Below are 57671 nucleotides of genomic sequence, written 5' to 3'. Positions count from 1 at the left end.
TCCTGACGAGACCTGTCCGGCTGGTCGTGCTGTCAGGAGCATCTCCGGTACGGATGACCAATTCACCTTCCGCCGTTTTCCGTACGTTGACTTCGACGGTGGAGACTCCTGAATTCATTTCCAGACCAACGGCTGCCAGTGTGTTGGCAGAACGTCATGCCTTCGCGCTCTGTTGGGCAATGGTCGGTATGCCCCGTCGGGCTGCCGTGGGAAGATCGGAGACAGGCGGCGTGCATGCTTCGTTCTGCCACTACCATACGTCCCGGCTCATATGCTCGGCAGCTGCAATAATGTTCGGACGATTGTTGTCGTTGAGATCCGCAATGAGCATGTTGTTAGCGCGTCGCCAGTTGTTTTTGAGCAGGTGCCGCTGGCGGTTTGGAATCCAGGCGATGTAGTGGGACTCATTGTTCCCGAGCTTCGACATCCCCACGGCCGACACGCCGTTGGAATTGCCATAATCATCCATGTCAGCGTGATCTTCGTGCCGTGGAGGCGGAACGCCAACAAACATGTGATTGTTCTATTCCACGTCACCTGACGGCCCGTCGAAGCATTTATGTCACATGGCCTGTCCGTGTCCCGGGGCGGAACCGAAAAGATCAGGATCGCCGTCTCTGTCGTGATCGGCCGCAGCAATCCCATGGGATACGCGCAGCCCGATGCAATAAGGTGCTTGAAAAAGTGAACTGATTTGCGTGTGCTGTCGCCCAGGTTCGGTCTTTGCATGCTTCGCAGTCTGGGACTGCGCGGGGCTTGACGCTGTGCGCCGTGCAATTTGCAGTTTTCCACCCGGCGGAATCAGGCAAACCGGAATCCACACTTGAAATTCGGGTGAGGTTCCGATCTGCTGCGAGTCTGTGCTGTTGTGTTTCTCCATTCTCTGTTTGCCGGACTTTCATCTGTGGTCGTTACTTTTTTTAAACGAATCATTTCAGTCTGTGTCCTGGGAATCCTGTTTTCCGGAAGTGTGTCAGCGGAATGGCCGCAGTTTCGCGGTCCGGACGGCCAGGGACACTCCGATCAGAAAGGGACACCTGTTCACTGGAGCGAACAGGAGAACGTGGCCTGGAAAACTGCAGTCCCTGGTGAAGGATGGTCGTCGCCCGTGATTGCCGGAAACCAGGTGTGGATGACCAGCGCCAGAAACGAAGGTAAATCTCTCCACGCCCTCTGTATTGATTCAACTTCCGGACAGCTCCTGCATGACCTCGAAGTATTAACGACTTCGGAGCCTGGTCGGCGGCACGAAACGAACGGATTCGCCTCCCCGACACCGGTGCTTGACGGTGCGCATGTCTACGTCCATTTCGGGCCTCGTGGAACTGTCTGTCTTGATACTGAGGGCAACATTATCTGGACAAATACCGAATTCGAATACAACGCGTTCCAGGGAGCAGGAAGCTCTCCGATTCTTCACGAGGATCTGCTGATCCTGACCTGCGACGGAATCGACAACCAGTTTCTGGTGGCGCTCGACAAACAGACAGGAGAAACCCGGTGGCTTCAACATCGATCGCATCTTGAGGCGGCTGCAGAGAGAGATGCCAGTCGTCCGGAAGGATCACGAATTTCAAAGATGGCGTACTCGACTCCGCTGGTGCAGACCGTTGACGGTCTCCCCCAGCTGGTGAGCAACGGAGCCGATCACGTGGCGGCGTATGATCTGAAGACCGGCCGGGAACTCTGGTGGATGCCGTACACGGGTTTCTCGATCGTCTGTCGACCGTCGTATGGACATGGTCTGTTTTATGTGGTGGGTTCTGTCGCGCAGGACCATTTTTGTGTTTACGCTTTTCGTCCCGGCTCTGGTCGGATTCCTGAAGACGAGGTCGTGTGGCAGCGATCGAAAGGGATCGCCCATGTTCCGTCTCCGCTGCTGGTCGACCAGGAACTGTACGTCATTGACACAAGTGGAGTGGCGACCTGCGTTGATGCGCTTACCGGTGAGGAGTACTGGCGTGAACGACTTGGAGGCAACCACGATGCTTCGCCAGTCGAAGTCGCCGGTCGGATCTATTTCTGCGGTCGTGACGGCAGGACAACTGTTTTGACCGCGGGAAGAGAACACGAGATTCTGGCGACCAACCAGCTTAGCGGCACGTTCAAAGCCTCACCCGCGGTGGCTGATGGTGCTCTGTTTCTGAGAAGTGATACTCATCTCTATCGCATCGAGGAAGAATGACGTTTTGCCAGGTGTACGGACCAGACGCTCACCGTCGTAACACGTTCTGCTCAGAACAGCGCAGTGACTAAAGGAAGCCGAGGACGGTGAACTGAGTTGAAGTTTCCGTTGTTCGGCGGATTTGTGTTTCTTTGAGTCACCGGCAGCCTGTTGAGTAAAAAAGGGTAACGAAAATGAAATCTGTCATATTTCCAAGCGTGCTGTGGCTGTTGGCTGTTGGTTCCACGTTGTTAGGTATGAATGCGGAAGCTCAGGATTCCATACGCATCGCGACTCCGATGTCTCCGCCAGAGTGGGCGTTGCTGGAGCGTGAACTGCTGGAGACCGCAGGCGCAGCCGTCAGTGATTTTTATGATCACTTCTTCGATGAAAGAGGCTACCTGCTGCATGTTGCAAGGTGGGGGGCCCTTGATGGAACCGACGACGCCATCGAGAATTTCAAAAACTGGACCATCCTGCATGCCCTTGGTGCGTCTGACAATGTGCTGCAACTTTATAAGCAGGGACTTGAGGGAACCTACCGACAGTATTCGCAGGTCACCACGAGTTCCACCGATGTCGCTTCTGAAGGAGCTTACTACAAAGAGTTCATGCCGATGTCTGACTTCATGCATCAGGCGGAAGGCTATCAGGGCCTGATTCACCAGGGACTCTCGGAGCCTGATCACAAACTGATGCAAACCAGGTTTCGACGGTTTGCCGGATTTTATCTCAATGAAGACCCTGATGCCCTCAACTATGACCGGCAGCAGCGGATGATTCGAAGTTTCTGGACCGGCAGCAGGGGACCCATGCTCAGGGAAGGTACCGCTTATGACTGGGGCGGCGATTTAACCCGGGGCAAATTTCATTTGCTGCATCACAACGGCGGCAGAACCACGATGATGGATTACGCTGAGGAATACTCCGGTATCATTCATCATTTCTATTATTTTCCGCAAAGCACCGCCGGCGATCACCCGTTAAACCTGTGCGCCACACAACTGGCACTCAATGCATTCATGCTGGAGCATGAATCGAAGTATCGTGACTGGCTGTTGGAATATGCAGATGCCTGGAAGGAACGCGCTGATGCCACGGGAGGAAATTTTCCGTCGAATGTGGGATCAGACGGAAAAATTGGTACAGGAGTCGCCGACAAATGGTATCTGGACAAACAGGCAGAAACTCAGAAGTGGTACATGGGTACTTACGGGTGGAACTTCTCCTATTACCACTGGACCAAAAGACACGAGCATGAAAGCCATGTCTTTTGGGGCGTCTGGCCCGGGATGGGTAACGCTTATTTGCTGACAGGAGACTCAGGCTACATCGACGCGCTGCGGACTCAGCTGGACAACCTGTATGAGCACAAAAAGATCATTGATGGTGTCGAGATGATTCCATCCAATTACGGTATCCACATTGGTAGAGACGAACCCCGGAAATACGACGTGTTTGATGTCGTTGACGAAAAGCTCGATGTGCCGGACGGTCAGGGCGTGGAAGGATGGTACAACTGGACATCAAATCTCTACATTTCAGAACTCATCGATATCTATCTCTGGTCGATGGACCGGAAAGACTTGAACAGATTGCGCGGAAACGGATGGATTGATTTTCTGGAGGGTGCCAATCCTGATTACCCCGAGGAGTCGCTCCGCAGTCAGCTTGAAGTCATCAGAAGCAGGATGGCAAACATGCGGGATGAACCCACCACCCCGGACACACGTCTGGCGGACTGGTCTCTGAAATACAATCCGGCCGACGTCAATGAACTGGTCAGGCTGATGCTGGGCGGAAATCTAACAGGCAGGGTCTGGACTCTGCATACCCGAGTCAGATACTTTGATCCCGAAAATCACCGAGCAGGACTGCCGCCGGATGTTGCGTCTCTGGTGACGCGCATGGATCAGAGACATACCAGGGTTACTTTGGTGAATGTTAACCAGCTTCATTCAAGAGATGTTGTCATCCAGACAGGGGCGTACGGTGAACATGAGTGTCTTTGGGTTAAGACCGGTGACAAAAAATACCCGGTCAATCGTCGACATTTTTCAGTCCGGCTGGAACCCGGCGCCGGGGCAGAACTGATCATAGCCGTGCAGCGATATGCCAATCAGCCAACACTATCACATCCATGGTGATTCTGAAGAACGGATTTTTCAGCAGCACCATTCGCGTGAAACGTGGTACCAGTGTGGCGCCACTGCGGAATGACCACACAAAAGGAAGCGGAAACTGCGACCGTTCCGGTTTCGACAAAACATGCAGTTTACCGGGCAACCAACAACCGATCGTACTGATTTCGCTTAATTAGAGCAGTTCCGGGACTGGCGTGCCGTGAGGCAGAACCGGAAACGGGCGATCAAGTTCGTCGTGAATCACTTCGTCGCACGGAACGCCCAGCTGGTGATAGATCGTTGCCAGTACATCGTTGAGATGCACCGGGCGGTTCAGGGGCAAGTCACCATCGCGTGTACTGTTGCCAACGACCACGCCGGACTTGAGTCCACCTCCGGCAAGCATCACCGAGAACACCTTCTCCCAATGATCGCGTCCCGCGTCTTTATTGATCCGCGGAGTACGACCGAATTCACCGAACATCGCAACCAGCGTGGTGTCCAGCAGGCCACGTACCTCAAGGTCGTCCAGCAGTGTGCTCACCGCCAGATCCATGGGCGGGAGCAGAACGTCCTTCATGAGTCCGAAATTGTCTTTGTGAGTGTCCCAGTCCTGTCCCTTCACCTGGTTGAGCGTGAAGTTCATCAGCGTCATGGGGACTCCCGCTTCAGCCAGTCTGCGGGCCAGTACGGTTTGCTGACCCCACAGATGATGGCCATACTGTTCTCGCACCCGTTGTGGTTCGGCGGACAAATTGAAAGCCTGAGCCGCCGCTCCACCGGAAAGAATCTCGTAGGCCTGACGATGATAAGGCCCCAGTCCCTCGAGTTCGAGTGGGGAGAAATCGCTCCGCTGCATACCATCCAGTAACGTGAGTCGATCGCGAATCCGGCGGCTGTTTAATTTGCTGCTGAGTTGCAGGTCAGACGGACCGGTGAACGGCTGATCTGCGCGAACCGGAGGCATGCCGGAATCGACGGGCTCGTAGTTAACTCCCAGCATGCCCGCTCCTGCATAGTGGACCCGAGCTCCCAGCTGCCCGGCGTGCGGGACCGTCACGTAACCGGGCAGGCCCGGGCGTTCGTCCCTGCGACCGCGTGCGACAACAGCACCGACTGCGGGATGCAGTTTGTTCCGGACCAGTTCACCGGCCAGAATTCTGGGGGAACCTGGAGGTTGCCATCCGGTCAGTGAACTGTGAATTGCATGCTCATGAGAAGGCGAATCAACAAATGTACTGCGAATCACATTGAATTGGTGAGCACGCGCTGCCAGTCGTGGCATATGTTCGCAAAACCGAATCCCCGGCAGACTTGTTGCAATTGACTGGAACTCACCGCGATACTCGGTTGAGGCATTGGGTTTGGGGTCGAAGCTCTCGTAGTGTGACAGTCCACCCTGCAGATAAATGATGATTGCCTGACGAGCAGGAGCCGACGCTCCACTGCTGGACCGCGCTGTCAGCAGAGACGGCCAGATGCCGGACGCCACTGCCGCTCCACCACTCTGCAGCCATCGACGCCGTGTGAACCCAGCTAACGATGCTCGACCCGTCTGTCCAGCCATGATTCATCCCTTCGGCTTCGCCGATATCTAACTGCGTACTGTCTCAATTAAAGCAGCTGGTCCCGGTTCCCGCAAGCTGTTTAAGGCTCGCTGCAGGTGTCCAGGGAATTCCTTGTCGTATTCTCTACGGTTATACCACGTATTATCACGCCGAGCGTAACAATCATCAAGGACGTTTCAGGCAGGAGATGCAAAGGCAGATCCTGTTTGGACGGTGGCTGGCAAAGTGACGTGCAGGCAACGTCTCAGTGACAGCCTGAACTGTTATGATCATTATTGAGCGGGCAGCTCTTGAAATCACAGGCTTCTCGTCAGGTATAGACTTCGTCGTGTCGTGATACGGTCATCGGTAAGGAAAATCAGTTGATGCCTGCTTATCCGCAGATATTTCGGATTCGTCAGAAGTTTAATGATCCGCAGCTGGAGGACATTGCCGGATCGGTGGAGAACGAGTTGATGAATCTCCAGCTGACCAATGTTGTCTCGGCCGGTCAGTCGGTGGCAATCTCGGCCGGGAGTCGCGGCATCACCAACATCGATTCGATTACCAGGGCCGTTGTGGATCATGTCAGGCGACTGGGAGCACAACCGTTTATCGTTCCGGCGATGGGAAGCCACGGGGGAGGCACGGCAGAAGGACAGCGACGAATCCTTGAATCGTACGGTGTGACCGAAGAGTTTTGCGGGTGCCCGATCCGGTCCAGCATGGAGACCCGAATCGTGTGCCATGCGGCCGAGGGTTTTCCTGTGCATTTCGATGCGACGGCGTTCGCTGCAGATCATGTCATTGTCTGCAATCGAGTGAAGCCGCACACCTCATTTGTGGGGGACATCGAAAGTGGTCTGATGAAGATGATGTTGATCGGGCTGGGCAAGCATGCGGGCGCCAAAGTCTACCATCGAGCCATCCGCGATTTTTCATTCGGACAGATTGTACGCAGTGTTGCCAGAGAAGTGGTCGCTCGCTGTTCAATCGTGGCTGGCCTGGGGATTGTTGAGAACAGCTACGGTGAAACAAGCCGAATCAGGGCGATCGCTCCTGATGAGCTGGAATTACGGGAAAAGGAGCTGCTGCTGCTGGCCAAACAGTGGATGCCTCGACTGCCGTTTGATGCTGCTGACATCCTGTTGGTTGATGAGATTGGCAAGAACATCAGTGGTTCCGGACTGGACGTGAATGTGGTCGGTCGCAAGGATCGTTGTCACCAGGCCTCCCCTGATATCAATCCCCGAATTAAGATGATCGCCATCCGGGATTTATCAGTGCAGACTCACGGCAGCGCCGTAGGGATTGGGTTGTCAGAGTTCTGTCGGTCACGTGCTATTGAAAAAATGAACATCGAGATGACACGGATCAATGTGCAGACCGGCGGATACCCGGCAGAAGCCATGCTGCCTCTGGATTATCCGACCGATCGGGAAATGATTGATGTGATGCTGCCGCAGATTGGACTTGCTGACCCGCCGGACGCCAAGTTGCTCTGGATAAAAAACACGAAGAGCATTGCGGAGCTGGAATGTGGTACCGCGTACTGGAGGCAGGCCCAGGAACGAAATGACCTCGAAGTGATCAGTGAGCTGCGGGATCTGCCATTTGACGAAGACGGAAATTTGCCCGATCGGCTTTGAACCGGAGACGTGAAAGACGACAGCGCACTGAGACGGGAGAAAATATGCGACCGGAACTGTCAGGGTTCGGCGGAAATGAACGTCCAGGTCCAAGGCAGCATCTTCCGTGTCCCGTCGGGCCGGACTCTGAAACCGGCAACAAGAAAACGTTGGCAATCAACAACCGGTGACATCAGTCCTGCCGGTTCAATTCTGCAGATCGACTGGTCTGTGACAGGCCATCGTACCGGCATTCAGTAGGGGGGTGTCCTTATCCCAATTCAGGGGCGCCGGGGCTTCTGCAGGTCTGACAGTGTCTTTGTGAGTAGATTTTTCACATAGGCCCCCATGCGTGGTGGCACCTCACCATTTTTCGGCATTTGTGAAAGTTCCTGCAGTACAGACGCCGCACGTTCGTCAATAGCATCGAAAGCATTCAGAGCCAGCAGGGACGTGTAGATGTCATTTTGGTCAATAGGTGCTGCTGACAGCAAAACCGGAATCGCCAGTTTCAGATCTTCTGCATTTCCCCACTGAGCCAGTGCCTGAGCTGCCGTAATGCGTGCCGGCGCGGCCTGGTCCTGCAGAGTCATACGAAGAACAGCACGTCCGGCGTCGACACCAATCTGTTCCCGCATCAGCAGACCCATCGCGGCCCAGTAACGGACTGCACTGTCTTCCGCTGACAGGGCTGTGATCAGATCCCCCGTATATTTTGGATCAAGAGATGATGCACGCTCTGCGATATCCATCAGTCGTTCAGGGTCATAGTCTGCAGAATGACCATATTCATAGGGGCTTGATGCCGCACCACGGGCATGAATGGCACCTTCCGGAAGGAAACCCAGATCACGAATCTTCACTGCCAGTTCGCGCTGGGCTCCGGCAAGACGTTTCCTGATTTCCTGGTGCTCTTCTGAAGATGCCAGATTCACAACCTCATCCGGATCACATGCCAGATCATACAGCTCTTCCACCGGCTTCGTCTGCCAGAACCGAGACTGCGCCGCATTCAGTCGACCGGCGTCATACAGTTCCTTCCAGATCCGCGTCGTGGGAGTTTGAAACATGTACCGAATGTACTGTCCGTACACTTTGTGGGGCATATAATTCCGTATGTAGACGTAACGCTGATCACGCACCGCTCGGACCATGTCATGTCGCTCATCCATACGGCCGCGATAGCCGTAAACATAGGGCTGCGGTCCGGAATCATATTTCCCGGCAAACGCATATCCCTGCATCCAGTTCGGCGGCTTCTTTCCGATCAGGCTCAGTAGTGTCGGTGCAAAATCGACAAAGCTGGTCAGTCGACCGGATACCCCGCCGGTTTTGTATTCGTCGGGACGAAGATGTTTGAATTTTTTCGGGATGTGTACAATCAGCGGCACATGCTCACCGGAATTGTAAGGCCAGCGTTTGCTTCGCGGCATTCCTGACCCATGGTCTCCGTAGTAGAACACGATCGTTTCGTCAGCCAGGCCTGCTGCTTCCAGTTCCTTAAGATTTTCGCCGACTCCGGCATCCATCATCGTGAGGCGATCGTAATACTGAGCCCAGTCTTTTCGAACTTCCGGAGTATCCGGATGATACGCGCGGACTCGAACTTCGGCCGGATCGTGGATTCGGTCGGCAGACGTAATCGGGTTCCGTATCTGGCTTTCATGACTGATCGTATGGTTGAAGATGGCAAAAAACGGCTGGTTTTCTGCGCGGTTTTTCCAGTGAGCCTTCTTTGAGGATTCGTCCCACACCCTATTCGTTGCGATCAGGTTGTAATCGGTCTTGCTGTTGTTCGTGCAGTAGTAACCGGCCTCACGCAGAATCTCCGGATACATTTTCATAAATGAGGGCATGGGCACATTACTCCGCATGTGCTGAGCGCCGGTTGCGGGTGGATATACACCTGTGATAATCCCCGTTCGGGCCGGCGCACACACGGGAGCATTCGACCAGCATGTGCGATACCTCAGGCTACGTTCAGCAAACGCGTCCAGGTTCGGCGTCGTTGCGTATCGATCACCGTAGCAACCCAGTTCCGGACCGTTGTCCTCACTGGTAATCCAGAGAATGTTGGGAAGAGGTTCTGCGGCGGAAACCAGTGCCGGGTAAACGGCACATACGAGGAATAACGTGGACAGACAAAAGGCCATCTGTTTACTCCTGGATCTGGAGTCGCAGTTGAGGCATCTCAGGGGAAACGCAGAGTTCACGCCCCGGGCAGCCATTAGTTCAGTTACCAAAGACGTCTTCCAGTGCCGTCCGCATGACACCCGGATCCGGACTGATCCCCGACCAGTATTCAACGCCGATGACACCCTGATTCACCAGCATTCCCAGTCCGTCGATGACTTTGCAGCCAGTGGCCCGGGCATCGCGGACAAAACGGGTTTCCGGAGGGTTCGGAATGACATCGGCAGCGACCATGCCGGCCTTCAGACCTGACACATCAACAGCAATCCGGGCATCGACATCAGGAAACAGTCCAATCGATGTCGCATTGATCACCATGTCGGTTCCGTCCGGTATGGAGTAGTCGCCATCCCATTTGACAAACTGAGCCTCCACCTTGACTTTGTCCCGCAGCAATTCGACCAGTTCCGTACCCCGGCCCTCTGAACGGTTGACGATCGTAATCGAAGTGGCACCGGCCAGGGCAACTTCAACGCTGATGGCTCGCGCGGCCCCGCCTGCCCCCAAAATGACGACTTTGCTGTCCGCCGGATCCGTGAGAGTGCGCAGCGATTCAACAAAACCTTTGCCGTCTGTGTTTTCTCCCACGAGCCGGTCATCCCGACGCACCACACAGTTGACGGCTCCCATCACAGATGCGGATTCGCCCAGGCCGTCAAGGTGCTCGATCACCGCCACCTTATGAGGAATTGTGCAGTTGAATCCGACAAATCCCATTGCACGGGCGCCGGCCACTGCGGCCGCCAGGCCGTCAGGGGCAACTTCGATCGTCAGATAGCGCCAGTCGAGATGGTGATAACGGTAGGCCGCCTCGATCATGGCCTGTGTGGGATTCTCTGCAACCGGCTGGCCAAAGCAGCCCGTGAGTTCCTGTTTGAAATTCAGCACGTTTGCCACAATCAATTCTCCTGATCATTTCCGGATTAACCAGGACAAAGCGTATCGCAAAGCCGGTGCAGATTTCCATGGGGTTGGGTCTGTCAACCGGGGAAAACCTGTCTGATGCATGATGACGGCCTGTTGACATGCGAGCAGATGTGGTTTTGGCAGTTCAGTAGCAGTGGGGAAATGTCTATTCTCTTGTGAACAAGCTGGCCCTAGACAGCATCTGCACGTTTGCCGACAGGTTCTGACAGAGCGACCTGGCTGCCCCGGTCGTCTGTGTCCGCCGGAGAGATCGGGGAAACAGACCCCACCAGTCCTTTTTCGTCCGTCCAAACGTGGCGATGGCCCCGGACCGGATTCTGTTCGGTTCAACGCGATGTCAAAAAAAAAGAAAAAAAAGATACAGCACGCGAATCCAAAACGTGTGTACGGGGTTTAAACGAATGCGAGCAGTATTACTGATGAATAACGGCAGCTTTCTATAGCGAGGACAGAATCATGTTCAGGCAATACGAAATAACAAGTCGAGGAATCATCGCCGGGGGGCTGGTCACGGTTTTTTTTTTGGCTGATGCAACATCTGCGTTTGCAGTCCGGCCCAGGCCTGGAAAGCCTGTTGTTTCACTGGTGAATGCTTCCAGAACCAAAAACAAAGTGAGCAAAAGGATTCGTGCGACTGTTCCGGCCATCCGCACTGGACAACTCCGACGTCTCAATGGCTATCCTCGTGTTCCTGCCGTTATTCGGCGGCGAAATCCGATTGCAGTTCCCACACGCGTACGTCGTGTCATCAGCAGCAAACCGGCGGTCCGTCCCGGCACCGTCGTCGTATCCACCAATCCTGCAGAGTTGACTACCGTTTTACCTGTCCGAATTACAGACAACGACAGCAACGTCATTTCGGGTAAAGTACTGAAAGTTGTTGAAGGTCGAACGGTCCTGGTCGACACCGGCACAGGGCTCACCACGGTTCGTTTACTGGGGGTTGACCTGATGACAGTGGACGGGAGCCATTCCACAGAATCGGCCAGGCTACACTTAGCCGAGCTGGTCGAAAATCAGCAAGTCGTACTCTCTTTCGATGACATGGCTGCCCGACAGGATGAAGATGGATTCACCGTTGCCTATCTGCGTCGCCAGAACGACAGTGCCCTGATCAATCAAAGAATGATTGGTGACGGGTATGCATTGGCAGCAACGACATATGACTATCAACTGTTTGATGTGCTGGTCAGTGAGCAGCTAAAAGCTCAGGAAGCAAATGTGGGGATTTGGGCCGGTGTTGAAACCACAATACGTTAACAGGCCAGCCCGTTGTTAGTCTTTGGTCGCCGGTTGATTCGGCTGGAAGACTCTCTGCAAGTGCCTGAAATTCACTCGAATCACATCGGTACACTGCTGATCGTTACCGATGTGCTGGCAACAGGATTCGTGATATCCCGTGGACTATCGAAATCTGTACGAATAACCAGCTGATCCTCCGTCTGGAAAACATCGGTTTCGGTTATATGCTGTATCAGCATGTTTTGGACGCATTCCGAATATTCGCACGTCCATTTGCTGTTAACAGATATTACATGCAGCCGCCTCAAAAGTCCGGTTGCCGCAAAGATGGCTCAAGCTGTGCGGCAATGTTCTTTTGAATCACAGGAATGCATGTGTTTCGTCAAGGGATTTTGGCATGTCCATACAACGACGCCTGACTCCGGAAGATGTTCTTTCGTTTAAAAATATCGAAGATGCACAAATCTCACCAGACGGTGCACAAGTTGCGTTTGTCGTCGGGGATTCGTTCAGAACCGACAGTAAGTACGCAAAGTCGACGATCTGGATCGTGGACACAGACAGTGGCGAACCCCGACAACTAACATCCGGGCCGCGGACCGATTCGTTGCCGCGCTGGTCTCCGGATGGCCGTCAGCTGGCATTTTTGTCCGACCGTCTTATGGCCGGACAGCGTCAGGTCTTTGCGCTGAATCGCGACAGTGGTGAGGTAACCGCCCTGACCCATGTCAACGGAGAAATTCCATCGCCACGAGGTCTCAATGCACTGCAGTGGTCGCCCGACGGACGCTACCTGGCCTTCCTGATGGAAGATGCACAAACTGAAGAGGAAGTCAGCAGGAATGTCCGAAAAGACGATGCAATCCTGTTCGAACAAAATCCGAAATACGTGCGATTGTGGACAGTCGATCCGGAGTCGTGTGAAGTGCAGTGTGTTTCGCCGGATCGCCTGCAAATCTGGGAATTTAACTGGCATCCCGATTCGGCGCAGTTCACCGCCGTCGTTTCTGACGAACCGTTCGAATGGGCCTGGTACTCCAATCGGCTGGTTCGTTTTGAACGTAAAGGGTCGGCCGAAACCTTGTGGCAATCAAAGCGGCAGGTGGCTTTGCCTGCCTGGTCGCCCGATACGAAACAGATTGCATTCATCTCGTCCAACTGGAGCGATCGAGGCTGTGTTGTTGGTGACGTCTGGATGGTTGGCGAATCGGGTGGGGAAGCTCGCAACGTTACCAGGGGCATGGTTGCCAGTGTAGGCTGGCTGGAGTGGTCGGATGATTCCAATGAGCTGTTGACAATTGCCCAGGAGCGGGGCGGTGTCGGGATGCACCGGATCGATGCGACCACTGGTGACCGGACGAGTCTTTGGTGGCAGCAGGCCGCCGTCTCCGAAACGTCCTCGCCGCGTTTTTCACGATCGAACGACGAGACACTGGCTATCGTTCTGGAAGATTCCAGTCGTCCGCGCGATGTGTGGACTGGACGCCTTGTACGAACGGCACAGCAAGGTTCCGATTTGATTCAGTGGCAGCAACGGACTCATCTGCATCCACAAACCGCCGAATTTCAGATTGGTGAAACCGAAGTTTATTACTGGAAGGGAGCCGATCAGCAGGAGATGCAGGGACTGGTGATCAAGCCCGTTGGGTATCAGCCACACAAAAAATATCCAATGATCATGTGGGTTCACGGCGGACCCACCGGAATCAGCGCCTCTCGCTTTTACGCTGCGACGCACTGGAATCAGCTTTGGGCAAATGCGGGGTACGTGGTGTTTCTGCCGAACTACCGCGGTTCGACCGGCTGGGGACTGGAATTCGCAGAGAGTAATCTGGGCGACATGGGTGGCAGGGACTTCCAGGACATGCTGCTGGGGGTTGATTCGCTGATCGAATCCGGTTTGGCTGATTCGAACCGCCTGGCAGTGGCGGGTTGGTCGTACGGCGGCTTTATCGCTGCGTGGGCCATTTCTCAAACGAACCGCTTCCGTGCCGCATTGATGGGAGCCGGCATCTCACACTGGCTCAGTTTTCACGGTAAAAGCTGTCTTTCTGACTGGGACGCGATTCACTACCAGGCATCGCCTTACGATCTGAATGGTCCGTTCCAAAAATTTTCGCCACTCTCTTATTACAACAATCTGGATACACCGACGTTAATTCTGCATGGGGAAGAGGACCAGGACGTGCCGGTGGAACAATCACACTTGTTCTACCGTGCTCTGAAGGATCAGCGTGTCGAAACCGAACTGGTCGTTTATCCTCGCGAATCTCACGCGATTACCGAACGGGCCCACATGCTGGACATGGCCCGCCGTGTGACCAGCTGGTTTGATCGATTCCTGTCCGAAGAGTGATCCTGTGCTGTCACCTGAATCGCAGGTAACTCTGTTACCGATGCTTGATGTCGCGCAATATCGGCAGCAGACGCCACTCGGCTTCTGCGCCGAAACGCTGATGGTATCCGGCATGTCCGGCGAAATGATTGCCATAGACCATCCGAACAACACCCGTAAACGCAAAGGTGGCAAACGTGACCGCAGCGAGCATCCCGATCAGACTCCGTTTGAACAGAGGGCCGTAACTGGAAGGGGATTTCAGTGGTACGGAGCCATCGTCAGGTTCTCGGGCAAAGTAATTGATCATCATCGTCACAATGACGGCGTTGACAAACAGGACGCCTTCGGTGGCCAGACGGGATGCTGTGAATCCTCCAAGTGCCTTTTCAAAGTTGAAGATGATGATGATCCACAGCAGGATGAGATAGAGTAGTTGTCCCTTGCCCAGCCACGTAGACGGAACGATTGCCAGTTTGCGCCGCGTATGGACGATAAGCAGCGTGACGATGCAGATCGACAGCAGAAGAAAGGCGAGCTGGAACCAGGTCCGTGACGATAATTCGATACTTTCAATGAGCGGCATTTTCATGAGTTCGGGAACCATTCGGAATTCCCCGGAACGCACCTTGGTCCATTCGGTGACGTTCTTGATCATGCTGACATACATCAGCACAGTCATCAGAAATCCGACTGAAAACACCTGGGTCCATCGCCGCTCAGACGGGATTGCTTCAGCAGGTTTCACACGTGTTGCCAGCACGGCCATCGCCACTGCCAGACCAAGTCCATAGAGCAATCCTACGCCCTGCTCGATGACGATGCTGTGCCAGTTGGCGCTTTGCCAGTGCGCCCAGCGTTCCACGATGGGATCCCGCACTTCGGGAGGAAGATTGGCCAGCCGGTTCGGATTACCTGGAGCAATCAGCAACAGCTTAAGGCATTGAGTGAAAGCGATGCCCAGCCCGCCGATGGTGCCACAGATCACGGACGCGACGGCAACGGGCAACAGATTGTTGCGCCACATATAGAGGAGGAGGCCCAGGAAAACACCAAGTCCACCGGCCCAGTTGTCGTTGCGCGGCGGAGTAACGCGAACCCCGAGCAGGACGGGGAACAGCAGAAAGATGATGAACCAGCCCAGGGCCAGATGCAGCAGCAGAGATGAACCCGAACGCCACTTACCATATCGCACAAAGTAAATGACGGTGCCAATCGTCAATCCGAACAGCAGGCCCACATATCCGGAGTGTGTAAAGAAGATGGCTGGCCAGTTGAAGACCATGTTTGCCGGGTCAAAAAGCCGTTGGGTGTCGGGATTATTGATCGTGAGATCACCCTGAACACGAACGAACCACGGCAAAACGATGGCAGGAAGGCCGGTCTTTGTCAGTGCCCATTGCGCCGCCCATCCCGCAAAGCCGACGCTGCCGGCATACAGCGGCAGCAGTGCGATGTCACGTGAGCGACGATTCCACAGGTCAAAGGCGCAGATTGCCGCCAACGCGAACAGAGCCTGCAGCCAGTCCGTATCAAGCCAGTAAAAGGGATCGTTTTGCCGCATCTCTCGCGCGAATCCCTTTTCCACAATGACGGCCACCCTGCCGCCGGTGAACTGTACGATGGGTTCCAGATTCATCACCTGGTCCCAGAAGAAATAGAAGGCCGCCCACGCCACCAACACCCAGCGAAGTGGTCTGAACAGATCCGTGATCCGAACTTTGTCCTCAACCGCAGCGTAAGCCGTACAGGCTCCTCCGATCGCCGCCCACAGAAAGCTGCCCAGAAACAACCCGAAGAATCCGAACAGCACCGAAGGGAGATGACCGGAATGGGTATATCCCACCACCTTCATGTAGGAGAACGAGCCACCGAATCCCCAGCCCAGCGCGCCAAAGAATCCGAAGAAGGCCACGCGCTGTCGCCAGTCCTCACGGCCGGACATCAGACATGCGGCGATTCCTGCCAAAACTCCAGGCAGCATGGCTCCGTACTCGTGCCCGAAATTTCCCCGCACGCCCCACCCGATCGACAGACTGATGCTGACGAGTATCAGCGTTGAGGTGCGCCAGCTGGGATGTCGTTCGGTCGCGGACAAGGTTCCCTCCTTAGGTACAGTCTGTGGCACCGTTGCTTCTGCAGACGCGTAAGGGCATTCACAACAGTCCGATCTCCACGTCGGGTCAACGGTGATCCCGGTCCAGTGAACATCGGACGACCGGGTTGTATCGGTGCTGTGTCCAACGCTTTGAGTTGCTGAGAATCAAAATTTACAAAAGGTCAACACGCCGGAATACCGTGTTGTATCTTACGATGTTCTTCTGTCTGAATTCCCGGTCCACGGGCAGGGATAACTCAACAAGATTACATGTGTTAAATCTGTCGCGGTCAGGTCAGTCAATGATCTCGATGGATTGTGTCCACCTTTCATGAATCGTAACGACTGATTATCAGACAGTGAAACATCCTGTGTCTCAGGAAGCAACTGACATCAGCGTGCCGTTCGTGCTGACGTAGCGGCCGTTCATGGGAGCCCCGCGATGGTATTCCGGGTGAGGTTATGTGCGAGTCTGCCGGCATCAACGGGCTGCTTGTACAAAAGTGAACTGACCTGCGACCTGAAGATCAGAGAATGCCGTTGTGGTCAACTTGAATTGTGGTCAACTCGAACGACGGACACCGTACGAGCTGACCACAATTATCAATCATGATCTCGGTCGACAATGAGTAAACGATTGCTGCCGGGCGAACAACGATTACTCTGCGTGGCCAACCAGCTCGATTTCTCCCCAGTTAACCGGCGTCTGCGGACTGCGAAGGTCGGCCCAGTCGTAGTAATACGGCTTCTGATCGTCATCACGGTCACCGACAATGAAGTCGATCGGAATCTTCATGCCGATCTTTGGCTCTATTCCAAGGTCCTTCCACGGGAACGCCATCTCCGCAGTGTAGCCACTGTCTCCGTCAGGGCCGTCGTTCAGCGTACCACGCAACTGAACGGCATGACGCACACCGCTGTTCCACGTCTTGTCTTCACCCGGTCCGCTGGCATCACTCATCACATTGCCCACAGTCATGGTGAAAATGTAATCATCTTTAGCCAGTTTTTCAGGACGGTCACCATGCGGGTCCAGATTGACTTCCACACAGTCGTCATCGAACACCGAACCGTCTCGCTGTTTGATCCGCCCCTTCAGATCCCCATCTCTCACGTCAAAGGCGACATAGAGATTTTCATCGTCCCAGAGCACGGCACAGCGAGCCTTGTCTGTACCCCATGTTGTCAGAGGTCTTGGCCTGAGTTTGATGGTCCAGCGGGCCCGCTGCCATTCTGTGATATCTCCATCAATCACAATTTTGTCATAGGCGGGCCACGCCTGATCGTACAGCTGACGGGGATTGGGGAATCTGATCAGTGTCCCTTCACGCCCCTTGATGTGCAGGCCCTCGCCCTGCAGCGGAGTGACCAGTCGCTCCGGATGTTTCATGTGAGCCCGCATGATCTCCGGGTTCCCCCCCAGCCAGCCCATCGTCATCTTATCCCTGGAGGGTTCGTCATTGGTGTAACGGGAGGACATAACGAAGGGATGCACAGGTGGAGTATTTGAGTTTCCCTGAGGTTCGGTTCCAACAGGTTCATACGAGTTGTAGTGAGACGGCAGTACGAAGGAGGCGTCGATCGCATTGGCCAGCTTGGCCCCCCGCTCGCCACCCATGTACTGCAGTGGCGCAGGCAGGATCAGCAGGTCAATGTCACGAAACTCCATGATGTGAGGGAAGTCTTCGTGTTTTTCAATCGTACTGTTGTCCCCGGTGTAATAGACGCGATTTTTGCCATCATCAACCAGATAGCCCGAGGCATACGTTGGTGGCCCGTGTGTGGCGTATGTCCATTCAACATCAAGTCCGTTAATGTTCTCTGAGCGTCCTGGCAGGTTGACGTGGATGCGGTCCTCAGGAATGCCCACGTCCAGAAACTTCTGTTTCATGTCGTGCGGGCCGCAAAAGTGGGCATTGGTGTATTGGCCCAGAACTCGCAGGGTCTTTGATGAACCATGGTCCTCGTGCGCGTGGCTCACCACAACAAGATCGCACTGCGGCATCTCTCGTGCCAGCATTGGCAGCCGGTAACGCAGCGGCACGACCAGATCAGTCTGCCACACCGGCTGCAACCATTCTCCCAGTTGAGAGTTCCAGGTACGCCAGCCCATTTCTGAACCCAGTGGATCCCAGTCACGAGCCAGTTCGATGATCGGGTCGGTGAGTACCACCTTGTCGTCCATCTGCACGCAAAATCCGGAGTTGCTCAGCCACCATGCGGTGATGTCTTCATGCGTCGCGGCTCCCCGCAGAGATTCCACGATCACGTTGGGATCAGGTCGCTCGCGTTGTGCGTGGGGGTCTACAGACGGCACGGTCACCGTTGTCTGCGCCTGACTGAGTGTCGAACTCATCAGAATCACTGCGAGGCCGACCAGGTGGCAATTCGTCCCTTTCCACACTGTTTCGTAACTCATTCGATGCCGTCTTCCTGACACGCGTGATTCCTGATCGCACACACGATACTCAGACCTAGTCATATTCTTCCCCGTTTGTGATGATTACAGTGTTCCAACAGCTAAGTATTGTTTGCCACCATAAAACCAAGTCAGCACAAAACAAGCGTTGCTGATGTTTGCCTATATTACATCTTTGAGCTGCGAATGTCAGTGGACACCAAGACAGTAGCAATACTAAATCTCACCAAGCGTTTCAGACTGTTCGATATGCGGCGGAGTGAGCAAATTTAAAGTATTCACAACTCATGAATCCACCGGTGTGAGTGCTGTTGACAATGCATTGGTGGCCTCAGGTCATGACTTGACCTGCATGGAATTGAGATCTGCTGTCGGGTTCGTATTTAGAGAGAAAGATGCATCACCAGGTTCGGCAACCTCCAAATAAAATGGCGTTGCAACCCACTTAGACTCAGGTAAAACAGTTATTTCGCTGGCAGCAGATGACGCCAATACCGTTCGAGGGACATCCGACGTCGTATACTCTTACATTTGTCTGAATGACGGGAGACGCCAAAGTGAATGATTTAACTGACAAAATCAGCCGACGCCGATTAATTGGTACCGCCGGAGCGGCGGCGACGTTCCGGATTGTCCCGTCTACGGTTTTGGGGGGGCCAGGCAAACGGGCGCCGAGCGACAGGCTGAACATTGCCGCAATTGGTGCCGGAGGACGTGCAGCGCGATGTATTGAAGGTGTCAGCAGTGAGAATATCATTGCGATTGCGGACGTCGATGATCGTCGTGCAGGCCAAACGTATCGCAGGTATCCGAAAGCAAAACGCTACCGCGACTTCCGCAGGATGCTTGACGAGATGGACCAGCAGATTGATGCGGTGATCGTCGGTACTCCCGATCACACGCACGCCGTGGCGGTGATGAATGCCATTGGGCGCGGGAAACATGTGTACTGCGAAAAACCACTCGCACATTCAGTTCAGGAAGTTCGCACCATGGCAAAGGCCGCACGCGAACACAAAGTGATTACCCAGTTGGGGAATCAGGGACATTCGACTGATGACATCCGGCGGTTCTGTGAATGGATCTGGGATGGAGCGATCGGCAATGTGACCGAAATCCACGCCGCGTGTGATGCGTTAAAGGAACTCTATTGCCAGACCCACAACATGCCGAAGCTCACCGAAAACCACGACGTTCCGCCGGAACTGGACTGGGACCTGTGGCTGGGACCCGGCAGGTACCGCAATTTCCATCCGATGTATCTGCCATTTCAGTGGCGCGGCTGGATGCCCTTTGGTACCGGATGCATCGGAGACTGGATATGCCACATTGTCGATCCTTCCATGTGGGCGCTTGATCTGGGAGCACCAAGCACGATCCGGGCAGAAGTCGACGGAAATTATAATCCCGATATTCACAGTGATTTCTACCCATCTGCCAGCACGGTTACATTTCAATTCCCCGCGAAAGATAACCGTGGACCCGTTAAGCTCGTCTGGCATGACGGAAACAGCAGAATGCCGCATACGGATCTGCTCAGCGACCAGCAGAAAGTGCCTAGTGTTGGAGCGATTGTCTACGGCGACAAAGGCGCCATTATGCATGGTTCCCACGGTGCGGGAAAATGTCAGATTCTTCCTGAGTCAAAGGGCAGGGATTACCCGGTACCGGAACAGGTCATTCCGCGCGTCAGGGACCATTTTTCGGACTGGCTGGAAGCCATTCGAAATGGCCGCCAGGCAGGTTCAAATTTCGATTACGGAGGTCCGTTGACGGAACTGGGACTGCTCGGTGCCATTGCAATTCGCTTTCCCACTCAGACGCTGGAATGGGACGCTGTCGGGATGAAGTTTACCAATTTTTCCGAAGCGAATGCCTGGATCAATCCTCCGTACCGTTCAGGATGGTCGCTTTGAATACAGTGCGGTAAAATCACTCCAACTGGTCAGGTTCCCGTCGATGTTCGGATTCCGACCGTGACCGGCCAAACCCAAATTCGGGACAGTTGTACTGTCGAGAACCCGGACCCGAATACATCTGGAATTAGTGACAAACAGCACCATAGAATTGTCAGCATCTGACGACCGAGCGATTTCCAAATTTAAACCGTCATTTGGGGACAATGTTTTACGCCGTATCGAGAATTGCACGCTCCATGAGTACCCGCGATCCCATTTCGGAAACTCAGGCGTGTTTTGGCAGTGTCGGTCCAGCACAGCGAATTGCAGCGAATCGGAAGCAGAGTCGTTATACTGACATCAGTACGTCGGCTTCACCAATGGGAGTTTCTATGTGGCGGAAAATGGTCATTCTTTTTTGCCTGCTGTGGGTTTCTGTGCTGTCGGTGCGTGCCGAAGATTCGGGCGATGACACTGAGTTCGACTTCTTTGAGACCAGAATACGACCGGTCCTTGTTCAACACTGTTATGAGTGCCACTCTGCGGAGGCACAGAAAACCGGCAAGCTTCAGGGGGCGTTGCTGCTGGACAGCCGCACTGGTGTCCGTCAGGGAGGAGATTCGGGTCCGGCCGTCGTACCGGGTAACGTTGAAGCGAGCCTGCTGATGGAGGCTATGCGCTATGACGGTCTGGAGATGCCACCCAAGGGAAGGTTATCCAATGAGGTGCTGAGTGACTTTGAAAAATGGATTCGCAGTGGTGCACCGGACCCGAGGCACGAGGCAGCGACACCACACGAAGCGAAAGGGATTGATCTTGAAGCGGGCCGCCGTCACTGGGCCTTTCTTCCGCTGTCGGAACCGGTCATTCCTCAGGTTACGGATGAAGCCTGGCCGAATTGCGATGTCGATCGCTTCATACTGAAGCGACTGGAAGCGAACGGAATGCGTCCGACCGTTGATGCTGATCGGTACGCACTGCTGAGACGTTTGTCTTTCGATTTGACCGGCCTGCCGCCCGCACCCGAACAGATTCAGAAATTTGTCCGCGACGAATCACATTACGCTTACGAATCGGTTGTCGACCAATTGCTCGCGTCGTCCGCGTTTGGAGACCGCTGGGGGCGGCACTGGCTGGATGTCACTCTGTACGCCGACACGCTCGGTGACGATCGCCTGGTGCCGGAAACCAGCGCCTGGAGATACCGTGACTACGTCATCGCTGCGTTTAACAAAGACAAGCCCTTCGATCGGTTCCTGCGTGAACAGATCGCCGGCGACCTGCTGCCGGCCAAAGATGACCGACAACGCTCTGAGCAATTGGTGGCGACCGCATTTCTTACGCAGGGACCCATTCAGACCGTCAATATGTTTAAGGCGCAATTGCGGTGGGACGTCGTCGACATCCAGGTCGGCAAAGTGGGTCAGGCTTTTCTGGGCCTGACCATGCAGTGCGCGAGATGCCATGACCACAAGTTCGATCCTGTCTCGCAGCGTGACTACTATGCCATGGCCGGTATCTTTCAGAACCTGGAAGTGCTGACCGGATTTAAAGGTAACTCCAGGACTCTCAGTGACACGGTTCGGGTGCCACTGCCCGAATCGGATGCCGATCGTCGTGAATTTCAGATTGCCATGAAAGCTATTGAAGACGAATCTGAGGAATTCAAAAAGGCAAATGGTCCTGAACGGCCCTATATATTTGGGGCGAAGGAAGTCAGTGCGACCAACGCTCGAATTACGATACGAGGAAACGCTTTCCGACTGGGTGACGAAGTTCCACGTGGACTGATTCAGGTATTGCTCAGTGAAAAGCGACCCTGGATCCCGCAAGAGGGGGCCAGCGGTCGGCTGCAGCTTGCCCGAGTAATGACCGATCCGCAGGAGGTGACCTGCGCGTTGACTGCGCGGGTTGCCGTCAATCGCATCTGGCACCATGTTTTCGGGGCGGGACTGGTAACAACGCCGGACAACTTTGGTATTCGGGGCGCCAGGGCATCTCATCCGGAACTTCTGGATTACCTGGCGCAGCGGTTCATGCAGCAGGGCTGGTCAGTCAAGCAACTGATTCGCGAACTGTTACTCAGTCGCACATACCGTATGGCTTCCGTGACCGGATCGAATACCGATACTCAGTCCGTCGACCCGGAAAACCGGCTGTTGTGGCGGATGAATCGACGGCGTCTGGAGGCGGAAGCAATTCGCGATACGGTCCTGCTGGTGAGTGGAGAGCTGGACACGACGCGCGGTGGCCCCGCGCTGCCTCAGGCCGTCTGGCAGTCGGGCCTGATCAGGGAATTTCCAATACTGCAGGGGGAACCACCACCACCACCGCACGTCGCCAGGAAGCGTTCTGTGTATTTGCCGGTCTATCGCCGCACACCTGCCTGGGCAGAAGGGCTTGTCCTGTTTGGCTTCGCCGCGTCGTCGACGGTTACCGGCGCCCGGCCGGCGACGACTGTTCCAACGCAGTCACTTTATCTGATGAATTCACCTTTCATGATTGAACACGGGAAAGCGGCTGCCAGGCGAGTGCTGGATCGCGACGGGCTTTCAGACCAGGAGAAAATCGAAGAGCTCTATCTGCGAACGATGAGTCGGCCTCCAGGTGCTCGCGAAGTGCAACAGGCACTGGCTGCGCTGGATCGGCTCAGAGAACAGGGAATGTCGGCCACGGATGCGTGGGGAATGTTATGCCATGCAATTTTTGCATCCAGTGAATTTCTGATGAGGTTTTGAGAGCGGGCTGTTCCGGACCACAGACATCCAGAATTCCCGTTTTGAATACGAAATGGTCCATGCGAATTTACGGTTAGAATCGACCACGACGACAACAGCAGGGACCATCGATGAGAGGGCAAACTATCATTAATACGACTATCAATCAGCCATCTTTTGCTCGTCGCAACTTTCTGCGCAGGTCGGCTTGTGGATTTGGTTCTCTGGCCCTGACCGGGTTGCTGACTAACGAACTGCCAGCCGCTAACAGCCTGGCGGTGTCGCCACCGCATTTTGCAGCACGTGCCAAAAATGTGATCTTTCTGCTGATGGCTGGTGGTCCTTCACAAATGGACCTGTTCCAGTACAAGCCGCGTTTGGTCAATGGGCACGGCAAGCCGATCCCATTTGAACGCCCCAAAGGAATGACGGCCGACGGAATGGAGAACAGCAAGTTGCTGAAACCTGTTGCCGGAATCAGTCCCCGCGGTGAGTCCGGAATGTGGTGGAGTGACCTGCTGCCACATACGGGAGAGCTGGTAGATGACATCTGTCTGTTGAATGGCATGCATACCGACAATCCGGCTCATCCTCCGGCCCATCTGCAACTGCACACCGGTTACACGCAGGGCCAGCATCCGTCCATGGGCGCCTGGGTCAGTTACGGACTGGGCACCGAAAATCGCAATATGCCAGGTTTTGTCACGATTAATCCGGTCATGGGGGGAAACGGTGGACCGCACCTGTTCGGCAGCGCGTACCTGCCGGCCATTCATCAGGCGATGGCAATTCGTAGTGACAATAAGATTGGCTATCTGGGTCGTTCGGATGTTCCGCCGGCCGCGCAACGTGAACAACTGGCACTGATTGAGTCGATGAATCGCTCGCTGACTTTGAAGAATAGCGGTGACAACCAGTTGGAAGGCATGATTGAGTCCATGGAACTGGCCTTTCGGATGCAAAGCGAGGCTCCGGAGCTGATGGACCTGTCCAGTGAGTCTCAGTCCATTCAGAAACTGTATGGCATCGGTGACAAATCGACTGATGCGTTTGGCCGGCGCTGTCTGCTGGCTCGCCGGTTTATCCAGTCGGGAGTGCGGTTCGTACAAGTCACCAGTCTTGGTTGGGACCATCACAGTTCCATCCATCAGGGCCTGCGGGCAAAGTGTCTGGGCGTTGATAAACCGATTGCCGGGCTGATCGCTGACCTGAAGGCTCGTGGTATGCTGGATGAGACGCTGATTGTATGGACGGGTGAGTTTGGCCGCACTTCCTATGACCAGGATGTCTCGGTCGGTAAAGACGGTCCGGAAACTTACGGCCGCGGCCACAACCACCTGGGGTATTCAGCCTGGCTGGCCGGCGGGGGAGTAAAGGGAGGACTTACGCACGGACAGACGGACGAATTCGGCTTCCGGGCGATAGACGGCAAGGTTCATTTGCATGATCTGCATGCCACAATGCTGCACCTGCTGGGCCTGGATCACCGTCGTCTCACTTACCGTTATCGTGGTCGGGACTTCCGTCTTACCGACGTTGAAGGCAATGTGGTGCGTGAGATTCTGGCCTAGGTGCGGAAAAAGATTCAGCCGTACTTCAGGTTCCGTTTGGCACGAAAACACGGATGACAGCACGTGATCATGCCGACGGAATTCAGTCGCCTGAACACGTTTTACAAAACTCGCTGTTCCACCGTCGGTTGACTTTTTCGAATAGATGCGTTTCTTTATTGCGGAGACGCACTGTCTGGCTGTCTTACGACCTGCATCGGAGTCTGTCGTGTTCACGTTCGTTTGGCTGTGATGTGTCATCCGACAGTAAAGACCGGGGCGGTATCGAATCCCTCACCACTGTGAATACGAATACGACCGAATGACTGCCCAGAAGCCTGCCTGGTGCCGGGATACAGCCTGGCTCACATCGGTCGTCATTGTTGTCGGGAATGGCCCGGCTGCACCTGATATTTGTTAATTCGATCATCACCTGAAAGGAAAGAATTATGCCTGGTTTGCTGGACGATGTGGATCCGCACGGATTGCTGGAATACTCGGTCGTCTATACGGATCGAGCTCTCAACCACATGTCACAGAATTTTCAGCAGGTGATGCTGGATATCTCAGAGACATTGAAAACAGTTTACCATGCGAATGCAGTCGCCGTCGTTCCCGGAAGCGGAACCTTTGGAATGGAAGCAACGGCCAGACAGTTTGCTACCGGAAAAAAATGCCTGGTGATTCGCAATGGTTGGTTTAGTTACCGCTGGACACAGATCTTGGAGATGGGCCAGATCCCGTCGGCTGCGCTTGTGCTGAGCGCTCGTGCAATGGAAGACGGTAAAACCCCTGAATTCGAACCGGCACCGATTGAGGAGGTTGTGAGTACGATCAAAAAGGAACGACCGGAAGTGGTGTTCGCTCCTCATGTGGAAACCTCTGCCGGGATGATCCTTCCCGACGACTATATTCGCCGGGTGGGTGAGGCCGTTCATTCTGTGGGAGGATTGTTCGTTCTCGACTGCATTGCGTCCGGGACTCTTTGGATCGACATGACGGCACTGGAAGTGGACGTACTGATCAGTGCTCCGCAGAAAGGCTGGAGTGGTTCTCCGTGCTGTGCACTGGTCATGATGAGTGAATTGGCACGCCGGAGAGTCAGTGAAACAACGAGCACCAGTTTTGCCTGTGATCTGGGTAAATGGCTGCAAATTATGGAAGCTTATGAAAAAGGCGGACATGCCTATCATGCCACAATGCCCACCGATGCACTGACCATGTTTCGCGGTGTCATGCAGGAGGCGGCTCAGCATGGTTTCGATGCCCTCAAAGAAAAGCAGCAGATACTCGGCGCGCGGATTCGAAAGTTGTTGGTCGACAGAGGATTTAAGAGCGTGGCAGCTGACGGATTCCAGGCACCCGGGGTTGTGGTCAGCTACACTGACGATTCTGACATTCACAACGGCAGCCGGTTTGCGGCATCAGGAATCCAGATTGCCGGAGGGGTCCCCCTGATGTGTAATGAACCCGAGGGATTCCGGACTTTTCGAGTGGGGCTGTTCGGGCTGGATAAACTCAACCATATTGATCGTACGGCGGAAAATTTTGAGAAAGCTCTGGTGAAAATTTGTGAATGACCAGAACAGAACACCGTTCCGAACAATTGATCAGCGGGATTGACGGGTCCGGGCCGTCAGCTGTAAATTCGAAACGGCCGCTTTTTTGTCATGGATTCTCCAGTCCGGTAAAAGCGTTCAGCTGTTTTTCCCGAGACATTAAGGCGGATCTGATTTCATGTGGGCTTCTTGGGGCCTTCAACACGACTTCATGCTCCACCAGGTGGCGTCAGGCGTTTTGTAAAGACCAGTCACCTGAGGATTTTGTCGAAGTGAGCATAGAGTCTCGATGCGTTCGTGCGTCACTTCGGTGTTGAAACACCAGGGGAATTCGTCTGAGCAAAGACGAAAAATCCCGGTCAGCGATACTGGAATCAACTCGAATTCAGTGATCGCTTTATTGTGTTGCTTAACGGTACTGATGTTTAAACATTCATGACCGTCTGCGTTCCGAAGGTTCAAACACCGCAGAAACCTGCCGGATTTTTTTCGGTCCTGTTTGATCGGTCAAAATGGCGACACCGGAAAGTCGTCGACCGGAACCCGGAGTGATTCCGGTGGCGGAAGCTGTTCCCCCCCCAAATGCGGGAGGGCCCATCGTGCTGTTTCACCGATTAGGGAGTGAGGGCCATCGACCCTGCGAATCCAGAACATTTCCGGAACCGCTGAACGCGCATCCATCCAGACCAGGGCCAGCACGCTCATTCGACGAACAATGGTGCCTTCAGGAATGAGACCGAGATCCCGGATTCGTTTCACCAGTTTCCCGGCAAGGACTTTGTCCGCGTTGCCGGCGTTGAGTTTTCCCAGCGCCCACAACCCGGCGGCGCGGACCTCAAACCGAGGTGAATTCTTGGCGAACTGCTTCTCGAAAAGTGGCTGCAGAGATTTTGAATTTGTGAAACCAGCGTGTTGAAACAGAAAAATCAGCTGCTCATTAAGTCCGGGTCTGTCAGTCATCTCATATCGACGAAGTGTCACTTTGACGACTTCGTCAGCCATTTCTTGGTAAGGCATCATGTGCAGCAGCCATGCGGCGGTGACAAAAATTTCCGGACGATCGTGTTCCAGCAGCCTGAGCCATTCGTTCTGTCTCGTGCGATGTCGGAGCTGACCCAAAAGTACCAGTGATTGTTCCAGTTGCTGCCAGTTACTGTTCGTATCGACCAAAGAATCACCGGCATTGCGCAGAATTGTGTCTCTGAATTCGGGTCTGGAATCCGCCAGTATTTTTAGTGCCCGTCTTGCTGAATTCCGAACACCGATGTGGACATCTGCTGTCAGTCGGTCGAGGTTGTTGCACCTTGCGCTGCTCGGCAGCTCCCTCATGACCTCAACGGAATTCAGACGGATGTTCGAGTCCGGATGCTGGACACCACGATCAAGTTTTTCCAGCAAACGTTGACGGTCCAGTCGCAGCATTGTGGCCCATGCCTGTGACGCAACGGCGTTTGACGTGTCATCACACAACGTGGAAAGTGCATCGAATCCTGCATCGGACCTGCAGTGACCAAGTAACGCACAAGCCAGTAGTCGATCGGGAACGGTTCCCGGGGAGTAGTTGCCGGCCAGGGCAGCGGACTGCAGATGATCAAGCGTTCCCAGTGCCTGTGCTGCGGCGTATCGGACGGAATAGTCGGTCATTTCGTTTTCCAGCAGACGGCGGACCGCTTCCAGGGCAGAGATGTCCTTCAGCTGAGCAAGTCCGTCACACGCCAGTCTGATCAGCGCCCTTGGAAATTTCTCTGAGTTCTCAACACGATTCACCCATGTCGACTTCAGGGCATCTCCCCCCCAGCTGGAAAATGTGGGTTCGATCTTGAGACAAAGGACTTCGCGTTCGGGTACGCATAACTGAGCCACGTCGGCAGCGGATTCGGCCCGGCCGATTGTCGCCAGAGCCGAAGCACTCGCCTGTTTTACAAGTTCGTGGTCGGTATTCAAAAGATGTTTGTGCAATGATTCTGCAGCGTGTGAGATGTCGGCCAGACCCTCACTCTGGATTCTCTCCAGTGACCGAATGACTTTGATCAGAATCTCGTTGTCAGGCGGCGAAACAAGTATTCGCTCATACAGCTTTAGCCTGGCATCCGTCACGAACAGAGTCTCCGCAGGAATTGAGATATTCGGTTCCAGAAACATCCGCTTCGGCAGCTGACGGAATCTGACGATATCGGGAAGCCGCACAACGTCCTGGAAGTCAACAGATTGCTGAGAAACCGCAACGGCAGACCAGAATGTCAGGCAACATCCTGCTGTAACCAGAGGCACGTAAAATCGTCTTGTTGTAAGTGGAAATATTTTCATTCAGGGATCGGTCTTCAGGCCTGGTTCCGTAGATTGCAGAAAAGTGCGAGTACCCGGGATTGGAATTTACAATCAGGATGCAAGTTCAGTCGGGCTCCCACAGTCTCCACATCCTGACATACAGCACCAGAATCAGCAGTCCGCAGATAATGCCGGAGACCATCCACGTTGTGTGTAAGAGGCCGTCGTAGATCTGAAATCCCTCCGTTTCCATTGCGTTGAGTGCTCCGGCCATGGCATTGACAGACAATGTTCCTTGAACAATTGCATGACTAAAGGGTGAATCGCGGTTAATCCAGACCAGCATCGAGCCGCCGTACAGCAGAATCAACAGTCCGTAGGCAACGGTGGTGGCTGCCGCGGTAGACCTACAAAAACTGCTGATGACTGCACTGGTCAGCATGGCGACCATCGCAGTCATTCCCAGTGAAATGATAACCTGTGTGGTCTGAATCTGCAGAACGGGTTTGATCACCATAATGATTCCGTAGCCTGGCAGTGACGCACACAGCACGAGCAGCAAAGTGACTGAAACACTCAGCAGTTTTCCCCACAGAACCCGGAAGGCTCCCAGTGGAGTGGTGCGCAGCATGTCCCAGCCACCGGCTTCGTGTTCCCCTGCAATCATCGCACAGGACAGTCCCGGTGTGAGCGAGATGACCAGTGCAGCCTGTGCCACAATCATGATGCCTCCGACTTTTTCCACTCCCCAGTCCAGCGTGCCCATTGTTGCGGCCAGTGTCAGCAGCAGTGATAACACGACACAGGCGGCCACCATCCGCATCAGCCAGTGCAGACGACCAAACTGACGACTGCGAAACTCTTTCACCATCAATGGATTCAGATACCAGGGGATTCCTGACTTGCGTTTCTGTGGATCCACCAGGAACAAAAATTTCCGAGCGGCACGAACTGAATCGGTACGATCATCCGTGATGAGTCCCTGAGATCGTGAACGATCCATCAGAGAGAAATTCATTCGCTGAATACAGACAAGACTGCCGGCAATGCTCAGCAGCACCGCTGAGACGATATATGAGAGAATGAGGTTCTCTGATTCGATTGCCCCTGTTCCTCCGGGGACGGTATCGCCCACCAGCTGAATCAGAGCCGGGACCGGTGAGAGCTTTCGCAGGTGACCGGCTGTTTCCGCGAAGACGCTGTTGCCACCCTGGAGAAACAAATGGGGGATAGTCGTAACGACCGTCAGACCGAAAGTGGTTCCGTATACCCAGCGCAGCCCGGCTTCGGACGTTCTGGCGATGGTTCCAACCAGGAGTCCGAGTACAATCAGCTGCACGCAGAGTACTCCCGTTAATCCGTAAAGCGCCAGCACGTCACTGGTGAAAGAAAGGGCTCCCATGGCATAACAGCAGGCCATCGGCGGCACTGTGACCATCAGCAGCAGACAGGAAAATCCCAACAGCGAAATCAGCTTCCCGAAGTAAATCTCTGTTCTTTGCAGCGGTGAGTTCAACAGGAGTTCCATGGTTCCTCGCCGGACTTCCCCAATCAGTCCGGTCGCCGGCAGGGCCGGGATGACGAGCACGACAACGACGACCATCGAATACGCCAGACCGCGAAAAACGGCGCGTGCCTGAGAGCCACTCAGATCCGCTGTGGATGTTGACGGCCATTTCAGCAGAACGGTCGCGGAAACCGTCAGTGCGACAGCAACAAACAGCCACAGACTGTAATTCATGCGGAGTAGTGACGGCAACTCGCGACGAATGATGACAGCGCTGCCTTTCATGACTTTTGCTCCGTCGTTTCCACACACGTCGATTCTCCGGCCTGAGATGCACCGGCCTGCTGAGTCACACTAATAAAGATGTCCTCAAGATCTCCCGCCACTTCACGAAACTGAGAAATTCGTGTGCCATTCCGGATGAGTTGCTGCAGCAGGAGAGACAACTGATCATCCGATACGGCGGTTCGGAACCTCACGACTGCTTCTGTTTCGGACGGCGTGACTTCACCACGATCCTCCAGTGCAGATCGAACCTGTGCGGCTACTGACGGAACCTGACCGGCGTCCAGGAGTTCGATTTCCATTGTACGTCGGGGCGACAGTTCGCGGCTGACTTCCTGCAGTGTTCCAAATGCCTTCAGCTGTCCGCCGGCCAGAATTGCCACGCGATCACAAATCCTTGCCAACTCGGGCAGGATGTGGCTGGTGACAATGAGTGTGCGGCCTTCTTCTGCCAGTCTCAGCAGAATTTCCCGCATTTCGATCCGGGCCGTCGGATCAAGTCCGTTTGCCGGCTCGTCCAGGATCAGCACCTCCGGGTTGTGCAGCAGGGTGCGAGCGATTCCGACACGCTGCTGCATTCCGTGACTCAGGTCTTCCACATACCGATCCTGCATCCATGTGGCGTTTGTCAGTTCCAGCACTTCAGCAATCCGCAGTCGTCGCTGTCTGGTGGAAATTCCGAACGCTGCACCGAAGAAGTCAAGATATTCGGTGACGCGCATGTTGTCGTACGAGGCGAACCGGTCGGGCATGTAACCCACCAGTCGTCGCACTTTCTGAGCTTCCCGGGCACAGTCGGCTCCGGCGATATGAGCCGTCCCTGAAGTGGGGCGAGTGAGACCGACAAGGACCCGAATCGTTGTGGTCTTTCCTGCTCCGTTATGTCCGATGAAGCCAAGGATGTCGCCTTTATCGAGCGAGAGGTTCAACTGATCAACAGCCACGAAATCACCAAACCGTTTGGTCAGGTTTTGGATGTTGACAACAGGATTCGGTTCACTACTCACTAAATTTTCCTTTCCGTGATTTATCCGGGGGCGTGCTGCAAAACGACGAGCCATTCTGCGTGGATTTCGGTCCTGAGCTTCCAGCAGATCCGGTCCAGGGCTGTCCGGGGAATTCACTTCTTCTCAAGTGAATGTTGCCTGGCGGACTGAGGCCGCCAGGACGGATTATTCCTTTCGAACGCCGTTCAGAGTCAGCATCATTCGATCAACTTTCCAGTAGTCGTCCCGGTCCCGTGTACTTTCAAAAGAATCAGAAGAGTCCGTTTCGCTGACATCCATTCGAAGATAAACGCTTCCGGTTTTGACAATTGAATTCAGGTGATCCGGTGACAATGCCAGTGGATAGAGTCCGGCAGGACTGTTGAATGTCCGGATGAGTGCAGGATGATCACGAGATCCCATGCTGAGTATTACCGAACGTGAACCGGCATTCAGACGAATGACGAGCGTACCCCCTGTTGCATGGAATGGCCGACAGACCTCCGGAACTTTAAATTCAAGCAGCGTAACACCGGCGACTTCTCTTTGCCTCCACTCCCGATGCGGGTTGCTGTAGGCCTGACTTAACCCTCCCTGATCGTCAAAGACTGTTTGGTACGGCAGCAACGCAGCCGGGATCGTGAAATCTGTGTTGACTGCCGGTGGCTGAAGATCGACCGGCAGGGCCACCAGAACAGAACCGTTCCGGCGCGTTACTTCTTCACCCAGTCTGATCGAAGGATTCACAAGATCAGACCAGTACAGCAGCGACAGCCGATCCGGATACGTCGTCCGGTCCGCCGTTCGAAACAAATCCTTATAAACCGAAGCACGGCGTTTCTGGGTATCCGTGAGGATGGTCCCGGTTACAAACTCGGTGGCAGCGAGTGCATTACCGGGAGACACCCGAAAGTTTCGGTCGGCCTGCATGTGAGCCGACATTCGGTCAGGCGACAGTCCGGCGAGGATCATGTCAGAGGCACTCAGGGCGTCAGAATGATCAATCTGTCCCGAAAGACCGTCCTGGTCAAGCGTCATTTTGAGCATGGGGGGTTGATCCAGTCGTTTCATCGATCGGATGTGGTAATTGCGAACGCCCACGGCCTGTCGCAGATTTCGCCATTCCGATTCGCCGCGATCTGTCCACACCATACGTCGGTAGTAGTTTTCAGAATTGGTGTGCTCCGGTACCAGCAGCGCGAAATCCTTCATCTTCGCATGAACAGCAGAAGGTGTCGGATGATAGACAGACATGACACCGTCGGCGGCCAGAGTTGTCTGGCCCTCAACCACAGATGTGAACAGCTGCTGAATTGCGGTTGACGGAGCGACATTTCGCGAACGAGCACCAACCCGGACCGCCGGAACAGTACAAAACAGTGCCAGAAGCGGGATTGCCCACAACAGCCACGCCGGTCGGGATTTCCAGATGGCTGCGGTTCCGGCCACAGTCAGCAGCGCGACAAACCCCAGCATGACGGTGGCCGCGAATGCACGAGAAGGAACCTCATATCCGATCGATCCGGCTGCTGCCGAACTCAGCCGCTGTTCGCTGACCGGTGAATCCTTTTTCAAATCCCGAAACATTCGATCCGCAATCTGACGGGCACAGGGTAATGACCTTTGGTCGCCATCCATCTGTACAAATGCTTCGGGAGAAATGGTGGTCACAAAGACGGTGCCGTTTCCGAACGGAACTTCAATGACGGCCGGCCAGTCACCGACGGACCAGAGTGTACGACCGCTGCCGGCAATGACCCGTACCTGCCTGACCGGCTCAGAAAATTCCCGAGTGAGTTCGCGTTCCGGATATCGTTGTTTTGACTCGGACTTATTGATTTTCATCTTCACAACATTCGTAGATGTTTCATCAATTCGTGTCAGCGGTAACGTGTCCGCCAGCAGTGCATGAGCAGTCTTCATGCCGGTTTGATCGAGAAACAGCCACATTCGACCGCCGCGCTGAACCCACACACGAACAGCGTCACACGCCTCCGGAAAGTCATGCAAAGTCTGTGATGTGATCAGAAGTTGATCGAGACTTTCCAGAGCTTCGGGATAACCGTCCAGATCCTTCGCGGAGATGGTGAGTTCCATCCTTTCCTGACCGGCTTCATTGCGCAGGACATTTGCGAGGGTCTCGAGTCCGTGACGGTCTCGCGGACTTTCATTGAAAGAAGTCAGCAGCCCGCGATAACCGACGGCGGTCCCATTCCGGGATTCCGGATTGATCACTGTAAAACTGCGGACCACTTCTTCGTCGGAAACTCGCTGAATTTCACCTGAACCACCCGGGTCTTCAAACACCAGATACTCGAAATTAAACACTGGTGCATCGGAATCCGTCATTAACACGGGCCACTGACAGGTACGATGGCATCCTGCCGGAATCACAACCTGCCGACCGTACTGCAGTCCCCTGCTCGATGGTGGAACAACAACGACCAGGACTTCCCTGTCGGTGTCTGATGAGTTGGCAAACGCTGCCTGCATCAGCCCCCATTTCCCTCGCTGCATGCGCTGGTGATCGCTGATGCCTACGTTGACCTGAACATCACTGCCACAGGTCACACCGGACCGTGTCAGGAATATCAGACACGCCAATAAGAGATACTCCGGTCGACCCGGTATTCGTGCAGCCTGAGTCAGAGGAAACATCAAATTGAATCGCTTTCGAACCTCAGGCAGAATGTCGCCCAAACATCAACAGACCACTCGGCTGCTGATTCTTCTGAAATCCGTGTTTCAGATTTTTCATTCGGATATTGGCAGCACCTTATCATCGCTGACGGGAAACGGCCGAGACGGTACAGACATCAGCGTGGTGCAGCAGATAGTATGATCAATCTGATGAGCGGAGTTCTATGTCTTTCTGAGTTTACACGATGAGACCGGGGGGATTCTCACATCTCGACGGGAAATTTCCCACGGTCTTTCACGGATGCCGGTCAGGTTTTCAATTCAGCAACCGTAATCTCATCAACTTCTGAATCAGCTCCTGTACACCTCTTTTGTTTTTCCGGGCGGCCGATCAGCGAACGCCGGAAGCAGGTCTTTGAAACGGGAAAGCGAAGACCGAATTACTGCACAGAAAACGCAGGATTCTCGCGGAACGGACAGTCAGTAGTTTGTCCGGACTGAAAGAGTCCAAACGTTATGCTTAAACTGAAGTTTCAGAAACTGAACTCGATTCCAAAACATTTGGTTCACGAGTTCCTCTGTGTCTTCCTGTCGATTCGTACAGATCGCTGGTCTCTTTGCCCACGTTGTTCGCTGTGACCTCAGTGTCTATACAGGAATCTTCGGCAAGTCGCAGGAGGACAGGTATCCGGACTCACCGAGCGGGCACCGAACCGACTCGCGATTGACTCAATTACTATGTTGAGTGTGTGGAACTGATAAACCGGTTGATCATGTGTATTCAGACAGTTAGCATTTTTGGTCCCGATAAATGAGTAAGGCAAACGTGCACGACAAATACATTGCAGATTGCCGGAAGTAAATATGTGTCTCCCCTGCAAAGTCATACCTCATTTCCACATGGTGCTGCGGTACAGTGCGGTTTGCCTTTTTCTGGTAACGTCATTTGCCGCCGGCGAAGAGAGTTTGTCATTCAGGTCGCTCGCTGAACGCTACCAAAGTGAAGTTCGCCCTCTGATGCAACGATTCTGTCTGGACTGTCACTCTGCCAGACAGCGCGAAGGGGAGTTGGATCTGGAGCAGTTCGGGAAGCTGACGGACGTGCGGCGATCCCCCGAGACGTGGCTGCGGATTGTGGAAATGCTCGATAACGGTGAGATGCCTCCCGACGGTTCCACTCAGCCTTCCGTTCAGGAAAAAATGAAGCTGCGAGGCTGGATTGAAGGTTATCTTCGCACCGAAGCACGGGCCGGTGCCGGTGATCCGGGACGTGTGGTGCTGAGGCGGCTAACGAACGCGGAATACAGGTACACGACTCTTGATCTGACGGGCGTCGACTTAAATCCCGCCCGAGATTTTCCGACCAACAGTGCGGCGGGCGAAGGGTTTACCAATACGGGAATCGCGATGGTGATGTCCCCAGCGATGCTCCAGAAGTATTTTGATGCCGGCACAGAAATCGCTGCACATGCCGTGCTGCTCCCGGACGGATTTCGGTTCTCCCGTCATTCAAGTCGGGACGACTGGAGGAACGAAATTCTGACACAGATTCGGGAGTTTTACAGCCAATTCGTTTCCGCGGAGAAACTTGGGGACTTCCAGAGTAATCTTCGTTTCAGTCTTGGACAGGCGGGGAGCCCGCCACTCGAGAAATATCTTGCGGCGACGCTTGATGAGCGGACAGCAATCACGACAGGGAAGCGGAGTATCGCAACGGTCGCCGGACGGCGCGGTCTGAATGCCAGGTATCTCAACACGCTCTGGTCGAGTCTGACAGAATCGAAGTCCTCACTCATTCTGGACAAACTTCGTTCTCACTGGCGTGGTTCAGGGACCGAGGATGCCGAAGCACTTGTCGCTGAGATCGTCGGTTGGCAGGAGGGACTGTGGACGTTTGGTCCGGTTGGGCTGTATGGAAAGAAGGGGGCTCCGGCACGATGGATGCAACCTGTCAATCCATTGGTCACACAGCAGAATATACGTCTGTCGTTTGAGATATCGGAAACGTCGAACCCTGCGAATCCGGATGAAGAAGAATTGGTGATCTCACTGGTGGTCACCGATGCAGGAGACGGGAATGACCACGACTTCGTTGTATTTCAGCAGCCGAGACTTGTCGTCCAAGGGCAGGCAGATATCTATCTGAAGTCTCTGACCCAGACCGGTCTCGACCCCGGGATGTTCGGCAGCCATCCCGACGGAAGGGCGATCGATACTGCCTCTATCTGTGTTCAGGCACCGTCGGTGGTCAGGTTTCGTCTTCCGGTTGAGTTGGCAACCGGCCGCGAATTTGTCACGACGGCCGTACTGGAGCAGGAAACGGGACTTGAAGGATCTGTACAGGTTTTGCCTTTCAGGCATTCCGTCGGAGATGCACCATCAATCAGGTCCGGACTGGTGACCTGCGAAGTTGACACAGAGTTCACAAAGACGGGTGTTCTGGTCGCAGGGCGTGACCGGAATGTTTCCTTCAGCGGAGCAATTCTTGTCAGTGATAACAGTACTGCCCGTCGGCGGATTGAAACAGCCATGGACGACTACCGCAGCGTGTTCCCGGCAGCACTTTGTTATACCCAGATTGTGCCCGTGGATGAAATTCTCACGATGACACTGTTTCACCGCGAAGATAATCACCTTGTACGGCTGATGCTCGATGAGGAACAGATTGCCCGGCTTGATCGACTGTGGGAAGAACTGCTCTATGTCAGCCACAGTCCGCTGATGCGACTGGATGCGATGGAATTGGTTCTTGAAGTGCTGGCCGGGAACGAGGCTCCGGACTTTAAGGCCCGATACAATTTGTTTAAACCAATGCATGCGCCGTTAGTGAAACGCGCTGCTGAGTTCCGGCAGACACTGGTCCGTCACGAGTCAGTCCAGATTGATGCGCTCATCGACTTTGCCGGCCGCGCATGGCGTCGTCCGTTGACAGACGTGGAAGTCGACAGACTGCGTGAACTGTATCATCAGCTGCGCCGGCAGGACCTTTCACATGACGAAGCGTTTCGGCTGACACTGGCCCGGGTGTTCGTTGCGTCCCCGTTTTTGTACCGGTTCGAAAACGTACCGGCGGGCTCAGGGACCACTGAAGTCTCAGAATGGGAACTCGCCAACCGACTCAGCTATTTCCTGTGGTCGTCGATGCCCGATATGAAGTTGCGGGAAGCGGCGAGAAAAGGACAGCTAGTCCGGAGTCCTCAAACTATCGATACTCCGGGTAATACAGACACATCTTCAGCTTCCGGCAAGACCCACGCTGAATTGCTGCGGCAGACGACTCGCATGCTTTCGGATGCTCGTGTAAGGGGGCTGGCGACGGAGTTTGCCTGTCAGTGGATGGATACCTATCAATTTGGATCGCTCGGCAGAAAAAGCGAGAAATATTTTCCCGAATTTCTCGATATTCGCGGGGATCTGCATGAAGAATCGATTCTGTTTTTTACCGATTTGTTCCGAAACGACGGTTCGCTGTTAAGTCTGCTCGAAGCAGATCACACTTTTGTGAACGAACGGCTGGCCCGGTTCTACGGGATTCCGCAAGTTGAAGGTTCGGCGTGGCGCCGTGTCGATGGGATGCACAAGTACGGACGTGGCGGAATTCTGGGGATGGCAGTGACACTCGCGAAGCATTCGGGTGCGGCACGCACCAGTCCGATTCTGCGCGGCAATTGGGTCAGTGAAGTGTTGCTCGGTGAGAAACTGCCACGTCCGCCAAAGAATGTTCCGCAGCTTGCTGCGACTGTTCCGGAGGGTTTGACCGAGCGTCAGTTGATTGAGCAGCACAGTAGTGATCCGGCCTGCGCCAAGTGTCATGTTCGTATCGACCCGTTCGGATTTGCCCTGGAGAAATTCGATACCGTCGGTCGGCGACGCGGTACTGACGCATTGATCGATGTCCGGACCACTCTGCCTGACGGGACTTCAATCCAGGGGCTTTCCGGACTACGGGATTATCTGCTTAACCGGCGTCGCAACACGTTTGTTTATCAGTTCTGTCGAAAGTTTCTGGGCTATGCGCTCGGTCGGGAAGTGCAGCTTTCTGACGAGCCGTTACTTGAAAAAATGCAGCGGAAGCTCCGGAAAAACGACTATCGAGTCTCCGTCGCTGTGAAAACGATCGTTTTGAGTGATCAATTTCGCAGAATTCGGGGTATGTCGTATAATCGATAGCCGAATGTGGTCAGGCTTTGCCCGGCCTGTCACACACAAATCTGGGTTGCCAACTGGAGTAATTCCCATGGTACATCGCTTCTCTCGTCGAACGTTTCTGCGCGGAACGGGTGTCAGCATGGCGTTGCCGTGGATGGAATCACGTTCGGTGTGGGGAGACGAAGCCACCGGTTCCGCCAGTCAGGCACCGATTCGTCTGGGTGTGCTGTTTTCCGGCAACGGGTTTACGAAGAATGAGTGGACAGCCAGTGGCCAGGGAACTCAGATGGAGCTTGGCCAGGTACTCACACCACTGAACGGTTTTCGAGAAAAGCTGCTGTTCATTCGGGGACTGTACAATGCCGAAGCCCTGAAAGGGGGGATTCACAGTTCACAAACCGGCAATCTGCTTTCCGGGGCACCGCTTTCGTCGGGCGGGGAGATTCGTTCGGGCACCAGCTTCGATCAGCTGATTGCTCAGCGTTACGGACACTCAACTAAGGTGCCAAGTCTGGTTCTTGGATGCGAAAGATCAAATCCGGGGATCCACAAAGACTATTCAATGATCTACAGCTCTCATATTTCCTGGAGCTCTCCAACCGCTCCGACTCCTCTGGAAATCTATCCGGCACTCGCATTCGATCAGTTGTTCAAGGATGAGGTGCAGCGCGGGCAAAGGAGCGTGCTCGATGCGGTACTCACCGAAGCGAAAGGGTTTCGTCAGCAAATCAGTTCCATCGACCGGCGTAAACTCGACGAGTACCTTAACTCAGTGCGTGAAGTGGAAAAGCGTATTGAACAGGCCGGTCGCAGAGGTGAGTTGCAGGGGTGGCGGCCGACGCTCGATAAACCCAACATGCCGAGACCTCCGGAAGGAATTCCACAGACAATTGTGGAGCACATGCGCCTGATGTGTGACATTCTGGTCCTGGCGTTTCAAACCGACACGACTCGCGTTTGTACACTGAAACTTAACAACGATCACAGTGCTCTTCAGTTTCCGCACCTGGGGGTCGAAATCGGACACCATGAACTCTCGCATCGTAACAATGCTAAATGGCTGAAAGTCAATCAGTTCATGCTGGAACAGTTTGGCTATATCGCAGAAAGGCTGGATGCCATTCAGGAAGGTGAGCGTACCGCGCTGGACAATTCCATGTTGATGTACTGTTCCAGCATGATGACCGGAGGTCATGATGCCACGCAACTGCCTGTCGTGCTGCTGGGGGGCGCCGGCGGGCAGCTTCAGGGCGGTCGGGTTCTTGATTATCTGGGCAGGCCGGACAGACAGATGTGTAATCTCTACCTTTCGATGCTCGACAGATACGGCATCCATCTGGATCGGTTTGGTGACTCCACCGAACGATTGATGGACGTATGACGGGGAGTGATCATGCGGATTGTGTTCTGTCGTCTTCCCCGAGATCGATGTACACTGTGGGAACTGTACTGTGTCGGTTGAGTCATGTTCGGCAAACAGTCCGTTTGCTGATCCGCGACTGATCACGGTGAATGTCCCTGTGCGGCGGAACTGTTTCCATTAGGCCTGTTTGCAGTTTTAGATAGCTGTCGGGCCAGATTATGTAGGTGGTCCCGGTACAACTGATCCAGTCTGCTGAACGTGACTCCCGTGATTTGAGACAGGTTGGCCTGCTTCAGCGGATTTCGCGCGTCCGGTCGATACAGCCCAGCCAGGAGGCGAACGAGGTCGTCGCGGTACCGACCGTCGTCGTAGTGCATGAGGAAATGTGTGACTCCGGACGCCTGTGAGTACAACTGCGGGACATTCCGATGTTGCTGAAACTGGTCCTTGCCCAAACGGCAAAACGTATCCAGTGGTACATAAAAATTGTCCCGAAGCAGTCGGTGCTGCGCCGCGAACACTCGAATGTGATCCGGTCTCCCGACAGAAACCGTACCTTCATCAGTGACTTCAAACGATTCAAAATAGCAGGCGAGTCCCTCAATGAGCCAGAACCCCGACCGACCTCCCAGAACCCACTCCTGACGGCGTCGCCGGGTTTTTGACGCAAGTGATCGTGCTGCGGTGAGACGGGCTTTCCGGGTGGGAATGTCAAGAATCTGATGTGTAGCTTCGTGGAACAGCGTGTCCAGACGATCGTGTTCAGTGTTTTTAAAGAAATAACAACGACTGTCCGGCTGCCAGTACAATCCGTTAGTTTCGATTTCTGGGGGGATTTTGTTGCGTACCATTCGGCGGTATTCATCTTTGGACCGGTAGTACCAGACTTCCATCGGTTTTCCCGATGCTGCATTTCTGCGTCGGCGAACGTGGGCTTTTTCGAATCGGGACCGCAGATCTGCGGGTGTGTCGAAGAATGCTGCAAAGTTCTGTCGCAGCCATTCATGGAAAGTTTCCAGTCGCCGTGACAAAAGCACTCCTTCTTCGAGGCTGACATTGGTACGCACATGAAAGTGCTCGGATTCAATTTCCCATGCATTGCGGAAGTCACTGCGGATCAGTTCGTCCTTCTGTTTTGAATGCCAGCTGCCTTTCCACGGACGCATGCCCTCTTCGTAACGCCGCAGGTGTTCCCGGGGAATCCAGCCGAATCGATCGTCCGGAATATGAGGCGTCCGGCCACCTCGCATCTTTGCTTCCCAGACAGAGACCCACTCTCCCGCATAGAAGTCGTCGTCTGTGTAAAAAGGGTCAATGAATTTCTGCTGGCCGAATATGGCTCGTGCGTTGACATGATCCGGGTCGAGCCGCAGCACGTCGTGAATGAGCATATAGGCGATTGACGGCAGACCGGCCCGCAGTGACTTGCGCGCCAGGGTATAAAGCTCTTTGGCTCGTCCTTTCCGCAAGTTCAGCGTTTGTTGTCGCCACTGTCGTTCTGTTTCCGGAACCGCCAAACTCACCGGCGCGGACACCGCCTGAGGCGCACGCGATTCGAGAGCGTCCGGGGTGAGTTCCTGCAGCAGTTGAGTGAGTTCCGTTTCTGCCTGAATCAGACCATTCTCATGACACTTGTCCCTGAGCTGATGCAGCTCGAACTGCAGGTTCTCGAAGACAGTTGATCGCTTCTCCAGAATGTTTCGGTGCCGCCGGTCTGATCCGGACGCCGACTGCGCGTGGCCTGCCGTCAGACCAGCACAAAACAGGATCAGTATCACCATATGTCGAACGAACACTGCAGCACCTGTTGTCGGCCACGATTCTCTTGGTCTGTTGATCTGGGCGTTTCCCCCCCGGGAGTTTACCGACGCCCGAAGATTCGGGGCAAGGTGAACGTTGAATACGATAAGCTTCCGGAGACCGTACGTTCGCCGGAACAGCAGTTTCCGCAGGTTAATCCTGATCAGAGATCTTCGGACAGACCGACTCGCGGACACACAGACAGCAGAACGCATTCGCTGCAGCGAGGTCGACGGGCGATACACGTCTTTCGACCATGAAGAATGATGCGGTGCGAATATTCAATCCATTCTTTCTTTGGAATCACTTCCATCAGATTTCGTTCGATGATGTCGGGATTGTTTGACTTGGTCAGTCCCAGAAGAGCGGAAATACGTTTGACGTGTGTGTCCACCACCACACCCGACGGAATTCCGTACCAGGTTCCCAAAACAACACTGGCTGTCTTACGTCCGACGCCGGGCAGGGCAACCAGATCCTCAATATCCTGCGGGACATTCCCGCCGAAGTTGTCTACCAGCGATTTGGCCATTAATCGGATATTTCCTGCCTTGTTACGAAAGAACCCCAGTGGTTTTACGATTTTTTCAACAGCGGGCTGAGAAGCCCGGGCCAGGCGAACCGCATCCGGATACTTTCGAAACAGCTCCGGTGTCGCCATGTTGACTCGTACGTCGGTGCACTGCGCCGACAGAATCGTGGCCACCAGCAGCTGAAATGCTGATTCATGCTGTAGAGCGCATTCTGCTTCCGGAAATTCTTTCTTCAGTCGGCGAATAACTTTGCGTACTTGCGCCCGGCGTTTTTCGGTGACGTCTTTGTTTGTTGCAGTCGTTCGTCTGGCCATGTTCATTCCGTGTTCATGACATCTGTTGAGGATGAGCATGAGATCATATCGAGTGACATTTTGATGACGAAGTCAGTGGGCTGCCGCAGGGCGCATTTGCGGCCAACAGTCACAATGTGATTCTGCCGTAATCGGACTGCGGTTTTCGTTTGTGGCGATCTGGCCCGGACAGGTTCCCTGTTAAGGAATGGACACCGGGGCGGCATGTACGAATGTTGCTGATTGCCGTGTTTTCCGTTCCTGTATGTGTCACAGACTTCTAAGGCTTTTCCTGGTCGCAACATTCGCACACCATCAGACCACAGCCTGGACATCCGCTCCCATACTTCAGCTCAACGGCTTCAGACAGATTGATGCCGGCCACGTTGGCGATTGTTGCCAGCCATGCCAGAACATCCGCGAACTCTTTGGCGACTTCTTCTTTTGGCGATTCTCTCAGCGCCGCAGCCAGTTCACCAATCTCTTCCATCAGCCACATGAAGGTGCCTTCAACTCCGCGGGCCTCGTCTTTTCGGGAGTACATGCGATCAATGAGTTCCTGAAGTTCGTTCAGTGTCATGTTGAATCCTGTGAAACTGAGAATTGCGGAGCCATCATTCTGCAGGTTACCGTCGAAACGAATCCGCAGGTAACATCGGGAATCGAATCTGTGCCGCCCGCCGCGGTTGAGCAGATTCCTCTTTGAATACAAGGTGGCAAGACTCGATGTGTCGTCAGTTGCACGTGCAAAGAGTGTGATTGTGTTTTGATGAAGCTGACAACGGTGATCTGACGCGATCGCTGCTCTAAAACAGGCGAATGATTTCGCGACAGAAATCGGGAAGATCATCCGGTTTGCGACTGGAAACAAAATGCCGATCGACGATGACGGCGGCGTCTTCAAAGACCGCTCCGGCGTTGATCAAATCATCTTTGATCCCAGGTGAACCTGTCACTCGAACGCCCTCGTAAATTTTTGCTGATATCGGAATCCAGCCGCCGTGGCAAATGGCGGCAACCGGTTTGCCGCCTGCTGCAAACTCGCGAGTGATTCTCAGGACTTCGGGATCGCGGCGGAGTTTGTCCGGCATCCAGCCGCCGGCACAAATCAGGCCGTCAAAATTGTCTGTGCAGGTTCCCGAAATGGCGGCGTCTGAGGTACAGGGATAACCATTTTTTCCCCGATAGCAGATTCCGGCCTCCTGTCCGATCGTTACAAATGAAGCCCCGGCCTCGATCAGACGCAGCTTCGGGTACCACAGTTCCAGATCTTCATAGGCATCACCGACAAAACACAGAAAAGATTTTCCGTCGAGCGGTTTGGAATCAGTCATGGATCAGAGCCTTAGCGGGAGGGACAGATGTTTACAGGAATAATTGACGGATGTTGCTGCCGGTCCAGATCAACTGCTCAGGGCGGATGCGGTTCCGGACTGCCCGATGCTCCATGAATTGTTCAGTGGCCTGAAGAGTACCGCGAAATGGCGGCACATTCAGCGGTCACGACGAGTCAGACTCGGAGACACCGCATTCCCTGAGAGATACACGATGCTTGATCATCGTAATTTGATTCCCCGCGTCGTTGTGTATGACCTCGTCCATGAAATTGCGAATCAGCATCAGGCCACGGCCGTGAGTCCGCAAAAGATTTTCCGGATCCAGCGGGTCGGGCAGCGACGACGGGTCGAATCCTGGCCCCTGATCACTGACGGTGTAACATACTTGGTTTGGTGTCACGCGTGACGTTACCGTGACCCGTCGATCCATCCATGGTTCCTGCCTCGCACGCTGCTGTCCCAGTTTTGTATATGCCGACTCGTCATCTTCACGAAGTTCAGAATCCAGTTCCAGGTTTCCATGGTCGATCGCATTGGTAACGGCCTCCCGCAACGCCACGCTGATTCGTACCATACCGGTGGCATCGCTGTAGTTCATTGTACGTAACTGCTCTTCAAGCTGCGCGATCACCTGACCGGCGAAACGATGATCATTGGGAACGACATAGGTCGACTCTGCTGTGATTAATGCATCCATGACTTTGCTGCGACTGCGCCTCGCTTCGATCCGTTCCATGATTTCAGATACGGAACTGACCAGTGACCGGGACAGTTCGCGTTTCGGGAGATAGCTGGTCGCTCCCTTTCTGAGTGCCTGGACTGCGGTGTCTTCGGTACCGTTGGCAGTCAACAATACAATCGGGATCTCTGAATGGTGTGTTCGAACGAACTCAACAAGTTCCAGACCATCCATCTCCGGCATATTCAGATCGGTGATGATGATGTCCGGCAGAGTCTCTGCAAGTATCGCTGTTGCCTGTTTGCCGTCAGTCGCGATTAATACAGAGTGACCGTCACGCTCCAGCAGCAACCGGATTTGTGTCGCCTGCGTCGCACTATCTTCCGCAATCAGAATTGATGCCACGAAGCGCTCCGTGCGTTTGGGACTGACTGGTCAGAATACAGGTGACAGCCGCGGACGATTTAAACGACAGGAAACGGATGTGACCGGGGGAAGACACATTGTTGCAGACATTCGGCCAGGGCAGTTCATTGTCGCCAGTTCAGAAATGTCACCAACGCATTGACGCGACTGTTGATCTCTGCAATCTCTTCGGCTGTGGTGCCGAGACTGCAGAACTGTATCAACTCTGCCACGACAACCACACCGCTGTCATTCCAAAGCTAAATTACCATATCCGGGCGTCGTACTGAAAAGCTCCGCAGCAAAAATTGTAGACTAGCCGGTCTCCATTCCCGAACCAGTGGAGAAGGCCAGGGCGACCGCACTAATCGTAAACAGGATTGGCATGATGGGCATGACCAGGCTGACAATGGCAAAGATAATCGCCGCGCCAATGCGGAAAGTACCAGAGGCTGCTTTCACGTCTGCTGCAATTTCAATGTCTGTATAGAGTTCCAGCTCAACCTCATTCTTAATTTTTTTTCTGCTCTCTTCATTCAACTCTGACCAGCGTCTGGATGATTCCTCCCAGACGAGCGGGTGGACTCTTGCTTCCGGTGTGGTTCTGCTGAAGTTCAGATCGTGATGCCGCTCAATAACGGCGTAGGCCACTCCGGATTCAGCGACCCACGCGGAATCGTCAATCACGTCATCTGATATTCGTTCAATCATTGCGTCATCGGATGTCCGCCTTACCAGCAGATTATCCATGGACTGCTGGTCCATGACGTCATAGTCCAGCATTAATTGAAGACGTCTCGATTCTTTCTGTTCTGTACGAGTTTCGGACGGGATTTTATTCCATCGACGTTCACCTTCTGCCCAAACAGGTTCTTTGAACTGCTCACGATACGGGACGGGCATTTCATCGAAATCGTCGCTGGTCCATGCTTCTTTGTAGGCTTCTGAATAGATGGTTACCTGAGTGAGAGCCTCGTTTCTCAGCCAGTCCAGGTCCTCGGAAACTTCCTGATGGATTAAATTTGCGATCATACCATCGTCAGAGGTATCGCGATCGATGTTTTGAAGCGTCTGTTCCGGGGTCTCCTCTTCGAACCATTTGGAAAGTTCCGGATCCACAAAATAGGCTCCAACACGTCCGAGGAATATTGCCGGAACAGCAATGGCAACCGCGACGAGTCCCGGTCCCCAGCCATATGTGGTTCCTGACGTTCCGCGAATAGCACCACCGATCAGGCCTGCCGCAACGATAGAGGAACCGTAGATGAGGAATCCTATGCCCGTAAATCCCATGGCTGCCGTGAGTGCGACTGATATTGCTCCGGCAAACAGTCCGGCACCAGTCCATACAAATACGCTTTTCGGCCCTCGACGCGACCGAGGCCGTTTTGACTTGCGTTTTCTCTTCCTGGAGGAGTTGCCTGACTGATCTTCCGTCGTTTGTTTTTTGTTTGCGGTCGGCTCTCTCTCCGGAGAATTCCAATCTGCTCCGTAGTCGTTGTCCAGCCAGCTTTCCTCAGCGTCGTTAGCATACAGTTCATTCGGGAAGTCATCGCTGTAGTCATCGTAGTCGCTGTAGTTGTCATCGAGTTTATACCACTCGTCATCAGCGAATTCCTCTTCAATCGGGGCCGGTGCAGGTTTTACCTTTTGCCGGGAGGAAGAATCTGCCTGCTTCGATGGATTACTGCCTGACAGCGACGTTGACGACGAACGTTTGGATCGTCGTTTCTGTGGAGACGATTTCTCCTCATCTGCAGACCGACCGGATGACTCGGATCGACGGGTGTGCTGCTGTTCTAAATCACCGGAATTTGAAGTTTGTGTTTTCGATGTTCTGGCTTTGAGTGCGGTTCCACACTCCGGACACTTGATCTGCTGCCCCAGCATTCTTTGTTTGAGTCCGAGTTTACGGTCACAGCCAGGACAGCGGATGACAAGGCGTTCCGACATGGATTTGCTCTCACGTATTCGTTTCCATCGGTCCGGCCCGCCACATCTGACAGTCAGATTACCAATACCTGACGGTGATTCAATCCACAATGTTGACATCCATGGAACGAAACCGGTCGGTGGGATCAATCATCGGGCAGGATTCCGAAAATTCAATCAGGTCCCACGGTACTCACCGGCGGAAAACCATGCTGCTCCCGGTGCGTTAATGAATCGTAGTATTGGGTACTCTTAAACAGTTCGTGTCGCCCGTCTGTTGCCTGATCTTTGAACTGATCTCGTATCACGGTCATTTCTTCTTGCGACATCGGTATCAAATTTTGGGCAATGTGCAGGTCCTGTTGCAGGTTGTCGATCGATTCGATCCCGCAAACCAGTGTGCTGATCGGTAGTGACAGGGCATAACCGCGTGCCTGCTGCGGTGTGAGACCTGCTGAAATCATCTGGCCATCGCCGCCAAGGCTTTTCATTCCGATACATCCAATACCTCGACGATTCAGTTCAGGAAGCACTTCGTGCTGAAAGCTGCGGTAGTGGGCGTCCATGACGTTCACCGGCATTTGACAGGTATCCCACTCGAAATTCTGTTTCAGCATGTTTAGCAGGATATGCGGACTCTTGTGCCCGGTGAACCCGATGAACCGCACCTTACCGGCTTTGCGAGCAGCTATCGCGGCTTCCAGTGCGCCATCACGACCGCAGATCCATTCGGGATCATTGTCATAGTTCATTTCATGGAACTGCCACACGTCGATGACGTCTGTTTTTAATCGTCGAAGACTTTCATGCAGGTTTTCTTCGGCTGCAGCGCGGCTGCGTCCACAGACTTTCGTCATCAGGACAACGTTGTCACGGTACCCCTGCAATGCCTTGCCGATTCTCCGTTCGGATTCTCCGCCGTGGTACTCCCAAGCGGTGTCGATAAATGTCACTCCCCTGTCAATCGCGGTGCGAACCAGACGCACTGAAGTCGCTTCATCAATATGGGTCCGACAGAAATGGCCGCCTCCAAAACCAATGACGGACACCTTCAATCCAGTGCTGCCGAGTTCCCGGACCGGGATCCCGGCAGTATTTCGTTCCAACCTGTCATCCATCAGATTCATATTCCTTTGAATTCGACAACAATGTTGAGCGTGCAGTCTGCGGACTTGCGTCTGTTCCGACAATCGAGGGCACCTGTCTGTTCAGGTCATCCGGAAGCACTTTACGGCTGACGGGCCGCACAAGCTGTTGTGCTGCGCTGGCCGGTTTACGGTGCAATTCGGTGATTGAAGCTCAGCCGCTATTTCGGAAGGTTCTGTCGGGTCAGCCAGCCGCGGCGTACCTGATCCGTGAATACCTGCAGAGACTCGTGAATTGCCTGATCCAGCGGTGTACGACGTACACCCGAAAATGTTACCTGAAACAGTTCGTCCTCAAGATCACAAATAAACGGGACTTCGTTCTGACCGATCGTAATCCCGAAATTCTGTGACATTCCGAGGTCGATTGCAGCCTGACGCATCGTCGTGACAATCTCCCGCGTCTCAAGTGTCCGGCCTGGCAGGGTGAACACACCATAGCCGTCGAACGGTTGAGTGACGGCACTCCCAAAGGCAGCACCGACATCCGGAGCATAAAGATAGTCCTGTGGTGAATAAAACGGGATTTCAAACGGCAGTCCGAGTGCCACGCACTTCAATGCCGTGGTAGGACTGGCGGTAAGTCCCGCGTCACGCCCAGGGCCAAACAGTACACCGGGTCTTAAACAAAGAGTTGGGACGTGCGTGTCTTCCCAAAAGTATCGTGAGATCTGTTCACCTGCCAGCTTCCAGGCCCCGTAGACATTAACCGGCATCGGTTCAGCGAGCATCGGCACGCACCCTGACGGATAGGCGGCACGCGGTCCGTAGACCGCAATCGAGCTGGCAAAAATATAACGTTCGAACACCAGTTCGCTGGCCTTCATGGCTTCAATCAGATTTTGTGTACCGCCCAAATTGATCTGAAGTCCAAGGTCGCGGTGCGCATCGCAGTCCGGAGTCTGCAGAGCCGCCAGGTGCACGACACGGCTGATTGCGTGGTCGTTGAGCACGTGTGCCAGACGATCCTGGTCGGTCACATCAACTTCAACAATGGAAAGTCTTGAGCGGTCCACGTCGTGAAAGACACGTTCAGTGCGAACTTCGCTGACTTTGCGACTGCACACGACGACTGTGGCCGTGGTATTCCTGATCAGCCATTTAGTTGTTTCAGAGCCAATACATCCGTATCCGCCGGTGATTAGTATTCTCTGTGGATTTTCTGCCACTTCCTGGTCCTGTCTGTCGCTGAATTGCCGCAATGTTTGATTCGTTAATTGAACTGTCTCTAACAGGTGACGACTCTCACACTGAAACCATTTTTCGGATCACGTTTCCAACCTGGACCGTACCTGCCTGCAACACTCTCGCGTAAACCCCGCGGAGTCTCTGTTCTTTGCCTGGTTCAGAATTCACGAAACTGACAGCATCATCTCCAAATCGCTGAGAGAATTTCCGGCATCCATTGTGAGGGACTTCGGTGACTTCGAGGACCGCCGACCCCACTGAAAGTTGCTGGCCGGGCCGCAGGTTGCCCCGACCCAGATCCAGATCGACGTACAGATTGTCTCCGGCCAGCGGCCAGTGTTCCCGGCCCTGAGCGATCAGCTCGATGGCTCGCGAGTTCATGATCGCAACCTGAACATCGGGATGTGGTCGGCCGTCGGGTAACGACATCCAGCATCCTTCAGCCCAGTTGTCCCCGTGTACTCCGAGTTCCGGGCTGATCTCGCATTCGGTCAATGACGTGCGATCGTCAGACGCCGGTCGAATTACGATTGCCTGCAGAACACCATGATTTGCCGGCGACCGCCGGATTTCAGAAAGGCCATTGTTCAGCTGATCAATCGTTAAATGGGAATTCATGCTGCAGTCCAGACGCTGGGGGCCGTGATTCCTGTACACAGAGGTTCATTCGCATTGACCATGGCATTGTTTCCCGGTTCTGCTTAGCGATTCCACGGCCAGGTAAACGTCGGCGGATTCACATAACGATTCATCTGAATTGAAAGTCGGGCACCGGCACCGGCACCCAGATGCACCGTGAACTGAGAGTCGCCAACATCGACAGCGTTACCGTTCAGGGAAACGTTGACAAATTCATGCTCCGCATAGGCACCACTCTGCACAACCAGCCTGCGGTCCGCGACCGGGTTGGTGTTGACCAGTACGAGCGTAATTCCTTCCGGACCGATTCGTTCGACCAGAGCACCGACTCCCCGGGGCAGACCCGGCCGCCTTGCTTCGGCATCAAAGTAGCGTACCTGAGCATGGAGCACGTTGCCGCCGCTGCCCGGGTCGTTGGCACCCAGCATCAGATTGATCAGACTGGTGACCGATGTCACGACCGGCATGTCCGATGAACCGCGGGTATCTGTTGTACGGGTATCCTCTCGTACTTTTTGTACCTGACTTCGAACTGCAGCGAAGTCGGCAGCGATTGCCTGCATCGGAAAATCGGGCGCCTGACCGCGGGAATACTGAACCCAGGGTTCTTCTGCGATACGCGGCAGATCCGAATCATCCAGTGTCCAGGTATAAATGTCGGTCAATTCCGGTATTGACCAGAAATTGACGTTTCCCCCGGCGGGAACACTGTTGTCGATATATGCGTACCACCCGTTTTCACCGTACTTGTGCGGGACCATGACTCTGCCATCGATGACTTTTTTTTGGTCATACATGTTATCGATCTGCTTTCGCAGTGTGTTGATGTATTTGTGGTTGCCGGTCAGCAGGAAGGCAATCCCGAATCCGATACGTGCCCCGCGCATCACGTAGTTGTTTCCCGGGTTTTCCGTGCCGTCGTCGGACTTCGGCCGGAAATTCCAGCCGTAGACGCCGCCCCACCACTTGCCGTCCCACTCACCGCCGATTGAGCCGTCCAGACCAATGTTACTGGGAAGGTTTCCACCATTCTTTTCTGCGCGTTCTACCCAGGCGTCGGCATACTCCAGAATCCAGTCACGATATTTTGTCTCACCTGTCAGCATGTAAGCCGTCATCGCTAGATTCGTTGTCAACAGATTTTGCGGGTGATCACCGCGCAGACTGACGGTGTAACCCAGACGCGTCCAGCGTTCGGTACGTGGCAACTGTCCGGGCCGCGGATCGTGACGCGGCCGCGGATGACCGCCCCACTCATACTCCTTTGCGATCGTCATCAACGGTCCGCGACTTCCGTTGAACAGACTGCGGATGAGCTTTTGTTCGGGGTCGTAGTTCCGGGCTTCAGGATCCTCGTCCATGTAGAATCCGGCATACCGACGAGCGCGACGCAGATACCGCGGGTCACGCGGACTTGCTAATCCGTGCCAGTACCAGGGGACCATTGCTTCACCCGTGTGTTCCCAGTCGAGCTGAGGACAGAATTCGCGATACATCATTCCGTCCTTTGCCGCGGCAACAAGAGGTTCACGGGCTTCCGTGTACTGGTCGAGATGCCCTTCGTAGATTTTGTTATGCAGGGCCAGGATTTTTGGTGATCCGCCGAGCATATAGATCATCGGCAGGTCTCGGTACGTTTCAGTCACGTCATCCGCGCCATCGGCCGCACCCCAGTTTGGAGTGATACGGCACCAGCCACGGCTGTCTACGTAGCGGTCGGAGGCCAGGGATGCGGCTTCGACGTTCGAATCGAGCAGAGCCCACTGGGCAAATGCCCAGTCGGGCGGATCCATGGGCGAGTCAATCTGAAGCGGTTGAGCGGCCACAGCCGGCAGGAGGCTGACGGCCAGACAGACTGTCGTAGTGACGGTTCCAAAACTTTTGATCATCTGTGCATTCCGTATGTCACGTTCGAGGTCAAAACAATTCATGATGAGACTGCCGGAAGCAGAATCAGGAAGATTACAGTCCGGGTGTTTTTCAGGTTTTCGTGACCGCACGCAGTCGCGACCACACTTCTGACCATTCGTTTTGCAGAGGGACGAGGCTGATACCGAGCTGATGACTATTGACATTTCCGACAGTCGTGAGCCTGCCCAAACGCCAAAACTCTGATCCAATCCGGTATTCTAATTCATATAGTGCTTGAATCTGATGCAGAAGGCAAAGCGATCAGGTGACTTCTGATACCGGCTACAAAAAGAATTACCATGAAATTGTTATGTTCCTCCCTCGCGGTGATCTGTGTTTTCCGATTCGGGGCAGCCGCCACAATGGTTATGGCCCAGACCGGCACCGTCCTTCCGTCAGCTGAGTCACTGCCAAAAGTACCTGATGGGTTTGAGATTTCCGTCTTCGCCTCGGAGCCTTTGATCTACAAACCTGCGGCACTGTGTTTCGATGCAAACGGACGGATGATGGTGGGACAGGGGCCTCAGTATCACCTCAGCACAGCGATTGAGGAATCCGACAGTGTGGTGCTGCTGCTGGACACCGATGCAGACGGTGTTGCTGATCGCCGCCAGGTGTTTGCTAAAGGATTCAACAGTATTCAGGGGCTGGCCTGGAGGGGACGTGACCTGTACGTAGCTAACTCACCTGAGCTCACCGTGGTCCGTGATCTTGATGGTGATGACGAAGCTGATGAGTACATTGTCGTCTATACCGACCTGGGAAATCACGAGCACGCACTGCACGGGCTGGTCTGGGGACCTGACGGACGGCTCTATATGTCCAAGGGGAATTCAAAAGGACACAATGATCCCGAAAAGTACGGACGAGTTGCTCCCAGGGCGTTTCGGGAATTGTGGGATGTTGTGCATCCCGCGGGTGCACCCGATATTCCTGAACCGCAAACCTACACAGTAGACACCTATCAAAAGACGTTTCATGACTTTCGTGATGACTGGGGCCGCGAAGGAGGAATTCTGCGATGCGAGCCGATGGGTGCGGACCTGGAAATCGTATCACGCGGGATGCGTAACCCGTGGGACCTTGCGATCGACAGCGGTTTTAACCTGCTTGCCACTGACAATGATCAGACGCAGGGTGACCGAATCATCATGCCGTTTTACGGCGCGCATTTCGGCTGGGGACATCGTTACAGCAGTCACTGGACCGGTGAAGAGAATCTACCCACTGTTCCGATCAGTGGACCGCTGACCTCGGGGTCGTGGGCCGGACTTGAGTGGTACGATCATCAGAACTTTCCTTCGGAATATCGCAGAGTGTTCTTCCTCAATGACTGGATGTTCGGCACCTATGTCTACCGGCCGGACTGGAACGGTGCGCTGCGGACATCGTCAGACAGGTCACTTGAACCGTTCATTCAGCGTCGGGAGGGGGGGATGCTCTATCGCCCCACTGATTTGGCGGTGGGCCCGGACGGGGCAATTTATACCCTCGGCTGGGGAGGGAATTATCACTATGAACCCGGTGACGACGGCAGTTGGGTTTTTCGAGTAACTCATTCGCCGGACAGTCGGCTGAGTTTGTCTGCCGTCCTGCCGCTGACGCAGCAGACGGTTGCGCAGTTAATCACGAGTTTCAAATCAGGCGTACTCCCCGTCCGTCGTATCAACGCTCAGGATGAACTCGTTCGTCGTGGTCCGGCAATCCGTGATGAACTGGCTGAGGCAATCTCAGGCAACAAACTTTCAGTGAGTCAGCAGACCTGGGCGATGTGGGCTTTCGGCAGAATTGCCAATGCCGCTGTCGAACAGGCAGAGACGATAAGACAGTGGGCCGTCCCCCGGTCGGTTAAATCCGGTACTGGTTTTCATTCAGCGCGGGGCAAGCGAAATCTTCGCATCCAGGCCATCAGAATTCTTGCCTGGCTGGCACAGCGGACCGGCAACGATCAGGCAGTCCAGTCTGCAGCCTCGGAGGGGTTGCGCGACAGCGATCCACGCATTCGCCTTGAATCCATCCAGGCCATTCACCAGGCCCGGCTCAGTTCGATGTTCGACAACGTTGTGGAACAACTGGCCAAAGAAAACGAACGCCTGGTGTTTTATGCCGGATGGCAGGCGTTGCGCGATCTGGCTGATCCGGAGATACGCGGCGCTCTGCTGGATCACAACCAGGGAAGGGTTCGGCTGGCAGCGCTGCTTGGACTGCAGGAAGGCTATGAAGTCACGCAGCAGGAGGTTCTGGAGCTGCTGGATCGTGAAAGTGACCCGACTGTTCAGAGTTGGGCCCTGACCTTTGCAATGAATCCGCTTCCGCCGGCCAAACTGACCAACGATCGCCTGCGGATTGTGATGGAACAGACAATGCCTGTTGAGCAGATGATCAGTCGAGCAGTCCAGACGCCGCGACCCAGCCTGCGCAGACTGTATCTGAAGATGATTTCACGGGCCTCCGTCAGTGAGGGAGAACAGCAACAGCAGTTACTTACCTTCTATCGGACTTTGCCAACCAGTGAAGAACGCGCTCTGATTCTGCCTTCTGCCGCAACCACGATGGACGCGTTTCCGGATATATGGGATGCGATCGGAGAACCGGAGCCATTGCGGAGTGCCGGTGTTGAGGGGATCAGAAGACTGCACCGAAGGCGTGTCCGGCAATTGAGATCGGCTGAATCCAGTGTGAGATCCACTTCGCGTACTCTGTCGTCCGTCGGCGGGTTTTCAGCAGAGATTGCCAATCGCCTTTTTGAACAGCTGGCGAATGTTGATATCGATGACGAACACGTACCCGGAGCCCTCACGGCGATCAATGGTCTGCCATTACCGAAGGAGTGGTCCATTGGCCATGATGCTCTGGAATTTCTGCTGACCGTTCTGGAAGACCGAGATCAGCCGGTGACCGGTCGCACCGTCCTGCGACTTCTCCGAAAACTTGATCCCGCGACTATTGGGCAGGAAACACGTTTGACTGAAGTCCTGAACGCAGTGTGTGAGATTCCCAATGCGCGACTCTTTCGAGACCTGCTCGCGGTGACGTCGCATTTTGGACTGGCGATCGACGTACCGGTTCCGCAGGCATCAACGGTCACGGACGTGCTGAACAGACTGGATCAGGCACAGGCTGATCGTGGTCGGGAAATGTTCTTCGATACCATCCACGGGGGCGGATGTGCCGCCTGCCATCGTGTGCGCGGCAGAGGTGGCGAATTAGCTCCGGATCTGTCGGGCGTGGGAATTCGGCTCACACCGGAAAACATCGTGCAGGCCATTCTTCAGCCGAGTGCAGCCATCACTGAGGGGTACACAATGCAGGTGTTTGTGGACACGGACGGCATCACATATACAGGTGCTGTGATTCAGGAGAACGACTCTGAGATCACGATCCTGCGCACAGACGGCACTCAGGTGACGATCAGAGCCAGTCTGATTGAGGAACGCCGGAAACTCAAACAGTCGGTCATGCCGTCGGGCTACGAGTTCAGCGGTGCCGAACAGCTGGCCGACCTGACAGCGTGGCTGCTCACACTTCGTGATCCAGGAAACAGCAATTCACCGAACGCGAAGGAATGAATCGTTTACCTGTATGACCGACTGAGCACCGTGTTCTGTCTCGCCGCCGATGCTCTGATCGGACTTTCGATACGGTCCGCCAGTGTCGAGTTTACGAACAACAGTGCCGACTGACTGGTCTTTCGATGAAGTGCGATTGGACCACGGTCCGGTTCAGGGCCTGTCATGCCGAGGGCCATTCAACCGGTATTCTGTTCAGTTCAGCTGGTATACCGCAGATGACGACATCGACCAATTCAACTCTGAAAGTGGCCCTCATAGTGGCCCCGCAGCGGCGGGAAGTGGTGAGAAGAGCGAGGAAGAGACGAGCGGGCGAACTTCTCGGATAACCTGGGAAAACGCTGCTCGCCAGAATTTTTTAGGCATCAAACGGAGGTGGAAGACTAACCCGGCCAGGACTTGAACCTGAACTAACAGAATCAAAATCTGTTGTGCTACCAATTACACCACCGGGTTAAAGTCCCGCGGGAACGTTACTGCCCCGGGCAAATCGAACAAACGCGGCCTGACCGAATCAATCGTTCCGCAGTTTGAGCCCCATCTCAGTCAGTTTTGCGCGGATTTCGTTCAAAGAGGTAACGCCGAAGTTTCGGCTTGCCAGCAATTCGTCCGGCGTCCGTTGAAGAATCTGACCAATTGTCTGAATGGCCAGTCTTGTCATGCATTTTCGCGAGCGGACTGACAGATTCAAATCGCTGATTGGCCGATTCATCATGGCCTGTTCTTCCGGCGTCAGATTCTGGTCCGTGAATGTTTCGCGTGAATGAACCTTGTGCAAATGCTGACCGATGTGCAGGCCGTGAGCGGACAGCAATTCGCGGATTTCGGTTAAAGAGGTTTCACCGAAATTCTTCCCGGCGAGTAGCTCCTGCTCGCTGATTTCTGTCAGATCACCCAGAGAATTGATGTCCATCGCCCCCAGACAGTTACGACTTCGCACCGACAGTTCGAAGTCGGTGACAGGACGACCCAGAAGCTGCTTCATACGAGCTTCCTGACGAGCCTGTTCTTCGTTAACGTGCATATTGTGCGTGGCTTCGATGTCCTTCAGGTACAGGATTGCCCGTTCGTTGGTCGGATCAAACTCCAGTACACGCTGAAAACAAAACGCAGCTGTCTGATAACGTTCGTGATCCTCGTAGAGCAGACCCAGGTTCAGCAGGGCACCCACGAAGTACGGTGGTCTGGAAAGACTTCGCTCGTAAAGCTTAATAGATTCTTCATCGTTGCCTCGCAGCGAATTTTCAGCGGCCAGCCAGAACAAGGCCCGCGCATGGTGTCCGTCCATATCGACTGCACGTTCGAAGTATTCGACAGCTGTCAGAGCATCACCGCGATCCGCCCAGATGCAACCCATCTGAAACGAATATTCCGCACGACTGGCGGCTGATGCTGCTACACTTCGCAGCATTTGCTCAGCTTCGTCGATTCGTCCCTGAGCTCGAAGGCACCCGGCCTGGCGCAACGTGGCGTCAATATGATCGTAGCCCGCCTTTGCGGCGTCTTCGTATCGTTGTGCAGCGTCCTCGTGACGTTCCATCGACGACAGCGAGTGTGCATGGTAGCAAATTGCCAGCCCGTCCTTTTGAATGCCGCCCAGAAAATGGTCCGCGTCTTCGTGGCGTGCCAGCAAAAATGAAGCCAGTCCCAGACGTGCCAGCAGATCTTCACTCGCGGACTGATCTACTCCGCGGCTGACTTCAGTCAAGGCTTGGCGAACGTCAGAAATCTGCGGACCTGCGACAGCGTTCTCAAGCTGGTCCACTGATTCCGGCGTTAGATTGCCACGGCCCCTGAGAATTTCAGCAAAATTCATTGAGTTGACCACAGACACAGGCGTCAATTCCTTCCGTGTTGTTTGAACACGTCAAATTGTGATGTTCCGACTCGTGTCCGAACTGTCAGCAAGTTTTACGCCAACCTGACGGACCAGCGGAGCCTGGAAAGCAAAACAACAAAATTTACCGTTTCCTGCGGCCGGACACAAACTATCTGTATGGATTCCGACGCTTGCGAATCACAACGGACGGGGTAAGTGTCCGGTGATAATCAGTGCAGACGACCCAATTTACGCAGGACGTGTTTTGCTGACCTTATTCGACCTAAACACGTCTGATAGCGCAAATTGCGGTGCGGTGCGGAAGACAGTCGCCCGTGGGAGTGGAACAACAAAAATCAGAAGAACAGTGTATCTTCTTCAGGTCGTTGTCTGACCGGTTTGCTCAAACCAATGTTATCCGGGATGGACCTGTTTCCGGCTGATCACACTCAGACGGGGCCAGCCGGTTCCATTCGCTCACCTGCCAAATCTGACCGTGAGACGCCTGAAAACACTGATATTAGAGTGGGTAGCCGATCCAACCATCACCCCGGTTCTCAAACCGGGGCTGTTCAGCAGGGCACCGGCCCTGGAGTTTATGCGACCCAAACCATGTGCGTGCATCAGTTCAGCGATTTGCGCACCACGGTTCAGGTCCTCGCAAAACAACCGCGTTGCTCATTACGGCAGGGACGAGCGACTAATAAGTCGGAACAGGATCGACGAAGGCGGTTGTGGTTCCTGGAGCGAATGCCGCCTGGTAGGCCGGATCGTAGGCCGTCCGATACCCAGGCCCCGTAGCACCGCATGCGCCTCCGGGGCA

34 protein-coding genes and 1 tRNA gene (1 of these 35 cut by a window edge) are annotated in these 57671 nt (G+C 54.4%); 12 read left to right on the top strand and 23 right to left on the bottom strand.

Features of this window, described 5'->3' with window-relative positions:
• Window positions 1-250: 250 nt before the first annotated feature.
• Window positions 251-514, bottom strand: coding sequence for a hypothetical protein (locus tag MK110_07315; protein ID MCH2211094.1), 264 nt, complete (start codon window positions 512-514; stop codon window positions 251-253).
• A gap of 390 nt (window positions 515-904) precedes the next feature.
• Between MK110_07315 and MK110_07310 the strand changes: the two genes are divergently transcribed.
• Together MK110_07310 and MK110_07305 are read left to right on the top strand one after the other, a co-directional pair.
• The gene (locus MK110_07310) at window positions 905-2185 is read left to right on the top strand and encodes a PQQ-binding-like beta-propeller repeat protein (protein ID MCH2211093.1); all 1281 of its coding nucleotides are present in this window, start codon (window positions 905-907) and stop codon (window positions 2183-2185) included.
• A gap of 173 nt (window positions 2186-2358) precedes the next feature.
• A complete protein-coding gene (locus MK110_07305) occupies window positions 2359-4311 on the top strand; it encodes a hypothetical protein (GenBank protein MCH2211092.1) in 1953 nt (650 codons plus the stop codon).
• 169 nt (window positions 4312-4480) lie between these two features.
• Here the strand turns inward: MK110_07305 and MK110_07300 are convergent, their stop codons facing one another.
• Complete coding sequence (locus MK110_07300) at window positions 4481-5854, bottom strand: DUF1501 domain-containing protein (GenBank protein MCH2211091.1); 1374 nt, start codon at window positions 5852-5854, stop codon at window positions 4481-4483.
• Between the two features lie 366 nt (window positions 5855-6220).
• Here MK110_07300 and MK110_07295 point away from each other — a divergent pair, with 366 nt between their 5' ends.
• The gene (locus MK110_07295) at window positions 6221-7483 is read left to right on the top strand and encodes a lactate racemase domain-containing protein (protein MCH2211090.1); all 1263 of its coding nucleotides are present in this window, start codon (window positions 6221-6223) and stop codon (window positions 7481-7483) included.
• Between the two features lie 260 nt (window positions 7484-7743).
• Here the strand turns inward: MK110_07295 and MK110_07290 are convergent, their stop codons facing one another.
• Together MK110_07290 and aroE are read right to left on the bottom strand one after the other, a co-directional pair.
• Window positions 7744-9615 carry a sulfatase-like hydrolase/transferase gene (locus tag MK110_07290; GenBank protein ID MCH2211089.1) on the bottom strand — a complete coding sequence of 624 codons (1872 nt, stop codon included), beginning with the start codon at window positions 9613-9615 and terminating at the stop codon, window positions 7744-7746.
• A gap of 79 nt (window positions 9616-9694) precedes the next feature.
• Window positions 9695-10552, bottom strand: coding sequence for a shikimate dehydrogenase (aroE, locus tag MK110_07285; protein ID MCH2211088.1), 858 nt, complete (start codon window positions 10550-10552; stop codon window positions 9695-9697).
• Between the two features lie 486 nt (window positions 10553-11038).
• Here aroE and MK110_07280 point away from each other — a divergent pair, with 486 nt between their 5' ends.
• On the top strand, window positions 11039-11842 hold the full coding sequence (locus tag MK110_07280; GenBank protein ID MCH2211087.1) for a thermonuclease family protein: 804 nt from the start codon (window positions 11039-11041) through the stop codon (window positions 11840-11842).
• Between the two features lie 379 nt (window positions 11843-12221).
• The gene (locus tag MK110_07275) at window positions 12222-14180 is read left to right on the top strand and encodes a S9 family peptidase (protein MCH2211086.1); all 1959 of its coding nucleotides are present in this window, start codon (window positions 12222-12224) and stop codon (window positions 14178-14180) included.
• Window positions 14181-14214: 34 nt separating this feature from the next.
• On the opposite strand, the gene MK110_07270 is transcribed toward MK110_07275, so the two are convergent.
• Together MK110_07270 and MK110_07265 are read right to left on the bottom strand one after the other, a co-directional pair.
• Window positions 14215-16257 (bottom strand): hypothetical protein, encoded by a 2043-nt coding sequence (locus MK110_07270; GenBank protein MCH2211085.1) that lies wholly within the window; start codon window positions 16255-16257, stop codon window positions 14215-14217.
• 658 nt (window positions 16258-16915) lie between these two features.
• Complete coding sequence (locus MK110_07265; GenBank protein MCH2211084.1) at window positions 16916-18676, bottom strand: MBL fold metallo-hydrolase; 1761 nt, start codon at window positions 18674-18676, stop codon at window positions 16916-16918.
• Window positions 18677-19233: 557 nt separating this feature from the next.
• On the opposite strand from MK110_07265, the gene MK110_07260 reads away from it, so the two are divergent.
• The 4 genes from MK110_07260 to MK110_07245 all read left to right on the top strand — a co-directional run bounded on the left by MK110_07260 (window position 19234) and on the right by MK110_07245 (window position 26421).
• Entirely contained in the window at window positions 19234-20592 is a 1359-nt protein-coding gene (locus MK110_07260; protein ID MCH2211083.1) for a Gfo/Idh/MocA family oxidoreductase, read from the top strand.
• A gap of 239 nt (window positions 20593-20831) precedes the next feature.
• Complete coding sequence (locus MK110_07255; protein ID MCH2211082.1) at window positions 20832-23312, top strand: PSD1 and planctomycete cytochrome C domain-containing protein; 2481 nt, start codon at window positions 20832-20834, stop codon at window positions 23310-23312.
• 110 nt (window positions 23313-23422) lie between these two features.
• Window positions 23423-24862: a DUF1501 domain-containing protein gene (locus tag MK110_07250; GenBank protein MCH2211081.1), complete on the top strand. Its 1440-nt coding sequence runs from the start codon at window positions 23423-23425 to the stop codon at window positions 24860-24862.
• 428 nt (window positions 24863-25290) lie between these two features.
• Entirely contained in the window at window positions 25291-26421 is a 1131-nt protein-coding gene (locus MK110_07245) for a hypothetical protein (GenBank protein MCH2211080.1), read from the top strand.
• A 486-nt stretch (window positions 26422-26907) separates the two neighbouring features.
• Here the strand turns inward: MK110_07245 and MK110_07240 are convergent, their stop codons facing one another.
• The 4 genes from MK110_07240 to MK110_07225 form a co-directional block, all read right to left on the bottom strand.
• Entirely contained in the window at window positions 26908-28671 is a 1764-nt protein-coding gene (locus MK110_07240; protein ID MCH2211079.1) for a hypothetical protein, read from the bottom strand.
• A gap of 121 nt (window positions 28672-28792) precedes the next feature.
• The gene (locus MK110_07235) at window positions 28793-30460 is read right to left on the bottom strand and encodes an ABC transporter permease (GenBank protein ID MCH2211078.1); all 1668 of its coding nucleotides are present in this window, start codon (window positions 30458-30460) and stop codon (window positions 28793-28795) included.
• Window positions 30457-31467, bottom strand: a complete 1011-nt coding sequence (locus tag MK110_07230; protein ID MCH2211077.1) for an ABC transporter ATP-binding protein — start codon at window positions 31465-31467, stop codon at window positions 30457-30459. The genes MK110_07235 and MK110_07230 overlap by 4 nt, the downstream gene beginning before the upstream one ends.
• A 165-nt stretch (window positions 31468-31632) precedes the next feature.
• Window positions 31633-34104: a hypothetical protein gene (locus MK110_07225; GenBank protein MCH2211076.1), complete on the bottom strand. Its 2472-nt coding sequence runs from the start codon at window positions 34102-34104 to the stop codon at window positions 31633-31635.
• An 882-nt stretch (window positions 34105-34986) separates the two neighbouring features.
• Here MK110_07225 and MK110_07220 point away from each other — a divergent pair.
• Window positions 34987-38256 carry a DUF1592 domain-containing protein gene (locus MK110_07220; GenBank protein MCH2211075.1) on the top strand — a complete coding sequence of 1090 codons (3270 nt, stop codon included), beginning with the start codon at window positions 34987-34989 and terminating at the stop codon, window positions 38254-38256.
• Between the two features lie 67 nt (window positions 38257-38323).
• A complete protein-coding gene (locus tag MK110_07215; GenBank protein MCH2211074.1) occupies window positions 38324-39616 on the top strand; it encodes a DUF1552 domain-containing protein in 1293 nt (430 codons plus the stop codon).
• Between the two features lie 122 nt (window positions 39617-39738).
• On the opposite strand, the gene MK110_07210 is transcribed toward MK110_07215, so the two are convergent.
• The 10 genes from MK110_07210 to MK110_07165 all read right to left on the bottom strand — a co-directional run bounded on the left by MK110_07210 (window position 39739) and on the right by MK110_07165 (window position 51438).
• Window positions 39739-41394 carry a hypothetical protein gene (locus MK110_07210; protein ID MCH2211073.1) on the bottom strand — a complete coding sequence of 552 codons (1656 nt, stop codon included), beginning with the start codon at window positions 41392-41394 and terminating at the stop codon, window positions 39739-39741.
• Between the two features lie 167 nt (window positions 41395-41561).
• Window positions 41562-42245: an endonuclease III gene (gene nth, locus MK110_07205; GenBank protein ID MCH2211072.1), complete on the bottom strand. Its 684-nt coding sequence runs from the start codon at window positions 42243-42245 to the stop codon at window positions 41562-41564.
• A gap of 259 nt (window positions 42246-42504) precedes the next feature.
• Window positions 42505-42804, bottom strand: coding sequence for a nucleotide pyrophosphohydrolase (locus MK110_07200; GenBank protein ID MCH2211071.1), 300 nt, complete (start codon window positions 42802-42804; stop codon window positions 42505-42507).
• A 226-nt stretch (window positions 42805-43030) separates the two neighbouring features.
• Window positions 43031-43558: a type 1 glutamine amidotransferase gene (locus MK110_07195; protein MCH2211070.1), complete on the bottom strand. Its 528-nt coding sequence runs from the start codon at window positions 43556-43558 to the stop codon at window positions 43031-43033.
• Between the two features lie 166 nt (window positions 43559-43724).
• Window positions 43725-44645 carry a response regulator gene (locus MK110_07190; protein ID MCH2211069.1) on the bottom strand — a complete coding sequence of 307 codons (921 nt, stop codon included), beginning with the start codon at window positions 44643-44645 and terminating at the stop codon, window positions 43725-43727.
• A gap of 315 nt (window positions 44646-44960) precedes the next feature.
• Complete coding sequence (locus tag MK110_07185) at window positions 44961-46598, bottom strand: hypothetical protein (GenBank protein MCH2211068.1); 1638 nt, start codon at window positions 46596-46598, stop codon at window positions 44961-44963.
• Between the two features lie 152 nt (window positions 46599-46750).
• Complete coding sequence (locus MK110_07180; protein MCH2211067.1) at window positions 46751-47695, bottom strand: aldo/keto reductase; 945 nt, start codon at window positions 47693-47695, stop codon at window positions 46751-46753.
• Between the two features lie 188 nt (window positions 47696-47883).
• On the bottom strand, window positions 47884-48891 hold the full coding sequence (locus MK110_07175; protein MCH2211066.1) for an NAD-dependent epimerase/dehydratase family protein: 1008 nt from the start codon (window positions 48889-48891) through the stop codon (window positions 47884-47886).
• Window positions 48892-48967: 76 nt separating this feature from the next.
• Window positions 48968-49528 (bottom strand): hypothetical protein, encoded by a 561-nt coding sequence (locus MK110_07170; GenBank protein ID MCH2211065.1) that lies wholly within the window; start codon window positions 49526-49528, stop codon window positions 48968-48970.
• Between the two features lie 83 nt (window positions 49529-49611).
• A complete protein-coding gene (locus MK110_07165; protein MCH2211064.1) occupies window positions 49612-51438 on the bottom strand; it encodes a hypothetical protein in 1827 nt (608 codons plus the stop codon).
• A gap of 321 nt (window positions 51439-51759) precedes the next feature.
• On the opposite strand from MK110_07165, the gene MK110_07160 reads away from it, so the two are divergent.
• Window positions 51760-55029 (top strand): c-type cytochrome, encoded by a 3270-nt coding sequence (locus tag MK110_07160; GenBank protein MCH2211063.1) that lies wholly within the window; start codon window positions 51760-51762, stop codon window positions 55027-55029.
• Window positions 55030-55413: 384 nt separating this feature from the next.
• Here MK110_07160 and MK110_07155 read toward each other — a convergent pair.
• From MK110_07155 to MK110_07145, 3 genes are all read right to left on the bottom strand, one after another.
• Window positions 55414-55485 (bottom strand) — tRNA-Gln (locus tag MK110_07155).
• Window positions 55486-55543: 58 nt separating this feature from the next.
• Window positions 55544-56863 (bottom strand): tetratricopeptide repeat protein, encoded by a 1320-nt coding sequence (locus tag MK110_07150; GenBank protein ID MCH2211062.1) that lies wholly within the window; start codon window positions 56861-56863, stop codon window positions 55544-55546.
• A gap of 685 nt (window positions 56864-57548) precedes the next feature.
• A protein-coding gene (locus MK110_07145) for a hypothetical protein (GenBank protein MCH2211061.1) crosses the window boundary here: on the bottom strand, window positions 57549-57671 show its final stretch. 132 nt of this gene lie beyond the right edge of the window; the window shows 123 of its 255 coding nt (coding positions 133-255); the start codon falls outside the window, past its right edge — the gene reads right to left on this strand; the stop codon is at window positions 57549-57551.

The sequence above is a fragment of the Fuerstiella sp. genome, assembly GCA_022447225.1.
Classification (GTDB): domain Bacteria; phylum Planctomycetota; class Planctomycetia; order Planctomycetales; family Planctomycetaceae; genus S139-18.
This window is presented reverse-complemented; position numbering and strand designations above follow the sequence as displayed.

Coding starts and splice junctions, on each gene's coding strand:
- MK110_07315 (MCH2211094.1), bottom strand. CDS start 514: ATGTTTGTTGGCGTTCCGCCTCCACGGCACGAAGATCACGCTGACATG.
- MK110_07305 (MCH2211092.1), top strand. CDS start 2,359: ATGAAATCTGTCATATTTCCAAGCGTGCTGTGGCTGTTGGCTGTTGGT.
- MK110_07300 (MCH2211091.1), bottom strand. CDS start 5,854: ATGGCTGGACAGACGGGTCGAGCATCGTTAGCTGGGTTCACACGGCGT.
- MK110_07295 (MCH2211090.1), top strand. CDS start 6,221: ATGCCTGCTTATCCGCAGATATTTCGGATTCGTCAGAAGTTTAATGAT.
- MK110_07290 (MCH2211089.1), bottom strand. CDS start 9,615: ATGGCCTTTTGTCTGTCCACGTTATTCCTCGTATGTGCCGTTTACCCG.
- MK110_07280 (MCH2211087.1), top strand. CDS start 11,039: ATGTTCAGGCAATACGAAATAACAAGTCGAGGAATCATCGCCGGGGGG.
- MK110_07275 (MCH2211086.1), top strand. CDS start 12,222: ATGTCCATACAACGACGCCTGACTCCGGAAGATGTTCTTTCGTTTAAA.
- MK110_07265 (MCH2211084.1), bottom strand. CDS start 18,676: ATGAGTTACGAAACAGTGTGGAAAGGGACGAATTGCCACCTGGTCGGC.
- MK110_07255 (MCH2211082.1), top strand. CDS start 20,832: ATGAGTACCCGCGATCCCATTTCGGAAACTCAGGCGTGTTTTGGCAGT.
- MK110_07250 (MCH2211081.1), top strand. CDS start 23,423: ATGAGAGGGCAAACTATCATTAATACGACTATCAATCAGCCATCTTTT.
- MK110_07245 (MCH2211080.1), top strand. CDS start 25,291: ATGCCTGGTTTGCTGGACGATGTGGATCCGCACGGATTGCTGGAATAC.
- MK110_07235 (MCH2211078.1), bottom strand. CDS start 30,460: ATGAAAGGCAGCGCTGTCATCATTCGTCGCGAGTTGCCGTCACTACTC.
- MK110_07225 (MCH2211076.1), bottom strand. CDS start 34,104: ATGTTTCCTCTGACTCAGGCTGCACGAATACCGGGTCGACCGGAGTAT.
- MK110_07220 (MCH2211075.1), top strand. CDS start 34,987: ATGGTGCTGCGGTACAGTGCGGTTTGCCTTTTTCTGGTAACGTCATTT.
- MK110_07215 (MCH2211074.1), top strand. CDS start 38,324: ATGGTACATCGCTTCTCTCGTCGAACGTTTCTGCGCGGAACGGGTGTC.
- nth (MCH2211072.1), bottom strand. CDS start 42,245: ATGGCCAGACGAACGACTGCAACAAACAAAGACGTCACCGAAAAACGC.
- MK110_07200 (MCH2211071.1), bottom strand. CDS start 42,804: ATGACACTGAACGAACTTCAGGAACTCATTGATCGCATGTACTCCCGA.
- MK110_07195 (MCH2211070.1), bottom strand. CDS start 43,558: ATGACTGATTCCAAACCGCTCGACGGAAAATCTTTTCTGTGTTTTGTC.
- MK110_07185 (MCH2211068.1), bottom strand. CDS start 46,598: ATGTCGGAACGCCTTGTCATCCGCTGTCCTGGCTGTGACCGTAAACTC.
- MK110_07180 (MCH2211067.1), bottom strand. CDS start 47,695: ATGGATGACAGGTTGGAACGAAATACTGCCGGGATCCCGGTCCGGGAA.
- MK110_07170 (MCH2211065.1), bottom strand. CDS start 49,528: ATGAATTCCCATTTAACGATTGATCAGCTGAACAATGGCCTTTCTGAA.
- MK110_07165 (MCH2211064.1), bottom strand. CDS start 51,438: ATGATCAAAAGTTTTGGAACCGTCACTACGACAGTCTGTCTGGCCGTC.
- MK110_07160 (MCH2211063.1), top strand. CDS start 51,760: ATGAAATTGTTATGTTCCTCCCTCGCGGTGATCTGTGTTTTCCGATTC.